The 57671-nt window shown below is 37.9% G+C and carries 52 protein-coding genes (1 of these 52 running past the window's edge); 23 read left to right on the top strand and 29 right to left on the bottom strand.

The window, feature by feature from the left end:
- On the bottom strand, positions 1 to 452 hold the 5' portion of the coding sequence (locus PGN18_RS11850; RefSeq protein ID WP_335319710.1) for an amidohydrolase. Its footprint begins 853 nt before the window's first position; only the first 452 of its 1305 coding nucleotides appear in the window; its start codon is at positions 450 to 452; its stop codon lies beyond the left edge, outside the window.
- 230 nt (positions 453 to 682) lie between these two features.
- Between PGN18_RS11850 and pgi the strand changes: the two genes are divergently transcribed.
- The 4 genes from pgi to PGN18_RS11830 all read left to right on the top strand — a co-directional run bounded on the left by pgi (position 683) and on the right by PGN18_RS11830 (position 4561).
- Positions 683 to 2329, top strand: coding sequence for a glucose-6-phosphate isomerase (pgi, locus tag PGN18_RS11845; protein WP_335319709.1), 1647 nt, complete (start codon positions 683 to 685; stop codon positions 2327 to 2329).
- A gap of 325 nt (positions 2330 to 2654) precedes the next feature.
- On the top strand, positions 2655 to 3017 hold the full coding sequence (locus tag PGN18_RS11840) for a hypothetical protein (protein WP_335319708.1): 363 nt from the start codon (positions 2655 to 2657) through the stop codon (positions 3015 to 3017).
- Positions 3018 to 3066: 49 nt separating this feature from the next.
- Positions 3067 to 3609: a YceI family protein gene (locus tag PGN18_RS11835; RefSeq protein WP_335319707.1), complete on the top strand. Its 543-nt coding sequence runs from the start codon at positions 3067 to 3069 to the stop codon at positions 3607 to 3609.
- Between the two features lie 4 nt (positions 3610 to 3613).
- On the top strand, positions 3614 to 4561 hold the full coding sequence (locus PGN18_RS11830; RefSeq protein ID WP_335319706.1) for a DUF5777 family beta-barrel protein: 948 nt from the start codon (positions 3614 to 3616) through the stop codon (positions 4559 to 4561).
- A gap of 206 nt (positions 4562 to 4767) precedes the next feature.
- On the opposite strand, the gene PGN18_RS11825 is transcribed toward PGN18_RS11830, so the two are convergent.
- From PGN18_RS11825 to PGN18_RS11815, 3 genes are read right to left on the bottom strand one after another with little or no spacing between them, the layout of a single operon-like run.
- Complete coding sequence (locus tag PGN18_RS11825; RefSeq protein ID WP_335319705.1) at positions 4768 to 5910, bottom strand: ABC transporter permease; 1143 nt, start codon at positions 5908 to 5910, stop codon at positions 4768 to 4770.
- The gene (locus PGN18_RS11820; RefSeq protein WP_335319704.1) at positions 5910 to 7046 is read right to left on the bottom strand and encodes a glycosyltransferase family 2 protein; all 1137 of its coding nucleotides are present in this window, start codon (positions 7044 to 7046) and stop codon (positions 5910 to 5912) included. Before PGN18_RS11820 ends, PGN18_RS11825 begins: the two co-directional genes overlap by 1 nt.
- A complete protein-coding gene (locus PGN18_RS11815) occupies positions 7024 to 8001 on the bottom strand; it encodes a lysylphosphatidylglycerol synthase domain-containing protein (RefSeq protein WP_335319703.1) in 978 nt (325 codons plus the stop codon). Before PGN18_RS11815 ends, PGN18_RS11820 begins: the two co-directional genes overlap by 23 nt.
- A 40-nt stretch (positions 8002 to 8041) precedes the next feature.
- Here PGN18_RS11815 and ruvC point away from each other — a divergent pair, with 40 nt between their 5' ends.
- Complete coding sequence (gene ruvC, locus PGN18_RS11810; protein WP_335319702.1) at positions 8042 to 8638, top strand: crossover junction endodeoxyribonuclease RuvC; 597 nt, start codon at positions 8042 to 8044, stop codon at positions 8636 to 8638.
- A gap of 252 nt (positions 8639 to 8890) precedes the next feature.
- On the opposite strand, the gene PGN18_RS11805 is transcribed toward ruvC, so the two are convergent.
- From PGN18_RS11805 to PGN18_RS11750, 12 genes are all read right to left on the bottom strand, one after another.
- Positions 8891 to 9778, bottom strand: coding sequence for a DUF4349 domain-containing protein (locus PGN18_RS11805; RefSeq protein WP_335319701.1), 888 nt, complete (start codon positions 9776 to 9778; stop codon positions 8891 to 8893).
- Positions 9779 to 10243: 465 nt separating this feature from the next.
- On the bottom strand, positions 10244 to 10462 hold the full coding sequence (locus PGN18_RS11800; protein ID WP_090983263.1) for a hypothetical protein: 219 nt from the start codon (positions 10460 to 10462) through the stop codon (positions 10244 to 10246).
- 57 nt (positions 10463 to 10519) lie between these two features.
- Entirely contained in the window at positions 10520 to 11284 is a 765-nt protein-coding gene (locus tag PGN18_RS11795; RefSeq protein WP_335319700.1) for a 5'-nucleotidase, lipoprotein e(P4) family, read from the bottom strand.
- Between the two features lie 28 nt (positions 11285 to 11312).
- Complete coding sequence (locus tag PGN18_RS11790) at positions 11313 to 12440, bottom strand: ATP-binding protein (RefSeq protein ID WP_335319699.1); 1128 nt, start codon at positions 12438 to 12440, stop codon at positions 11313 to 11315.
- A 205-nt stretch (positions 12441 to 12645) separates the two neighbouring features.
- Entirely contained in the window at positions 12646 to 13539 is an 894-nt protein-coding gene (gene atpG, locus PGN18_RS11785) for an ATP synthase F1 subunit gamma (RefSeq protein WP_335319698.1), read from the bottom strand.
- Positions 13540 to 13626: 87 nt separating this feature from the next.
- Complete coding sequence (gene atpA, locus PGN18_RS11780; protein WP_335319697.1) at positions 13627 to 15201, bottom strand: F0F1 ATP synthase subunit alpha; 1575 nt, start codon at positions 15199 to 15201, stop codon at positions 13627 to 13629.
- Positions 15202 to 15408: 207 nt separating this feature from the next.
- Positions 15409 to 15948 carry an ATP synthase F1 subunit delta gene (gene atpH, locus PGN18_RS11775; RefSeq protein ID WP_335319696.1) on the bottom strand — a complete coding sequence of 180 codons (540 nt, stop codon included), beginning with the start codon at positions 15946 to 15948 and terminating at the stop codon, positions 15409 to 15411.
- 63 nt (positions 15949 to 16011) lie between these two features.
- Positions 16012 to 16506: a F0F1 ATP synthase subunit B gene (locus PGN18_RS11770; protein ID WP_090983248.1), complete on the bottom strand. Its 495-nt coding sequence runs from the start codon at positions 16504 to 16506 to the stop codon at positions 16012 to 16014.
- Positions 16507 to 16596: 90 nt separating this feature from the next.
- Positions 16597 to 16812, bottom strand: a complete 216-nt coding sequence (gene atpE / locus PGN18_RS11765; protein ID WP_056087863.1) for an ATP synthase F0 subunit C — start codon at positions 16810 to 16812, stop codon at positions 16597 to 16599.
- Positions 16813 to 16854: 42 nt separating this feature from the next.
- Positions 16855 to 17988, bottom strand: a complete 1134-nt coding sequence (gene atpB, locus PGN18_RS11760) for a F0F1 ATP synthase subunit A (protein WP_335319695.1) — start codon at positions 17986 to 17988, stop codon at positions 16855 to 16857.
- A gap of 14 nt (positions 17989 to 18002) precedes the next feature.
- Positions 18003 to 18392, bottom strand: coding sequence for a hypothetical protein (locus PGN18_RS11755; RefSeq protein ID WP_335319694.1), 390 nt, complete (start codon positions 18390 to 18392; stop codon positions 18003 to 18005).
- A 197-nt stretch (positions 18393 to 18589) separates the two neighbouring features.
- Positions 18590 to 18814, bottom strand: coding sequence for an AtpZ/AtpI family protein (locus tag PGN18_RS11750; protein ID WP_335319693.1), 225 nt, complete (start codon positions 18812 to 18814; stop codon positions 18590 to 18592).
- 108 nt (positions 18815 to 18922) lie between these two features.
- Between PGN18_RS11750 and porW the strand changes: the two genes are divergently transcribed.
- The 3 genes from porW (at position 18923) to uvrC (ending at position 26035) form a co-directional block, all read left to right on the top strand.
- A complete protein-coding gene (porW, locus tag PGN18_RS11745) occupies positions 18923 to 21685 on the top strand; it encodes a type IX secretion system periplasmic lipoprotein PorW/SprE (RefSeq protein WP_335319692.1) in 2763 nt (920 codons plus the stop codon).
- A gap of 131 nt (positions 21686 to 21816) precedes the next feature.
- On the top strand, positions 21817 to 24036 hold the full coding sequence (locus PGN18_RS11740; protein ID WP_335319691.1) for a transglycosylase domain-containing protein: 2220 nt from the start codon (positions 21817 to 21819) through the stop codon (positions 24034 to 24036).
- Positions 24037 to 24232: 196 nt separating this feature from the next.
- Positions 24233 to 26035, top strand: coding sequence for an excinuclease ABC subunit UvrC (gene uvrC, locus PGN18_RS11735; protein ID WP_335319690.1), 1803 nt, complete (start codon positions 24233 to 24235; stop codon positions 26033 to 26035).
- A gap of 113 nt (positions 26036 to 26148) precedes the next feature.
- Here uvrC and porN read toward each other — a convergent pair whose 3' ends face one another.
- The 6 genes from porN to PGN18_RS11705 all read right to left on the bottom strand — a co-directional run bounded on the left by porN (position 26149) and on the right by PGN18_RS11705 (position 32799).
- Positions 26149 to 27060, bottom strand: a complete 912-nt coding sequence (porN, locus tag PGN18_RS11730; protein WP_335319689.1) for a type IX secretion system ring protein PorN/GldN — start codon at positions 27058 to 27060, stop codon at positions 26149 to 26151.
- A 6-nt stretch (positions 27061 to 27066) separates the two neighbouring features.
- Positions 27067 to 28599 (bottom strand): type IX secretion system motor protein PorM/GldM, encoded by a 1533-nt coding sequence (gene porM / locus PGN18_RS11725; protein WP_335319688.1) that lies wholly within the window; start codon positions 28597 to 28599, stop codon positions 27067 to 27069.
- A 41-nt stretch (positions 28600 to 28640) separates the two neighbouring features.
- Positions 28641 to 29447, bottom strand: a complete 807-nt coding sequence (gene porL / locus PGN18_RS11720) for a type IX secretion system motor protein PorL/GldL (protein ID WP_335319687.1) — start codon at positions 29445 to 29447, stop codon at positions 28641 to 28643.
- A 39-nt stretch (positions 29448 to 29486) separates the two neighbouring features.
- Positions 29487 to 30812, bottom strand: coding sequence for a type IX secretion system lipoprotein PorK/GldK (gene porK / locus PGN18_RS11715; RefSeq protein WP_335319686.1), 1326 nt, complete (start codon positions 30810 to 30812; stop codon positions 29487 to 29489).
- 224 nt (positions 30813 to 31036) lie between these two features.
- Positions 31037 to 31807 (bottom strand): uroporphyrinogen-III synthase, encoded by a 771-nt coding sequence (locus PGN18_RS11710; protein ID WP_335319685.1) that lies wholly within the window; start codon positions 31805 to 31807, stop codon positions 31037 to 31039.
- Positions 31808 to 31821: 14 nt separating this feature from the next.
- A complete protein-coding gene (locus PGN18_RS11705) occupies positions 31822 to 32799 on the bottom strand; it encodes a DUF4271 domain-containing protein (protein ID WP_335319684.1) in 978 nt (325 codons plus the stop codon).
- Positions 32800 to 32962: 163 nt separating this feature from the next.
- Between PGN18_RS11705 and hemW the strand changes: the two genes are divergently transcribed.
- The 7 genes from hemW to PGN18_RS11670 all read left to right on the top strand — a co-directional run bounded on the left by hemW (position 32963) and on the right by PGN18_RS11670 (position 39510).
- Positions 32963 to 34096 (top strand): radical SAM family heme chaperone HemW, encoded by a 1134-nt coding sequence (gene hemW, locus PGN18_RS11700; RefSeq protein WP_335319683.1) that lies wholly within the window; start codon positions 32963 to 32965, stop codon positions 34094 to 34096.
- Between the two features lie 96 nt (positions 34097 to 34192).
- Complete coding sequence (locus tag PGN18_RS11695; protein ID WP_335319682.1) at positions 34193 to 34975, top strand: SDR family oxidoreductase; 783 nt, start codon at positions 34193 to 34195, stop codon at positions 34973 to 34975.
- A gap of 305 nt (positions 34976 to 35280) precedes the next feature.
- A complete protein-coding gene (locus PGN18_RS11690; protein WP_335319681.1) occupies positions 35281 to 35832 on the top strand; it encodes a fasciclin domain-containing protein in 552 nt (183 codons plus the stop codon).
- Positions 35833 to 36055: 223 nt separating this feature from the next.
- Positions 36056 to 36937 carry a cupin-like domain-containing protein gene (locus tag PGN18_RS11685; protein ID WP_335319680.1) on the top strand — a complete coding sequence of 294 codons (882 nt, stop codon included), beginning with the start codon at positions 36056 to 36058 and terminating at the stop codon, positions 36935 to 36937.
- 64 nt (positions 36938 to 37001) lie between these two features.
- A complete protein-coding gene (locus tag PGN18_RS11680; RefSeq protein WP_335319679.1) occupies positions 37002 to 37787 on the top strand; it encodes a DUF3050 domain-containing protein in 786 nt (261 codons plus the stop codon).
- A 129-nt stretch (positions 37788 to 37916) separates the two neighbouring features.
- Positions 37917 to 38795, top strand: coding sequence for a cupin-like domain-containing protein (locus PGN18_RS11675; RefSeq protein ID WP_293788786.1), 879 nt, complete (start codon positions 37917 to 37919; stop codon positions 38793 to 38795).
- Between the two features lie 100 nt (positions 38796 to 38895).
- On the top strand, positions 38896 to 39510 hold the full coding sequence (locus PGN18_RS11670; protein WP_335319678.1) for a sugar O-acetyltransferase: 615 nt from the start codon (positions 38896 to 38898) through the stop codon (positions 39508 to 39510).
- 191 nt (positions 39511 to 39701) lie between these two features.
- On the opposite strand, the gene PGN18_RS11665 is transcribed toward PGN18_RS11670, so the two are convergent.
- Positions 39702 to 40127 carry a YybH family protein gene (locus PGN18_RS11665; protein WP_335319677.1) on the bottom strand — a complete coding sequence of 142 codons (426 nt, stop codon included), beginning with the start codon at positions 40125 to 40127 and terminating at the stop codon, positions 39702 to 39704.
- 94 nt (positions 40128 to 40221) lie between these two features.
- On the opposite strand from PGN18_RS11665, the gene PGN18_RS11660 reads away from it, so the two are divergent.
- The 4 genes from PGN18_RS11660 (at position 40222) to PGN18_RS11645 (ending at position 45468) form a co-directional block, all read left to right on the top strand.
- The gene (locus tag PGN18_RS11660) at positions 40222 to 41103 is read left to right on the top strand and encodes a carbohydrate kinase family protein (protein ID WP_335319676.1); all 882 of its coding nucleotides are present in this window, start codon (positions 40222 to 40224) and stop codon (positions 41101 to 41103) included.
- 281 nt (positions 41104 to 41384) lie between these two features.
- Entirely contained in the window at positions 41385 to 42482 is a 1098-nt protein-coding gene (locus PGN18_RS11655; protein ID WP_335319675.1) for a vWA domain-containing protein, read from the top strand.
- 153 nt (positions 42483 to 42635) lie between these two features.
- Positions 42636 to 44123 (top strand): magnesium chelatase, encoded by a 1488-nt coding sequence (locus tag PGN18_RS11650; RefSeq protein WP_335319674.1) that lies wholly within the window; start codon positions 42636 to 42638, stop codon positions 44121 to 44123.
- An 82-nt stretch (positions 44124 to 44205) separates the two neighbouring features.
- Positions 44206 to 45468 (top strand): metallophosphoesterase, encoded by a 1263-nt coding sequence (locus PGN18_RS11645; RefSeq protein ID WP_335319673.1) that lies wholly within the window; start codon positions 44206 to 44208, stop codon positions 45466 to 45468.
- Between the two features lie 156 nt (positions 45469 to 45624).
- On the opposite strand, the gene PGN18_RS11640 is transcribed toward PGN18_RS11645, so the two are convergent.
- The 3 genes from PGN18_RS11640 to PGN18_RS11630 all read right to left on the bottom strand — a co-directional run bounded on the left by PGN18_RS11640 (position 45625) and on the right by PGN18_RS11630 (position 49966).
- Positions 45625 to 46314 carry a response regulator transcription factor gene (locus PGN18_RS11640; RefSeq protein ID WP_335319672.1) on the bottom strand — a complete coding sequence of 230 codons (690 nt, stop codon included), beginning with the start codon at positions 46312 to 46314 and terminating at the stop codon, positions 45625 to 45627.
- A 92-nt stretch (positions 46315 to 46406) separates the two neighbouring features.
- Positions 46407 to 48080 (bottom strand): sensor histidine kinase, encoded by a 1674-nt coding sequence (locus PGN18_RS11635; RefSeq protein WP_335319671.1) that lies wholly within the window; start codon positions 48078 to 48080, stop codon positions 46407 to 46409.
- A 2-nt stretch (positions 48081 to 48082) separates the two neighbouring features.
- On the bottom strand, positions 48083 to 49966 hold the full coding sequence (locus tag PGN18_RS11630; protein WP_335319670.1) for a S9 family peptidase: 1884 nt from the start codon (positions 49964 to 49966) through the stop codon (positions 48083 to 48085).
- A 228-nt stretch (positions 49967 to 50194) separates the two neighbouring features.
- Between PGN18_RS11630 and PGN18_RS11625 the strand changes: the two genes are divergently transcribed.
- Both PGN18_RS11625 and PGN18_RS11620 read left to right on the top strand, forming a co-directional pair.
- On the top strand, positions 50195 to 52018 hold the full coding sequence (locus PGN18_RS11625) for a tetratricopeptide repeat protein (RefSeq protein ID WP_335319669.1): 1824 nt from the start codon (positions 50195 to 50197) through the stop codon (positions 52016 to 52018).
- Between the two features lie 261 nt (positions 52019 to 52279).
- The gene (locus PGN18_RS11620; RefSeq protein WP_335319668.1) at positions 52280 to 52582 is read left to right on the top strand and encodes a DUF4286 family protein; all 303 of its coding nucleotides are present in this window, start codon (positions 52280 to 52282) and stop codon (positions 52580 to 52582) included.
- A gap of 30 nt (positions 52583 to 52612) precedes the next feature.
- Here the strand turns inward: PGN18_RS11620 and PGN18_RS11615 are convergent, their stop codons facing one another.
- From PGN18_RS11615 to dtd, 3 genes are all read right to left on the bottom strand, one after another.
- A complete protein-coding gene (locus PGN18_RS11615) occupies positions 52613 to 52939 on the bottom strand; it encodes a nucleotide pyrophosphohydrolase (RefSeq protein WP_335319667.1) in 327 nt (108 codons plus the stop codon).
- Positions 52929 to 54470: a glycosyltransferase family 39 protein gene (locus PGN18_RS11610; protein ID WP_335319666.1), complete on the bottom strand. Its 1542-nt coding sequence runs from the start codon at positions 54468 to 54470 to the stop codon at positions 52929 to 52931. The genes PGN18_RS11615 and PGN18_RS11610 overlap by 11 nt, the downstream gene beginning before the upstream one ends.
- An 84-nt stretch (positions 54471 to 54554) precedes the next feature.
- A complete protein-coding gene (gene dtd / locus PGN18_RS11605; RefSeq protein ID WP_335319665.1) occupies positions 54555 to 55007 on the bottom strand; it encodes a D-aminoacyl-tRNA deacylase in 453 nt (150 codons plus the stop codon).
- 29 nt (positions 55008 to 55036) lie between these two features.
- Here dtd and PGN18_RS11600 point away from each other — a divergent pair, with 29 nt between their 5' ends.
- Positions 55037 to 56062 (top strand): hypothetical protein, encoded by a 1026-nt coding sequence (locus PGN18_RS11600; RefSeq protein WP_335319664.1) that lies wholly within the window; start codon positions 55037 to 55039, stop codon positions 56060 to 56062.
- Positions 56028 to 57671: hypothetical protein (locus PGN18_RS11595; RefSeq protein WP_335319663.1), on the top strand; the 1644-nt coding region annotated here is incomplete at its 3' end. The genes PGN18_RS11600 and PGN18_RS11595, both read left to right, overlap by 35 nt.

The raw sequence follows: 57671 nt of genomic DNA, 5'->3' as shown, positions 1-57671 counted from the left end.
GCGGCCAACACTTCTGCCACGCCCATCAAAATAGCCACGTGACTATCGTGTCCACAGGCATGCATTACGCCAACCTCCTGACCATTATATTGCGTTTTCACTTTAGAGGCAAATGGAACATCAACACGCTCGGTAACAGGCAAACCATCCATATCAGCCCGCAGTGCTACAACAGGTCCGGGCTTCCCTCCTTTTAATATACCAACTACTCCGGTTTTGGCTACGCCCGTTTTTACCTGTATACCTAAAGATTCTAAATGTTTTGCAATAATACCAGCTGTTCTTACTTCCGTATTTCCCAGTTCAGGATGTTCGTGAAAATCACGTCTCCAGGTAATTACTTTTTGTTCTATGCCATCTGCTTTCTTCGAGACTAATGGCCTTAAATTTGATTTTTGAGCAAAAGCATTTAATGCCAGGAGCGAAAAACCAATCAGGTAGATTTTTTTCATAAACAGGTGGTTTAGTTTAGGTGTTCTAAGCTAAGCATTTTTATGGAGAGATGGAATTGAAACAAAAAACAGGTGTTTTAAACATCTTAGGTGGCAAAAATCAAAATATTGAATTGCAATCATGAGTCTTTTATAATATCTACCATAAATTAAAATTTCTTATTGATTTAACACATTAAAAAGACCATTTTAAAATTTTGCTTTATTACTTTTACAAAAAAACAAAGATTATGTTACCTAAAATAAATTTCACAGAAACTGAGGCCTACAAGTACTTAGCCGATCATTTTATAGATATTAATCAAAAAAGCATTAAGGATCTTTTTACTGAAGATGCAGATCGTTTTAATAAGTTTTCTGTTTTTTTTGAGGATATCCTACTTGATTATAGCAAGAACCGCATCAGCGATGAAACATTAGCACTATTAATTCAATTGGCGCGCGAGTGTAAATTAGATGAAGCCATAAAATCAATGTACAATGGTGATAAGATTAATGAAACTGAAGGCCGTTCAGTGCTTCACATCGCCTTACGCAATTTAAGTAATACACCGATTTTAGTTGACGGCAAAGATGTGATGCCAGAAGTAAATGCAGTACTGGCTAAAATGGAGAAATTTAGCAACAGCATCATCAGCGGCGAGTGGAAAGGTTATACCGGTAAAGCGATCACTGATGTAGTGAACATTGGTATCGGTGGATCGGACTTAGGACCGGTAATGGTTACCGAAGCTTTAAAACACTACAAAAACCATTTAAATATTCACTTCGTTTCGAATATAGACGGCACGCACATTGCTGAAACTTTAGCCAACCTAAATGCTGAAACCACCTTATTCCTGGTGGCATCAAAAACGTTTACCACACAGGAAACCATGACGAACGCGCACTCTGCCCGTACCTGGTTTTTAGAAAAAGGTGGCAAAGAAAGCGATATCGCCAAACATTTTGCAGCATTATCTACCAATGCGAAGGATGTTTCTGCTTTTGGTATCGATACCGAAAACATGTTTGAGTTTTGGGATTGGGTTGGCGGTCGTTACTCTTTATGGAGCGCTATCGGCTTGTCTATCTCGTTAAGTATAGGCTTCGACAATTTTAAACAGCTATTGGCCGGTGCACATGCAACTGATAACCACTTCAAAACTGCTGAATTTGAAAGCAATTTGCCTGTAATATTAGGCTTATTGGGCGTTTGGTACATTAATTTCTATAATGCAGAAACACAGGTTATTTTACCTTACGACCAATACATGCACCGTTTTGCCGCCTATTTCCAACAGGGAGACATGGAAAGCAACGGTAAACATGTGGATAGAAACGGTAATGAGGTTGATTATGAAACCGGACCGATTATCTGGGGCGAGCCAGGTACTAACGGCCAGCATGCCTTTTATCAATTAATTCATCAAGGAACCCGGATTATTCCTGCTGATTTTATTGCACCAGCACAGAGTTTAAATCCGTTGGGGGATCATCATCCGATCTTATTATCGAATTTCTTTGCACAAACTGAAGCTTTAATGAACGGTAAAACCGAAGAAGAAGTAACAGCCGAATTAAAAAAAGAAGGTAAATCTGATTCGGAAATCGAAAAAATTGCACCATTTAAAGTTTTTGAAGGCAATCGACCAACAAACTCTATTTTATTGAAGAAAGTAACGCCCTATACATTAGGAAGCTTAGTAGCCATTTACGAACATAAAATATTTGTTCAGGGGATTATCTGGAACATCTTTAGTTTCGATCAATGGGGAGTGGAACTTGGTAAACAGCTAGCCAAAAAAATTCTGCCCGAACTCGCAGGCAACGAAAAAGTATCGAGCCACGATAGCTCTACCAACGGCTTAATTAACCAATATAAAGCCTGGAGATAAGCTTTCAATAGCAAAACTGAAGCTATGCTGCCGTTAAGTTGGAAAATCTAAATTAGATTAAACGCTTAATTTATTTCGAAAGCCGTTCCGATGTGAAAATCGGAACGGCTTTTTTTATTTTTTTTCAGGCAACCATTCCTAATTAAATTACGTAACGGTTAAGATTTCACTAGAAATTACATGACCGTAATGAATACAAAAACGGTTATGTTTTTAAATAAACAGAACATAAATTAAAAACTGGCCACGCCGCAAATTTCAATTGCACTGCAATCGAACATGAGGATATAAAAATGAATCCGTCATTAATTTTAATTAAATAGCTATGAAAAAACAAAATTTAAGCTTCTCGTTAGCCGCAATTACCATCCTACTTTTTGCCTGTTCTAAAAGGCAAGCGGAGGAATTGAAACCAACAACACCTGCGGGCCCAAGCGCAGTAACTGCTGCCAATGTAACCTATAGCAATTTTGCAGGCGCACTTTTCCAAACCAAATGTAACAGTTGCCATGGTCCGGACGGAGCACTTAAATCAGTTTGGGCATTTAATGGCATAGCATCTATTAAAAATGATAGCCGTGTAGCCAATAGCGTGTTGGTTACGAAAACGATGCCAAAAGGAGGCTCCCTAACGGCAAGTGAAAGAGAACTGTTGCAGGCATGGTTTGATAAAGGCATGCCGGAATAGCCCATTTATATTAACGCCAGTTTTATTTAGCACTTAAACACATTTACAGATGCAAAAATTATTTTTCACATTAGTAGCCTTGGTATTATATACAGGTGTAAAGGGACAGATTTTGGTAAGTAAAAGCGTTAATTCTTCCTTTTTTTCTTCAACACCAGTAGAAGATATTGATGCCCAAAGCAAAACAGGTGCCTCGGCACTCAATACCCAAACCAACGATATCATTTTCAAAATCAACAATACCTCTTTTCAGTTTAAGAAAAAACTGATGCAGGAGCATTTTAACGAAAATTATATAGAAAGTGATAAGTATCCTACTTCTGATTTTAAAGGGAAAATTGTAGAGCAGATCGATTTTTCAAAACCAGGTACTTATCCGGTAACTGTTAAGGGTAACCTGCAGATCCATGGCATAACCAGAGCATATACCACCAAAGGATCAATCATCATCACCGCCGATGAGGTGAAAGCTACTTCTACATTTAATGTAAAACTGGCTGATCACGACATCAAAGTCCCAACGATCGTTTTCAAGCAGATTGCAGAAACCATCCAGGTTAAAGTAACCGCTATTTATCAACCCAAAAAATAAATTTATGAAATTTCGTCTAAAATCTCTTTTATATCTATCAGTTACCCTTCTGCCTACTTTGGCATTTGCACAGGATTCGCTTGAAAACGCCTTACAGATGCCAACGGAAAAAAGGAATGTGAAGGCTACGTTTAAAGCCCCCAAACTGATCAACATCCAAACCAACGAAACCATTTATAAAAATGAACTGGATTTTAGGGTAGATCATCGTTTTGGTGATATTGCAGGCAGTGCAGGTGGTACCAAAAACTTTTTTGGACTAGATCAGTCGACGGATATTCGCATTGGTTTTGAATATGGAATCAGCGATAGGCTTTCCATAGGTTTAGCAAGGGCCAAAGGTGCAGGGGTAGTTACACAGCTTTATGAAGGAAACTTAAAATATCGGTTGCTGGAGCAAACCACTGATGATAAAATACCTGTGGCGATAACTTTATTTGGTAGCACTACCATTTCCGCTACGAAAGCATCAACCGATCCTGCCGCAGCAAATGCATTTGGCGGATTCAAAGATCGATTAACCTATGTGGCGCAGGCGGTGATTGCCAGAAAGTTTAACCCGAATTTTTCGATGCTCGTCATGCCATCTTATGTACACCGCAATTTTACTGTTTTTGGTGATCAGAACGATATGCTTGCCCTATCCATCGGTGGACGTATCAAAATTACCAAACGCATGGCCTTCGTGGCAGATTATACCATTCCATTCAGGGATAAAAACAAAGAAACATATCTCGAAAGTACACTGGATACAAAATATTATAAAACGCTTGGTGCCGGACTTGAGTTTGAAACGGGAGGGCATATTTTTCACCTCAATTTCACTAATGCAACCGCCATTCAGGAGTCGCAGTTTATTACCGACACCAATACTTCCTGGCTTAAAGGGCAATACCGTTGGGGTTTCAGTATAGCACGACGATTTTCATTTGATAAGAAAAAAGTGAAGTAAACTCAATTTAATAAAGTTCTTGCAATTAAATTAATAGGCTGTATCATCAATATTTATAGCCATTCCGAGGAATAATTTATTGTTAAAATTCAATATGATTAATAGATAAATTTTATTAGTCAACATTTCTCGATCGCTCGTCATTCCCAACTTGTTTGGGATGCTAATGTTTCAAATATGATACAGCCTATATTTTAAGATGATGATTAAACCGTTACATTTTGTCCTTTAACATCAAAGGCATCCCGTAAGCCTATTGCAAGAACATTAAAGGCATAAACGGTAAACATAATAGCCAAACCAGGCAAAACAGCTAGATATGCTGCATCCATAATGATATAGCCATAATGTTCTTTAATCATACTACCCCAGCTTGGCATAGGTGGCTGTGCGCCAAAGCCCAAAAAGCTTAATCCAGTTTCCAGCAATATAGCCGATGCAAAGTTAGAAGAAGCCACAACCAATATAGGTCCGGCGATATTGGGCAATATATGCCTCATAATGGTTCTGGCTGTACCAAAACCCAGTGCCCTTGCTGCTTCTACAAATTCTACTTCTTTTAAGGCCATCACCTGCCCGCGTACCAGTCTGGCCACATCTACCCAGGTTGATAAACCTACAGCGATAAATATCTGCCAGAATCCCTTCCCTAAGGCAAATGATATCGCAATGACGAGCAGTAACGAGGGTAGCGACCAAACCACATTCATAAACCAACTTATAGAAGCATCTATCCTGCCGCCAAAATAACCTGCAATGGCCCCTAAAGTCACCCCGATAAAAAGTGAAATCAGAACGGCCATTAAACCTACAGATAACGAGACACGGATGCCTAAAATCAATCGGCTTAATAAATCACGCCCATAAATATCAGTTCCCAAAATGTAGGTGCGTGTATAGATATTATCTTCTTCGAAGAGCGCTTGCGGTGTTCCTACTTTTGAAGGCAAAACGCAACTGGGGCATAAATCTTTTAATTCGTATACAGTTTCTTTGGCCTTTTCGTCATCTCCTATATATTCCTGAACAAAAACGCTATCGCCTTTGATCTGGTAAGAAGTAATTGGGATGCTTTCAAAAGTAGGTGTTTGCCCATTGAGCATTCGCTCAAAAAAGTTAACCTTTTCTACTTTGGGGTTATGGCTGGTGATTAAGAAAGTAAAAGTGCTGCCAGGTTTCTTTTTGTTCAGCTGGAGCGTTTGTACATTCGCATTTGGAGAATCATCTGGCATAATCAGATAACCCAAAATGCCCATCAGCATCAATAGCAAGATAAAGATCAGCCCGCCAAAGGCAAGCTTATTCCGCTTAAACTTTAACCATACTTTTTTTGATGGGCTATTATCCATTATCTAACCATTCTACCTTTCCAATTGTATTTCCCACTGTTTCCGGCAATGCCGATGTACACCATGTAAATTACATGAAGCACATTTAAAACAGGTATCAAAATGAGTAAACTCCGCCTCTTGGCAAAGCCCGTTACATCCCATAAAAATAGTGTTTCTAAAACCATTTTAACCAGCAATTGATAAAATGTAATGGCCAAAAATCCCGGAATAAAAAGTCCGGCAATAAAATTTGCGAGAATAGAAAGGTTAAAGATCCAAATCAGCACCCCTAACACAATTATAGCCTTATTTTTATAACGGGTACTCTTAGAAGCCCAGCGTTTACGCTGTTGAATAAATCCGCCCAAAGTTTCTTTTGCATGGGTGTACACAATAGCTTCCCTATTTTTGAGGAAACCGATCTGATCCGGATATTTAGCTGCAATTTTATGCAATAGTAGCTCATCGTCGCCAGATGCCAGATCATCTATACCTTGAAAGCCCCCAACTTCATAAAAGGTTGTTTTCTCGTAAGCCAAATTTGCACCGTTACAAGTTGATGGTTGTTTATTTCCAATGGTAGAAGCCCCTAAACCAATCAGATAAAGAAATTCTAAAGATTGTAAGCGTTCAAAGAAACTCTTCTCCTGAAAATAAGCAACGGGCGAAGAAATCATTTTATAGTTTTTTTCTTCATACAGATTTACAATTGTACCTAACCAGTTAGGCCCCATCCTGCAATCGGCATCGGTTGTAATAATTAAATCCCCGGAGCAGGTGCCGATAGCTGTTTGTATGGCTTTTTTCTTATAAGAGTTTAACGCCCGATCTTCGTTTAACTTAATCAGTTTTACATTACGATCGGCATAACTTAACACAATTTCTGCTGTTCTGTCTGTAGAATGGTCATCAATAATGATAATCTCCGTTAAAGCTTTAGGATATTGCTGGGTAATCAGATCATCAATCGTTTTATTGATATTCTCTTCTTCATCTCTTGCAGCAACAATAATAGAAACCTTGGTTCGAGGATCAGATTTTTGCGGCGTAAAATAGATGAGGTTATGCCACCCTCTGATAAAATTAAATACCAAAAAACCATAAATTAAGGTCAGCGCAGCAGAAAATAAACTAGTTAGATTTAAGACTTCCAAAAAAATTGAGTTTAAAAACGAAATAAGTACCTAAGATAGCAGGAATTATAATATTAATGAGCCAAATACTGGCAGTACATGCAATAACTGCCACATGCTGGTCTGTCACATGTTTAAATAGCTCAACCGCAGTAACACTCCTGATGCCTACATCGAAAAGATCTAATGAAGGTAATGCCGACTGTACCAAAAACAGCAAACAGGTCATCATTACAATATCTGCATAATGCAAGCCGGGAACCAGCCAAACGAAAAGGATAAAATATTGCGAACTGAATATCAGGTAACGGGCAAGGCAGTAGATAATAATTTTGAATAGCTCCCTTTTCTTGTACCGGGCCAAAATGCTATAAAATTTCTTATATTTTCTGGTGAATTTGAAAGACAATAAAATCCCGTTCAACCAACGGATATTAAAGTAAAATACCAGAAAAAACAGACAAAAAATTACCGCAAAAAAAACCAAAGCAATAAATATTACCTTATCGATCGCGATGAAGCGGTATACGAAAAAGCAGGTTGCAATGGCACCAAAAACATTGGTTAATACCAACTGACCGATACTGCCTACGCTCATGGCCACTATCCCAACAATCCTTCTGCGGGGTGAAAGAAAAAATACGCGACCACCATATTCTCCCAATCTATTGGGAGTAAAAATAGCAAGCGTTAAACCACAGAAAACAGATTCGATGGCCCTGTAAAAACTGATCGGTTCGATATGGCTCATGAGGTATTTCCATTTGCCTGCTTCTAAAAACCAGTTTACAAACATTAGCAGCACTACTATTCCGATTACCGTGATAATTTCTACAAGAGGAATTCCATTTAATAAGGTACTGAAATCGTGAAGATTTTTATTAGCAACCAGTTTATGATAAATAAACCAAAAGGCAAATATTACAATTGCAACTTTGATAAAAAGTGATAATATTTTCTTTTGCCTGCCAGTCAAGATTCTGTTTTTATTTGCAAATATGCTTAATATTGCCGTAATGTTGAACGAAAAAAAGGAACGGGTAATTATGGGCATTGATCCGGGCACTGCGGTGATGGGTTATGGCGTAATTTTGGAGAAGGGAAATAAAACGGAACTGATCAGTTTGGGGGTGGTAAAAATGACCCATTTGGACGATCCCTTCCTTAAGCTTCAACGGATATTCGAAAAAACGGTAGTACTGATGGAACAGTATAAACCTGATGTATTGGCCATAGAAGCCCCATTTTATGGTAAAAACATCCAGGTACTATTGAAACTTGGCCGTGCACAAGGCATTGCCATTGCAGCCGCACTTTCCAGAAATGTACCTGTAACTGAATATTCTCCAAGGAAGATCAAACAATCCATTACCGGCAGCGGAAACGCCACCAAAGAGCAGGTAGCCGCCATGCTGCAACGTTTACTCAATTTTAAAGAAACACCAGAGTTTTTAGATGCAACCGATGGCTTGGCTGTTGCCGTTTGCCATTCTTTTCAGAAAATTACTGCAGGTGGTAAATCTAAAACCTATTCGGGCTGGGAATCTTTTGTAAGCGATAATAAAACAAAAGTGACTGGAATTAAAAAAACAAATACTAAGCTAAAAGGTTAGCCATAGCGTCTCAATCGTCATAGCGAACCGAAGGTAAAAGAGTGAGGCAATCCAAATAAAATGGTTCGTGCAGACACGAACCATGGCATAAAAAAATACTGAATATTAAAAAAACAAATATCAAGATAAAAGGTTAGGTCGTAAGGTCTCAATCCGTCATTGCGAACCGAAGCCCGGCCTATGGTAAAGTGTGAAGCAATCTTTCTTGGCAGAGAATAAATAGTTCGTGCAGACACGAACTATAGTTCAAAATTAAGCCTGATTTTCAAATAGCTGCTTTGTTCTCAATTCACGCTGTATTTTATTCTTCCGGACAAAATACTTCACAATAAAAAACACCCCAAAACCAACCAATATTAACATCCACAAATTGGAAACAGCAATAATAATCTCTTTAAAAATGGTCCAGCCATTTACAATGCCTAACCAAAGCCTGTTTATAAATGCGGGACGGTAATCATACAAATTATCATTGGCAACAATCATGGTTTTTACGGTATTATCCTGATAAAAATTTAGGATGATGGTACTGAATTTCACCCGGCTATCGATCTGCATATTCTCGATTTTCTTATCTACATAATCGTCTTTAATATGAAGGGATGATTCCACGTTAGCACTTTTCTTTGAAGCTACTTTATTAATCTTTTTAACTGCGTCGACCCGGTTTTGTGCTTTCAATTTATTGGCCAAATAAGCAATACTCTGATCATCCAGCTTCATCGATTGGTGATCTACAAAGACCGCCATTTTTGCAATGGTATTGGTAAATTCGTCCAGCTTCTCAGACGGTACCTTTGCCACCAGATAACCTTCAGTGCGATAGGCTGTAATTTCTTTTAACGAGTCGGTAGATTGTTTTACTTTATCCGTTTCCTGAATAGTGCTTTCAATAGAAAACTCAGCAACAGTCCCACCTTCCGCTTTGATCGTTTTGCTAAGCTGCTCTTTGGTATGTTGAACATTCTTAACCCTAAAACGCATATCGGCAGTTTTGATAATTTTCTCTACTGCGGTGCTATCTGCTGGCGCTATTAATTCATTTGCTGTGATAGCTTCGGTGTTGGCATACTTTTCGTTCGATTTTTGGCAGCCAAAAATTGTTAAAACTATGGCTATAGCAATAATATTCCTTTTCATGATTGTGTGGTTCTAAATAAATAATCATTTTAAATATTTGCTTCAAATGGCCATTAGAAGTTTTGCGTTTTTGGGTTGGTTTGCAACGCTCTTTTAACTTAATACTACAAAGTGCTTTAGGTAACCCAAAAATCAAATGTTTATATAGAGATGTTATGTAACCTGTATTTCCATAAATTAAAAAACAAAAATGCCTGCTGCAATATAACCCGAAAGCTAAAAGCTATCTTATTTAGAATAGAAAGGTCTGCCTAAGTAAATTAAACCTGACAGGAGCGGGCACGAACGCAGTGAAGTAAAGCGGATGGCAGGGCTTTCGGAACCGATGCACACAGGAAACTGCTTTTAAAAAAGAACACAAAAATTTGTCTAAGCCTATCTTTTCCTAGAATCTGAGATTTCCTTTAAACAAAAAAGCCGATGATGAATAAACATAACCGGCTTTATATTTTGATAATAGATCGCTTATGCGTCTAATATTTTGAATACACCTTTAATGGCAATAATTGCACCGATGAACAAAACAATCCAGGATGCTAAAGACACTTGCCAAGAATCGTAAGCGAAACGTGCATAAGTACCCACTATGCAAACCAGTACACCAAAAATCATTAATTTATAAATTCCGGGCTGGTTAGCCGTTTTCATACTTTCTGTATTGTGCTTTAATTCGTTGTTCTCCATAATCTTTATTTTTATGATGCAGCAAAAGTAATACTTATTGCCGAATATTTATAAAACTTAGTAACTTTTTAATCGTTCTAACCTTTGTTTCGCTTTATCTTTGTCACTAAGTTTTTCTCCCTGATACAAAGGCTTTTCCCAATCCCCGTACATGGGGTTTGGCAACATAATATACTTCGATCCAAATAGCTTCTGGTTGGCATTTACCTGCTCGAATGTATTTTTATTTTCGCGATAAAAAATGTTGCTGAAATCGCTTAAATTATCACCACATAATAATAAAACATCATGCGTTTCGCTAATTTTTTGGCGACGTGGTTCTTTATTTGAACTTCCTTTTGAAACCACTAAATGTGCATCATCTGCATAAGGAAAACCAAAATGTTGCAGGTTTTTTAAAGTAGCTGCATAATCCTTTTCATCGCGGTTACTCACATAAAAAGTTTCGATATTTTTTGACGCGGCAAACTTCAAAAAAGACAATGCGCCCGGAACCGTATCAGCCTGAGCCAGATTGGTCCATTCGGTCCAGTCTGCAGGTACATAACTCTGTCCCTTTTTAATTTCATGGCCTTGAAAAGCGGAGTTGTCTAAAACGGTTTCATCAATATCAACAATCACACAATTTGGCCTTTTACTTGTATCGGCCCACAAGGCCTCTTTTAATGACAAGCGTGCAAAATTGTAGGCTTGGAAACAAAGTGCACGGTATTCTCCCGATGTTTGCTGCCAAAGCACAGCATTGGTATAATCGCGGGCAGGATTTTGGGCTGCGGCAAAAAACGGAATGAGTGATAGGCTGATGAGGATGTATTTTTTCATGTATTAATATTATACAACAAAGATATGTTTAACCGTTCAAAAAAGTTCCCCTATCAGCTTTTGATATTACTAATGTTTCTACATCAGGGTAAGCATTTGTAAAAGTAAGCGGAATTTTATTTTTCCCTCTTTCGCTCCATTTAAATTCAACAGCCAAAAATTTCTCCTTAGTTTTTTCAATATAATCAATTTCCTGTTGTTGCGTGGTACGCCAGAAAAAGCATTCCGCTTCCATCTGGTTCTGGTGCAAAAACTTCATCCGTTCAGCAATCATATAATTTTCGAAAAGTGCACCCACATCATTTCGATTGGCAAGGGGATTAAAATTCCTTGTGATGGCATTTACAATACCAGTATCATAAAAATAGATTTTCTTATTTTTTTTAATTTCATTACGCACATTGCCCGCAAAGGCTGGCAGGGTAAAAATAACAAATGATTTTTCGAGCAGACTGATGTATTTATCAACCGTTTTCTGATCAGCCTTTACCAATTGTGCCAACTCAGAAAAGTTAACTTCGCTCCCAACCTGCAACGCCAGGGCCTTTACAATTTTTTCGAAAAGCAATGGCTTTTTAACATCCTCCAAAGTAAAGAGGTCTTTATATAGATAACTATCTGCAAGTAATTTTAAATGTTCTTCTGCGTTCTGCGGATCGTTAATGATTTCTGGATAGGAGCCATAAACTAACCGCTGTTCCAACGATCGCTCTTCGGTAATAAAATCAGTTTCATTTACCAGCTCTGCGTATGAAAACGGCAAAAGCATCATTTCGTATTTTCTACCGGTTAGGGGCTCGTTTATTTTACCTGATAACTCAAACGCTGATGAACCCGTAGCAATAACCTGAACCGGTTTAAAGCGATCTACAATAATTTTAATAAGTAAACCTATATCGTTGATCCGTTGCGCTTCATCTATAAAAAGTACTTCATAGCCTAAAAGTATTTTTGCTATTTGTGCCGCATTGGGCTTAGCTAAAGTTTCACGTACATCAGCATCATCACCATTTAGGTATAAGGTCTTTTTATCAACCTTAGCCAATAACTGCTCTACAAAAGTAGTTTTGCCCGTTTGGCGTGGTCCAAAGATGATAAAGGCTTTCCCCTTAAAAAGCCTTTTAAAAGCATAATTCAATTGTTTACGAACAATCATAATAAAATAGCATATACAAAAGTATAATTATTCTGGATTATAATCCATAAAAAACATAATTATTTTGGATTACAATCCATAAAAAACATAATTATTTTGGATTACAATGTTTACATAGACAAAAAAACCTATTCCAGTTAAGAAATAGGCTGTTATATTTTGACATTAAATTTCAGGATTATAGCTCCAAATGCCGATTTAATAATTATCCTTCAAGCGCTGCTGCACCACTTACAATCTCGGTTAACTCGGTTGTAATGGCTGCCTGACGTGCCTGGTTATATGAAAGTTTTAAAGCTTTTAATAATTCACCTGCATTTTCAGTTGCTTTATCCATTGATGTCATACGTGCACCATGCTCAGAAGCATGAGAATCCAACACTGCTTTGTATAACTGGATTTTAATTGACTTAGGAATTAACTGCTCTACAATTTCTTCTTGAGAAGGCTCTAAAATATAATCAACATTAGTTGTTTTTTTCTCCGTTTTGGTCTCTGCTACTGTTTCAGCTTTTGGCAAAGGTAATAACTGTTCAGTAGTAATAAACTGTACAGCCGCATTTCTAAAACGGTTATACACCACTTCTACTTTATCAAACTCACCTTTAACGAAACCAGCCATAATCGCGTCTGTAATTTTGGTTACATTTTCGAAAGTTAGGGCTGAAAATATTTCGTTATTGTTACCTATAACGTTGTACTTGCGTTTCTCGTAAAAATCCTGTGTTTTCTTACCGATAGAAATAATGCTCACATTACCGTTTTTCAACTGTTCGCTATACTTCTCAGCAATTAAATTGTTGGCCGCTTTAATTACGTTCATGTTAAATGCTCCAGCCAAACCACGGTTTGATGAAACAGTAACAATTAAAACCTTATTGGGCTCACGCTCCTGAATAAATGGTGATGAAGACCCTTCTAAACTTGCAGACAGATTGCCTAAAATCTCTTTCAGTTTAGTTGCATAAGGACGCAAAGCGATAATTGCATTAGTGGCACGTTTCAACTTAGCTGCCGAAACCATTTTCATAGCCTTGGTGATCTGCTGTGTTGACTGTACCGATGCAATCCGGTTTCTTACTTCTTTTAAATTAGCCATTTTTTAAGTATCGAGTATTAAGTATCAGGTATCAAGATTGGATTAATTTACCTGTCTTGATACTTGATACTCGCTACTTGTATCTAATTAATATTTACTTGAAATCTCTTTTGCTACTGTATCCAAAACACCAGTAATGTTATCATCAAATTTACCAGCTTTTAAAGCCGCTAAAGTTTCAGGATGACGTAGTTCCAATTGAGTTAAGAATTCAGTTTCAAATTCTTTTACTTTGTTAATCGGAACGTTACGCATTAAGTTTTTAGTACCAGCATAAACAATTGCAACCTGTTTCTCTACAGTAAATGGAGTAAACTGTGCTTGTTTCAACATTTCTACGTTACGTGCACCTTTATCCAATACTGATTTAGTGGCAGCATCTAAGTCAGAACCGAATTTAGAGAAAGCCTCTAACTCACGGTATTGAGCCTGATCTAATTTTAAAGTACCTGCTACCTTTTTCATCGATTTGATCTGCGCGTTACCACCCACACGTGATACCGAGATACCTACGTTGATTGCCGGACGGATACCAGAGTTGAATAAGTTCGACTCTAAGAAGATCTGACCATCAGTAATCGAAATTACGTTGGTTGGGATATAGGCAGAAACGTCTCCTGCTTGTGTTTCGATAATTGGAAGCGCAGTTAATGAACCACCACCTTTAACGATATGTTTAATCGATTCTGGTAAATCGTTCATGTTTTTAGCGATATCATCATTAGCGTTGATCTTCGCAGCTCTTTCTAACAAACGACTGTGTAAGTAGAAAACGTCACCAGGATAAGCCTCACGGCCCGGTGGACGACGAAGTAATAAAGACACCTCACGGTAAGCCACAGCTTGTTTAGATAAATCATCATAAACAATTAATGCTGGTTTACCTGTGTCACGGAAAAACTCACCAATTGCAGCACCTGCAAACGGAGCATAGAACTGCATTGGAGCAGGATCTGCAGCCGAAGCAGCAACAACAACGGTATATGGTAAAGCGCCGTTTTCTTCTAATGTACGTACAATGTTGGCAACGGTTGAGTTTTTCTGACCGATAGCTACATAAATACAGAACACAGGCTGGCCTGCTTCATAAAATTCTTTTTGATTGATAATGGTATCGATACAAACGGCAGTTTTACCAATCTGACGGTCGCCGATAACCAACTCACGTTGACCACGACCGATTGGAATCATTGCATCGATTGCTTTAATACCAGTTTGTAAAGGCTCATTTACCGGTTGACGGTAAATTACACCTGGTGCTTTACGCTCTAAAGGCATTTCGTAGGTTTCACCTAAGATTGGACCTTTACCATCTAAAGGCTCACCTAAAGTATTTACCACACGGCCAAGCATACCTTCACCAACTTTAATAGAGGCAATTTTTTTGGTACGTTTAATGGTATCACCTTCTTTGATCTCGTCAGAAGCACCTAAAAGTACCACACCAACGTTATCTTCTTCAAGGTTTAATACGATACCCTGAAGTCCGTTTGCAAATTCAACCAACTCTCCTGATTGAACTTTAGTTAAACCGTAAACGCGGGCAATACCGTCGCCTACTTGCAACACGGTACCAACTTCTTCCAGTTCGGTTTCTGATTTGAAGCCCGCCAATTGCTGTCTGATAATTGCCGATACTTCGTCTGGTCTTACCTCTACCATAATTTTACTTTATATCTTTTTATAAATGTTTAGTGCTTAGCGCATGGCGCCTGGCATTTAATCGCCATCCGCTTATCGCAATATTTGTTTTGTGCTTAGCGCTGGGCACCTGGCGTTATATCGCCTACACATACGCTTCACAATATTTTTTAGGCCATTTGCGAATCAACGCATTACGCAAAACGCTATTCGCTTATCGCCTAGCGCTTACTGCGCAAATTCTTTTTTAAGTTTACTTAAACCACTGGCTATACTGGCATCAAATTGCTTATCGCCAACTTTTAATATAAAACCACCAATTAATTTCTCGTTAACTTTTTCATTAACAATTACCTGATTGGCACCTAATTCCTTTTTCACAATGGCAACAATCTGTTCCTTAGCTTCAGCACCTAGCGCTGTAGCAGAAATAACATCAGCAGTAACGATACCTTTAATCTGATTGTATTGTTGAACAAACTGTTTTGCAGTAGCAAATAAAATAGCCGAACGGCCTTTGTTAACTACGGTTTTGAAGAACGTGATGGTTAACTTACCCACCTTATCAGCAAAAATACCATTTAAAATTCCGGTTTTTTTATCTAAAGGTACAATTGGGTTATTTAATATCGCTTCCAGCTCAGGGGTTTCATCAACCACTTTTTCAAATAAAACCATATCATTATAGGCATCTTGCAGCGCATTGTTCTCAATGGCAAGATCTATCAATGACTTGGCGTATCTGCTTGCAACTTTAATTTCTGACATATTTATTTCGGTTGGCGCTAAGTGTTCGGCGTTTGGCACGCTTAACCGCTTTACGCAATACGCTTAATTTAATTCAACGTCTTTTAACAAGTTAGCCACTAATGCTTCCTGTTTGGTTTTATCATCCAATTGTGTACGCAAAACACGTTCTGCAATTTCTAATGATAAAGTAGAAACCTGATCTTTAACTTCAGCTAAAGCTGCTTTCTTTTGGTTTTCAATCTCGATTTTAGCTTTCTCGATCAATTTAGCACCTTCAACCTGAGCTTGTTTTTTAGCCTCGTTTAAAATACTATCTTTTAAGGTTTTAGCTTCCTTTAAAATCTCGTCGCGTTCGGCACGGGCCTGTTGCATTAAATCCTGGTTCTGGCTGGTTAAACGGGCCATTTCCTGTTTAGCCAATTCAGCTTTGTTTAGAGCCTCATCAATGCTTTGCTCACGTTCGTGAATTGCACCTAAAATAGGTTTCCATGCAAATTTTCTAAGTAAGATCAATAAGCAGATGAATGCTAATGATGTCCAAAAAACCAATCCTATGCTTGGGGTTACTAATTCCATTTCTTATCTAATTTTTTAAAAACAATCTTTTTAATAAGGCGGGGTAAATAACCAATCGTTAAATACCCAACCTAAATTTTTCAGTTTGAATTATTGAGGATTGTTACCTAATAATGCAACTACCACACCGAATAAAGCAGCACCCTCAATAAGGGCAGCAGCGATAATCATTGCAGTCTGAATTTTTGATGCAGCTTCTGGTTGACGAGCAATACCTTCCATTGCTTTACCACCTACTTGACCGATACCGATACCTGCACCGATTACTGCTAAACCGGCACCGATTGCCGCGATTGAACCTACCATAACTAATTTAATTTATATTAATTTGTAAAAAATAGTTTTCTATTAATGATGTTCTTCTACTGCCATCCCAATAAACAAGGCAGTTAATAAGGTAAAAATAAAGGCCTGTAAAAATGCCACCAATAATTCCAATACATCCATAAACAATACGAATGCAACAGAAACTGGGGCGATAGCCAATGTTTCGAAAATAAAGATTAAGGAAATTAAACTTAATACGATAATGTGACCAGCGGTGATGTTTGCAAACAAACGTACCATTAAAGCGAAAGGCTTAGAAATAATACCGATCAATTCCACAGGAATCATGATTGGATATAACCAAAAAGGAACATCTGGTCTGAAAATGTGTTTCCAATAATATTTGTTACCATTGATGTTAACGATAATCAAAGTACCTAAGGCCATCACAAAAGTGAGGGCAATATTACCGGTTACGTTGGCACCGCCCGGAAAAATCGGAATTAAACCAAATAAGTTATTGAATAGAATAAAGAAAAATGTAGTCAATAAATAAGGCATAAATTTCGCATATTTATGACCAATATTTGGTTTAGCAATATCATCTCTTACAAAAAGCACAACAGGCTCGATAAAGGATTGTAAACCTCTAGGTGCTTTACCAGCACGTTTTTTGTAAGCTCCCGCAACCGAAATAAATACGATAAGTATTACCAGAATTGCCACAAACATTGCCGCAACATTTTTAGTGATCGAGAAATCTAAAATAGCTTTACTCGCTTCTTCATCAACTTTACCGTCAGCGGCAACCACTTTAATATGACCTTCTTCTAAACGATAGTTATTGTATTTACCATTATAATCGTGTTCACCATGGTGAAAGTTACCTGATGAGAAAACCTCTAAACCATTAGGCGTATATAAAATTACCGGAAGAGGCAATGAAGTATGCCCCCAAAGATGCCACATGTGCGAATCGGCAATGTGTTCCATAATAACTTTGGTAGGCTCGAATTTTTCTTTACCATGATTGGCTTCAGCTCCATGTTCTCCAGAGACAGCATATGCAGACTCCGCAACAGCGCTATCAACAGGTAAAACAGCGCTATCAACTTGAGCGAAAGTATCAATTTTGATAGATAAAAACGCGATTAAAAGCGTAAAAACAACAGTTAGCCTTTTAACTTTAGACACAAAAACTCGGTTACAATCCATTTATTGGCAGTTTTTTACTTTAAATTTTGGTGGCGCAAGTTACGTAACAAACAGTAAACTTCAAAGACCGTAAACAATAAATATAAAGAAAAAAAATTAAGCAGAAATACAGCTCCAATTCCCTTTGCTTTTATACTGTAAATCAATACAAAAGCCATACAAAAAATCATCTTTACCGCAATTGATCCCATAATAGCCATTATACCCACCTCGGGATCACGTTTTATACCAATGTCAACCAATAGATAGGCGATATAACTGATACCAGCCAAAAAGCCAAACATCACCCAAAAATTGCTAACAAAAAGCTGTCTAGCAGGAAAAACTAGTGGTAAGACGGCAACAATGCCTATTAATAAGCCTACGAAAATGAAATAGATACTGGTAAATTTGGCTAGGGTCAATGTATAATTTATTAGCAGATAAAAACTTTTGCAAAGATAAGGTTTTTAGTATCAAGTAAGTATTACGAAAAAGAAATATTATGGAGGCTGGTATTGGTCAACCCGTTTGAACTGGTTAATCGGAAATAGAAAATCGTTACATATTAGTTGGGTTAACCGAAAACTGCTACTGAAAATTGATAACTGCCAACTGATAACTAACCTCTGGTAACTTGCCTAATGGCCTGATAAAGCGCTATACCCACCCCTGCCAATGCAAAAGCAGCAGTAATTAAATTGGTTTTGCTGTTCCGGTGTTCATCAATCTTATAGCCGATAAAGGTAAGCAAGCCTATTGTTGCGATCATCTGGAAACCAATAGCAGAATATTTGGCCGCTGCATTTACCTTTTTCTTTGTATCTTCTTCTTTCGGATTTTCCATTTTTTAATGCAATAATTAAATTAACTTTGAATAATTAAAATTTGTTGCCAAATAAAATATTTTTCTACATATATTGTTATCATACATTACCTAAGAGATTTATCATACTTGAAAAATTACGCTAACAAAAACTTAAATCCCTTCCTTATCCTCATCAGTATTTTTATTTATGGCTGTGTAGCAAATAAAGATACCGCAGTAGATCGTAGGTTTCAAAACCTAACCGCCAAATACAACTATATCTATAATGCCAATGTTTTACTAAGCGAATACAATGAGAATCTGCTGCAAAGTTATGCGGATAATTACGAAAAAATCTTGCCGGTTTTCCTCGATCCTGAACCACAGATAAATTTAGTACTCACACCTGGGGCTGCCAATAAACAGCTTGACGATGTAATTACCAAAGGACAAACCATTATCAACGATAAAAGTTTCAGTAATTATATTGACGATGCCTACATGCTTTTAGGCAAGGCTAATTACCTTAAAGGCAATTATTTTATCGCATCAGAATACTTTGATTATACGGCCAAAACCTACAATGCTGACTTGAAGACGTTTATCATGGCCATGAACTGGAAAGCACGCAGCCAAATGGAACTCAACAATATGGCATTGGCTGATAAAATTATCGATACCATGTTGCGCGCTTCCGATCAGTTAAAAAAAGACCTCGCCGAGCCTCTGGCCACAGCCGCTCAAATGCGCATCTATCAAAAACGCAATAAAGAGGCTATTCTATTCTTAGAATCCGCAATTGCTCTTCCTGCAGAAAAACAATTGCGTATCCGTTGGCGCTTTATACTGGCACAGTTACAGGAAAAAGAGAAAAATATCCAGGATGCTTATGCTAACTTCACTAAAGTTGAAAAAAGCAATGCCCCTTTTGAGATGTATTTCCATGCCAATTTGAACCGGATTAAGCTGAAAGCATTACTAAACGGAGAAAAACTCAATAAGGAACAACAACTTTTAGCTTTATTAAAAGATGATAAAAATACGGATTACACTGACCAGATTTATTATCAGGTTGGTGAGCTTTTCTTAGCCGAGGGAAATTTTGTAAAGGCCGAGGAAAACTACCAAAAGTCGATTTTAAAAAGTACCAGAAACCAAAGGCAAAAGGCATTATCCTATTTAAGAATTGCCGATTTAAACTTTAAAGAATTTAATAACTACATTAAAGCAAAACTGTACTATGATAGTACGGTGATGATTTTACCCAAAAACTTTCCTGATTTTGATAACATTATTAAAAAGGCAGACAACCTGCAATATCTAACCGACAGGTACACCATTATCGCCAAAGAAGATACTGCCCAGGCTTTTGCCAGACTTCCGGAAGCTGAGCGTGAAGCTAAAGTAAAAGCTTATTTAACACCAAAGGTTGAAGTGAGCAATACAGGAGGCGTAATGAACAACCAGTTTTTAAATGATCCGGATTTTCCTAACAGAAGTTTAAACACAACAAACAATATTGCTGGTAATACTTTTTATTTCAATAACAATGCAGCAATTAGCAATGGCTTTGGTGACTTTAAAAAACGTTGGGGAACCAGACAGCTGGAAGATAACTGGCGCCAAAGTATCCGCTCATCTGCACAGGAAACCAGCCAGGTTTTAGCGGGAGGAAAAGTAGCTACAGAAATTATACCTGCAAATGGCCAAAATAACCCAACAGCCACAGATCAGACATCATTGGAAAAACAGTTTTTGGATGCTTTACCAACTACTCCTGCACTATTGGCAGCATCCGATCAGAAAATTATTGATGCTTATTTTGAAATTGCCAGTTTTTACCAACAGGAATTGAATGATAAGCCCGAAGCAAATAAAATATATCTGGAACTGATTAAAAGATATCCGGATAACAACCACCTGGTTGCCATTTATTACAGTTTATACCTAAATTATAAAGGTGTTGATGATGTAAAATCTGAGCAGTATAAGCAATTGGTGCTCACTAAATTCCCTGAATCTAATTTTGCTAAAAACATTTTAGATCCATCGTACTCGGCCAAGCAAACGCAGATGGAGAATATGGCTATCAACAATTACAATGCAACTTTTGATGCCTATGTGAAAAAAGATTATGCCAACGTGGTGAAACAGGCTAACGATAATATCACCGCTTTCCCTGAAAATGATCTGGCACCGCAATATGCTTACTTAAAAGCCATTGCCGTAGGACGCACTGCAAAGGTTGATCCACTGCTTACCGAATTTAACCTGATTACCAACCGCTATCCTAACGATAAAATTATCACACCTTTGGTACGCGATCACTTAAAGTATATTGAGGCCAATCTTGAAGAATTTAAACAACGTCCGGTTGCATTGATCGATTTTGATGCAAACGCGCCACGTTTTGTAAGTCAGGCCACAACCACTACCGTACCGACAAAACCGCTGGTAGTTGAAAATCCTGTAGTAAAAAAAGCAGAACCATTGCCGGCAGAAAAACCCATTGAGGTTAAACCAGTTGACCCTACAAAACCTGTTAGTATTTTCAGTACGGCAAAATCAGAAGAATATTATTATGTAATCGACGTAGCCGATGCGACATTAACACTAAGTTCATCGCGTTTTGGGATCGGCCAATTTAACCGCGGAAATTACCCCGATAACGATTTGGAACATAAATTGGTAGAGTTGGATAATGACCAGTTGATTTACATTACCAGCTTTATCGATTTAGAGGATGCCAAACTTTACGAATCGAGCATTGTTGGTCAATTAAAGAACATTATGAAAGTTCCGGCTAACCTGTATAAAGGTTTTATCATCAGTAAAGAAAACTTTGAGAAATTAACAGACAGGACAAGGATTAACGAATATCTGGAGTTTTTAAAAGACAATTATAGATAAGTCAAGGTAAAAGCTTAAAGACCAAAGTGAAAAGGGATAAATCCCAAACCTTAAATTTGATTCTATAAAAAATTAATAAATTTGCATCCAAAATCGCCTATCCCGGTGTTTTTGGAAAATAATAACACAAAATGAACAAATCCCTTTCTCCACAGGATACAAAAAGATACAGTTTACTCATCTGGAAATTATTGATTGGTGGAATTGCCCTGTTTGCCATTTTCATTTCGATGATTGGATTTGGTCTATTTGGTGCCCTACCCTCTTTCAGGGATATTGAGCATCCAAAAAGTAATCAGGCATCTGAAATTATTGCCGAAGATGGCCGGCCTTTAGGCACCTATTTTGTTCAGAATAGATCGAACGTTACTTATAAAGATATTTCTGAAAACGTAATTAATGGGTTAATTGCCACAGAAGATACCCGTTTTAAAGAACATTCAGGTATCGATTTTAAACGTACATTTTCAATCATCGGTTATAATTTGATCGGCAAAAAACAGGGTGCCAGCACGATCACCCAACAATTGGCCAAAAATCTTTTTCCACGCGAATCTAACCTTAATTTCTTCTCATTGGTATTAACCAAGTTTAAAGAGTGGATTGTTGCCGTTAAATTGGAGCGTAACTACACCAAAGAAGAAATTATTACCATGTATTTAAATACGGTTGATTTTGGCAACCAGGCTTATGGGATAAAATCTGCAGCAAGGGTTTATTTTAATACCACTCCTGATAAGTTGAATTTAACGCAGGCAGCAACCTTGGTAGGTATGCAAAAAGGAATTACCATGTATTCGCCAACCCGTCATCCTGAACGTTCCAGAGAACGTAGAAATACCGTAATGGCGCTAATGGTTAAAGCAGACCTGTTAACCCAGTCGGAATTTGATGAACAAAAGGAGAAACCTTTAAATCTACATTTCAATGCCGCAACTGTTAATGATGGGATAGCACCATACTTCCGTTCCGTACTGAAAAATGATATCAAAAACATTTTCCAGGAGCAATCCATTACCAAACCCGATGGTACTCCATACGATTTAGACCGTGATGGTTTGAAGATTTACACCACCTTGAATTATGATATGCAGTTGTATGCTGAGGCCGCACAAAAGGAATATATGAAAACGCTACAGGCACAGTTTATTGCCAGTTGGAAAGGTAGAAATCCTTTTAAGGATAAAACCTTACAGATTGAACAAGGCATTAAACGATCTGACCGTTATAAAGCATTAAAACTGGAAGGTAAATCGGATGATGAAATTAAAAATGATTTCAACACCAAAACAGAAATGACCATTTTTACCTGGAAAGGTAATATTGATACGTTAATGAAACCGATCGATTCTGTGCGTTATTACAAAATGCTCCTTAGGAATGCCATGATGACCATGGACCCGACCAATGGACACGTTAAAGCTTGGGTTGGTGGGATTAATTATGAACACTTTAAATACGATCAGGTTAAAATGGGAACCCGCCAGGTGGGTTCAACAGCAAAACCATTTACTTACGCTGTAGCCATCGAAAATGGTTATTCTCCTTGTTATACGGTACCAAATGTTCCGGTAACGATTGAAGGTTATGGTGAGCCGTGGACCCCTAGAAATTCGGGGAAACCATTACCAGGCAGTATCACGTTACAGAAAGCGTTGGCTTACTCGCAAAACTTTGTTACGGCCTACTTAATGAAACAGGTTGGTCCTGTGGCGGTATCTACGCTGGCCACAAAAATGGGTATACCAAATGTTCCGGCATTTCCATCTATTTGCCTGGGTACATTCGATTCTTCTGTTTATAATATGGTGGGTGCTTACGGTGCTTTCGCCAATAAAGGAACTTATACCAAACCCATTTATTTATTGAGAATTGAAGATAAAAACGGTGTGGTATTATTTTCTCAAAAGGAAATACCAAAACCAATTATGAGTGAGGAAGTAGCTTATGTAATGACACGGATGCTTAAAGGTGTGGTAACGAATGGAACCGGATCTAGGTTAAACTATAAATATAAAGTGAATGCACCAATCGGGGCGAAAACGGGTACTACCCAAAATAACTCTGACGGTTGGTTTATGGCCATTACGCCACAATTAGTAACCGGTATCTGGACGGGCTGTGAAGACAGGGCTTTTCACTTCATCAGTACCAATCAGGGGGAAGGTGCAAATACTGCTTTACCAATTTTTGCAGGATTTATAAAAAGAGTTTATGCCAATCCAGCGTTAAAAATCAGTCATGCCGATTTCGAGGCACCAAAATCAGGAGTTTCCATTACTGTTGATTGTAACCAATACCAGCAACAGGAAGACGGTACAAGTGAACTGGACGAGAAATTGGGATTTTAACCATCAACTCCCACGTGAAGGTAGCAGTGGAAATCCTTTTGCTGCAAAGTTGAGCATAGCGAAACGCAGCAAAAGATTATAAAGGATAGCCTGACCCTTTTCCCGAGCCCTCGAGATTAAGGCACGCCCAAATCATACTTGTACTAAATCGGATTATTTAATCAAATTTCCGCTCCCGAATCCTATTTTTGTAACCATGAGCAGTTTCGACCATAAAACAGCATTAACCGCAATTCCACATAAACCCGGCGTATACCAATATTGGGATGCCGACGGAAAGCTCATGTACATTGGTAAAGCAAAAGACCTGCGTAACCGAGTAGGTTCTTATTTCAACAGTGACAGAAATCAGTTTAATGGCAAAACGAGGGTATTGGTATCCAAAATCCGGAAAATTACTTTCACCATTGTTGATACGGAGATTGATGCCTGGCTATTAGAAAACAGCCTGATCAAAAAACATCAGCCCAAATTCAACATCAACTTAAAGGACGATAAAACGTACCCGTGGATTATTGTAAAAAATGAAAATTTCCCGCGAATTTACTGGACACGTAAAGTGATAAAGGATGGGTCTACCTATTTCGGTCCATATGGTTCTATCGGCATGATGCATACCATTTTGGATCTGATCAAAGAAACCTATCCTTTACGCACCTGTAATTTACCCCTAACGGAAAAAAATATAGATGAAGGCAAATTTAAAGTTTGCCTCGAATATCAGATCGGTAACTGTAAAGGCCCCTGCCAAAACTACCAGACCGAAGCTGATTACGATAAAAATATTGGCGAGATTAAGGAAATCCTGAATGGTAAAATCGGCAATGTCATCCGCGACGTTAAAGGGGTCATTAAATCGGCTTCAGAAAACCTGAACTTTGAACTTGCGCATCAATACGCAAGGAGATTAGAAGTACTGGAAAAATACCAGAGTAAATCAACTGTGGTAAACAGCGCTATTACCAATGTGGATGTGGTGAGCATTGCTTCAGATGAACGTTATGCTTTTGTGAACTACTTAAAGGTGATGAATGGAACCATTATCCAAACGCAGACCATTGAGGTTAAAAAGCAACTGGATGAAAGCGACGATGAGATTTTGACCTTGGCAATGCTGGAATTTAGAACCAAATTTAACAGCACCTCAAAAGAAATCATTGTTCCATTTGAGCTTTCGCTAGAAGACGAAAGTTTAAAATTTACAGTCCCAAAACTGGGTGAAAAGAAGAAACTTTTAGAACTTTCGCAAAAGAACGTGCTCTTCTTTAAAAAAGAAAAACTGAACCAGTATGAAAAGTTAAATCCCGATTTACGCACCGATCGAATTTTAACCACCATGCAAAAAGATCTGCGCTTAACGCAGCTTCCAAAGCACATCGAATGTTTTGATAATTCTAACTTTCAGGGGAAGTATCCGGTTTCAGCAATCGTGGTATTTAAAGATGCCAAACCATCAAAAAAAGACTACCGCCACTTTAATGTGAAAACGGTTGAAGGTCCTAACGATTTTGCTACCATGGAAGAAGCCGTTTTCCGTCGGTACAGAAGAATGTTGGATGAAAACCAGTCTTTACCTCAGCTGATCATTATTGACGGTGGTAAAGGCCAGCTTTCATCAGCGATGAAAAGCTTAAAGTCATTGGGTATCGAGAACAAGGTAACCGTAATCGGTATTGCCAAACGTTTAGAAGAATTGTTCTATCCCGGCGATTCCTTTCCATTATATTTAGACAAGAAATCGGAAACTTTAAAAGTGATACAACAATTGCGTGATGAGGCACACCGTTTCGGGATTACCTTTCACCGTAAGAAACGCGACCAGGGCACACTTAAAACCGAGCTTGAACAGATTGAAGGTATCGGCAAAACTACTGCAGATAAGCTGTTAACGCATTTTAAATCTGTTAAAAAAATTAAAGAAGCTACAGAGAAGGAGCTGTCAGAAATACTCAATAAAAAACAGGTGATTACACTAAAGGCCTATTTCGCTCAGGAATAACTTCATATAAGAATTATTCCTTATTCAAAATCTCCACATCAAAAAAGATTTCTTGGTTACGATAAAACAAGCTTAACAAAAAAAGCGCTGATGCCTCAGCGCTTTTAATAAAATTAGTATTCCCAAAGACCTTGTTCGTAATCAAGAACAGACTTTTTTATCCTTTCTGATTCGTATAACCGCTGCTTAGGATCTGCAATAATATCTCTGATCTTGTTATCCCCAGGATTCGACTCCTTAACAATATAACTGGTAAACAAACGGCGAATAAAGAAATCATCAAAGCTTAATGATGAAGCATCATTATTGGTATTGATCAAACGTTTCTTGGTTAAGATCTCCCTGGCTTCCGGATAGTATACCCAGAATACGGGCTGCCATTGCTTAGAAACCTCATTGTACTTTAATGGTGCAATGCCTACAATACGTGGTTCGAAAATAGAACGTTTGGTATCGAAAATCCAATCTTCTTTGATTCTGAACTTCAAGAATATTTCCGGGTTAAAATCATTAACAACCGTAGTAACCGTTCCCGTTTTATTGTTCGAGACCTCTGCTGTCCCTAAAGCTGATTTAGCAGCAGAATCTGCAGTCATTGGATTATTAAAAGCATCATCTTCATTTAAGGCACTATCAATTGGTGAATATGCTGTTAATTCATCTTTATTAATGGCAGCGATTAAAACATCAATTAATCTTGATTTTGGCGATTTTAATACAGAATTAACCGTATCTCTTAAATCAATTTCTCTCCAGATCCGCTTTGCATAAAAAACATCTTCCTCTCTCACATCAGCCAAAGGAACCATTTCAGTACTATCGATGTCCTTACGGGCATAGAAACCATCTTTAGGTGGCACCTTCAATTTTCTCTTGGTCGTTTTAACAGGAGCTTTTACCGTATCTACTGCAGGAGTAGCAGCTACCGGAGCTGCTTTCTTTGGTGCTAACTTGGTTGGCTTCTTTTGTGCAAAAGTAAACGCCGTTAATAAAACTAAAATAGCAATACTTAAAATCCTTTTCATTTTCTTTTATTTTACACTAAATGCTAATGAAGGTAATATCCTTTGACGACCATCTGGTCCTACAGAAACAATATCTTCAAAAAACACCCTTGTTCCAGGAGTAACAGCATTAATAGCACCTTTAACTGCACCCGCGAAGTTGCCACCGCTACCGGCAATGGTAACAGCATCTGAACGTGGTTTAATAACTGTTAATTTATACCGTTGTATTTTAAACTTAACATCGAAAGGGAAATCATCCAGATCTGCTTCAATCTCGGTTTCACTTTTTAGTTGCACCGAGGCGATATCACCTCCTGCACGTCCACCAACTTTCGCTACTGGTGCAGGAATGGCTTTCACCCTAAATTTTTGTGAGCCTAAGCTAACGGTTTTGCCTGCATTATTTGCTGATACATTGATGGACACTTCCTGGCCAACCATGCTACCTGGAACATTGACATTGTAATTCCCATTACTACCCGACATTGAACCTCCTGAAATGGAAGCCCGAACGCTTTCTAATGGAAATCCTGCTGCTGAAACGGTAAACGGATTGGCAATACCCGCATAAATTACGTTCAGTTTTGTTGAAGAAACAGATGCCGATGGTTTTGCCACCTGATAGGTTTGTGGTTGCGTTTTGTATTCCTTAACCTGGCCATCAGTTTGGCGAACCCTGATCGTACCTACCCAGGTAAACTGACCAACACTACCGGTACCGCCTGTGTAGGTTCCCTTACCATCTTTAACGGATAATTTATTTCCGTTAACCGAGATATCAGGGGTGGATCTTGAATCGCTGGCCGTTAAAAATACTTCGGCAGTATAAGGCTGACCTTGAATTACATATGAAGTAGGTGCTACTGCAACTGCTGCAAACTGATCCAGGTTAACTTGCGCTTTATCCATATTTCCGAATAACTTTTTCACCACTTCTGCCTCAGCATTCTTAGTATCTGTTTGCAGTTTGGTTAAAATGGTCATGGCGGCGGTAAGTGGTGTTCCCTCACCAAAATAAGTTTCCTGCCAATTGCCTTTTCTTTTGCTTACCGGATCTTTGGCTTCCAGAGAGAAAGAAACATTTGCCCGATCTGCAGGATCTAATAAGGAGATTAATTTTTCTCTGGTTGCATTGATTCTCTTCTTTAATTCATCCGCTTTCTTTTGGTTAATCATGATATTTTGTGCAATATCCTGATTGGATCTATTTACCAGATCTTCTGTTTCAGGGTCGATCCCGTCACCTGCCTGAGTAAATTCTTTTTTTATGCTTTCAATGTAATTATTTAAATCGTCAGCTGCCTTTTGCGCTTGTTTTGCCTTATCGTAAATAGGCTGGGCACGTGCTGGCTCTTCTTTTAACTTCGAATTTTCGAAGGCAGAAAACAACTGATTAATACTTGTATTTACATTGTTTTTAGAGGTATCCAAACTATCGTTGATATTTTTGAATGCATCCAAAATGGTATCTGATACGTTTAAGGCAAGCATGGCCAACAATACCAAATACATGATATTGATCATCCGCTGCCTTGTTGTTTCTTTTCCGCCTGCCATGTTTGATGTAGCTTTTCGTTAAAAATTAAAAACTAAACAAATTATACACGTGGGCCATTCATAGCCGATAGCATATTGCCATAAATTGCATTCAGCGATGAAAGGTTTTTAGCCAGCTTATTTACCTCTTCTTTAAACTGCTTCGAATCTTCCATCGATTCGTTAAAGTTTTGCATGGTTAGTGATAAGTTTGAATAGAATTTATTCATAGATTTTAGATGTGCACTAGAATCCTGTAATTCCAATTCATAAACCGCATTTAAAGCAGATAAGTTCTTCGCTAAATTATTAACCTGTTCGTGGTAGGCCTGAGAATCTACATTACTTTCGCCCATTGCTTTTAAATTCGCTGTTGCTTTTTCAAAGGATGCGCTTAGATTATCAAAACCTGCTGACGCAGTTTTAATCTTACCGGTTAATTCATTTGTAGCGGTAGATGCGTCTGCAACATTTGAAATTGCAGCCACCTTATCGCCAAACGTACGTAAGCCATTACCTAAGCTTTCAATCAACTCTGGACCAATTTTAGCATCAGATAACATTTTATCTAAAGCTGCTGTGCCAGATGGGCCCACTGCAGCAACAGGCCTGGCTGAAGCTGTTGGTAATTCTCCTTTATAATCCGCTTTTAGCTCAGGATAAACTCTTTCCCACGCTGGTTCTGGTTCTGGCGGAAAAAAACCAGTTAAAGCAAATAAAATTGCTTCAACTCCTAATCCAATTCCAATTGCGTAGTTCCCGAAAATCCCTCCAATATGTAGAATTTTACATAACGCTCCGATAATTACAATACTAGCTCCAAATGAAATCGCTGGATTTAACCAGCCGGGTTGTTTTTTTGCTGCCATAAATTTGATGTTTTTCTTTAGTTTTAGTTATTAGTTCGGTTAACGTCTTAAGTCGGTGCCAGGGTATGATGAAACGCATCTGAAACCAATATATGACCTTTGTGTATCCTGATATTCGTATGTTGATACGGCGTTTTGTAAAAAGTAGCCGGTATCTTTCCAAGAACCACCTTTTACAACTTTACGTTTTTTGTATTTGCTGTCGCCTGCGCCAGCATCATAAGTAAAGTTAGGGTTCAGGTCATGCAGCAGGGGGCTAGCGCCTTTATTGTAGGCAGTAATGGTCCATTCCGATACGTTGCCGGCCATGTTATATAAACCATAATCATTAGGAAAATAAGATCTCACACCTACTGTGTAAATACCTCCATCGCTTGAATAATCACCACGACCAGGTTTAAAGTTAGCTTGTAAACATCCTTTTGTATTTCTGATATAAGGGCCTCCCCATGGATATTTGGTTTTGGTATTGCCACCTCTTGCTGCATATTCAAACTCTGTTTCAGCTGGCAACCTATAGTCTGATCTTGATCCCGCAGGTAGTTTTCTTGAGGTTGCAACCCCGTCGTATAACCTGGTTCTCCAATGAGCGAAAGCTTTTGCCTGCTCCCAGCTTACACCAACCACAGGATAATCATCATACGAAGGGTGGTTATAATAGCCCCGCACCATCGGATCGTTTTGCGAATAAGAATAATCTGTTTTCCAAACCATTGTATCAGGGTAAATGGCAATGGTATAACGATCGATATAATCCTGACGTTTGCTGTTTGGATCTTTATGTCCGATAGCAGCTTTTTCCATGTTTAACTCGGCATAGGAATATTCAAATTTGCGAACATCCAATTCTTTTTTTCCTGGAAGTGCATCCAGGCCCGAATAATACATGCCATCAAGTTGGCTTGCCTGTGCAGCTGCTGCTCCCCTCCCTTTATTACGCCAAATATTAACACCATTTGGACCAACCTTTTTCCAGTCGATGTATTTTTCTCCTCCAAGGCCCCCAGCGGCATTTCCTTTTGGAGTAATCATAAACTGTTGCGGGTTACCCATCATCACAATCGCAATCGAATCGCGCACCCAATTGGTAAACTGGCGATATTCAGCATTAGAAATCTCAGTTTGATCCATAAAAAATGCACTGATAGTAGTCATCCTACTGGGTCCATTTTGAGAAAATGTAATATCCTCGTCCGATCCTCCCAATGGTGTATGCCCTGGCGGAATATAAACCATCCCTAGTGGAATTCTATCATTTTTAAATTTTCGGTTATAAGCACCAACCAGCTCGCCCTGGCCGCCATGGCCACAGCTTGCTAGCATTACAGTTATACCTACAATAGCTAGAAGGTAGATTTTCTTCATATTTTTAAGGTTGTGCAATAGCACGATTAGGGCAATTTTATCAAAAATCACTGAAATTATCTACAAAAGCAAATATTTTACATGAAATCATTATCTAAACCCAATTAAAGTTAGATTAACAATTATCAACAACCCGATATATGATCTCAACAAGAGCGTAACTCTCCTATTAACATGAAAGTTACGCTTTTGTTGTATTGTATTAGAAAAATATTTTTTTTGTACTATTTATTAGATATTTTGATGTAATTTTCAATGGCCATTGTCATTGATGGGACGCCTGGGGTTGGCGCAGCAATATCTACGATCAGATTCATATCTGTACATGCTTTACTGGTATTCGTTCCAAAAGCAGCAATCCTTGTATTATTTTGTTTAAAATCCGGAAAATTCTTGAATAAAGATTGGATACTTGACGGGCTAAAAAATGCGATAACATCGTAGAATACCTCGGCTAAATCAGACAAATCGCTCACAACGGTTCTAAATAAAACTGCTGGCGTAAAATTATACCCACTTTTTTCCAAAAATTTCATGGTGTCTTCGGTTGCCACATCAGAACAAGGATATAAAAACTTCTCGTTTGCATGTTTCTTTAACACTTCAGCTAAATCGGCAGCAGTTTGTTTACCAAAAAAGATCTTACGCTTACGATATTGAATATACTTCTGCAGATATAATGCAATGGTTTCAGACAGACAGAAATATTTTAATTCTGCTGGCACTTCATAACGCATTTCCTCGCAGATTCTAAAAAAATGATCTGCTGCATTTCGGCTGGTAAAAATCACAGCCGTAAAATCGGCCAGATTAATTTTGTCCTTCCTAAAGTCTCTTGCTGGCACACCTTCAACATGAATAAAAGACCTAAAATCAACTTTCAAATTGTGTTTTTTGGCCAAATCGTAGTAAGGAGATTTTTCCGTTTCAGGTTTTGGTAAAGTAACCAAAATACTTTTTACTTTGCGGATTCTAGAGTCGTTCTTTTCTTGCATTTTTAGTTTTCCTGCTACAGTCCTATCGTTTTAATTAGTATGAGGATGGGACATATTTCGAGGGCGCAAAAGTACAAAAATAAATGCATTTTAGAAAACTTATTATTAGAAAGTATAGTTATACCTGCCCGTAAGAGCTGAAAGGTAAAAATAACGCCTAACAACAAGAATGCCAATACAATATATACCGAGCCATATTTAAGTGGTGATAGCGCGAAAGCAACTACTAAGGGGATAAATAGCAGTGATGCATTAAAATAACTAAGGTATAAAATTGAAATATATTCACCTACCGGTTTCTGCACATTAAACAGGTAACCTAAAAATCGTAATATGATTAATTTTAGTGCATAGAAAACAATAATCGTAACAGATATGCTAAAGAAAAACTTAAAGCCGTCTTTAGCTTGATACATATCATTCCATTGGGCTACCAGAAAAAAGAACATCCCAAATACAAAGCCAAACTGCACAAAAAGCAACAAAAAGGGCCATGAACTAAAAAGGTTATCTTCTTTGTTGATATTATTCAGAATCCTGTTACTAAAAAATGCCTGAACAATTGCTGATAACTGCTTGGAAAAAGCATTTTTTAAAATGGCAAATATAATAAGCATCCCAAAAATGAAGCCCAGTAAACCTACGTTCCCCTTTGGAATTTTAGTACCTAACTGGTAAGGATTTGCTTTTTTCTTTAAATGCTGGTATTTCTTGTGCCATGCCCATAAATCCAGCCTTGGAGAAAGATATTCCTTTTCAATAGTATCTAAAAGCGCGTTTTTATTAATTAAACTATCAGGAAGTACCCAGGTATGATGAATTAAGGAATCGGTAGAGTACCGCTGCCTGGCCAACGTTGCCGAATCAGGCCGGTATCGTCGATATTGATATTGCTTCACGGCCAGACTATCTGTTTGAACAGAAATTTCCTGTGCTGCCAAAAAATTAGCAGACCATGCAAATGCGAAAAAAAAGAAAATAAATTTCAGCATGCTGTAAATCAAAACTCCAGGATGCAAAAGTAGTCGAATAATCAAGTTTTACCTAAAGAAATATGGAAGGAAGAGTAACTTTATTTGAACTCGTTTTGCCTACAGCATTATTGCTTCATTTTTATGACAATAAAGAAAAATTAACTTCGCTATCTTTGCAGCAATGTCTGGTATTTATATCCATATCCCCTTCTGTAAAAAGGCCTGCCACTATTGCGATTTTCACTTCAGTACCTCTTTAAAACATGCTGATGAAATGGTAGAAGCCATTTGTAAGGAAATAAAAATGAAAAAAGATCGCATTACCGAACAGGTTGGAAGTATTTATTTTGGGGGTGGAACACCTTCTATCCTATCAACAGTTGCCTTGCAAAAGATCTTTGACACCATCAACCATACTTTTTCGGTCAGTTCCGGTGCAGAGATTACCATTGAAACTAATCCCGATGACTTAACTGCACAGAAGCTGAAAGAACTGAAACAGTTGCCCGTTAACCGCTTTAGTGTTGGAATCCAGTCTTTTTATGATGAAGATCTGATCTGGATGAACAGGGCACATCAGGCAAGGGAAGCCGAGGATTGTATTAAGAGAAGTCAGGATGCCGGTTTTGAAAACTTAACGCTTGATTTAATTTATGGTTATCCTTTGCTTACTGATCAGAAATGGCAGACCAATATCCAAAAGGCAATTGCGCTGGAAGTTCCGCATATTTCAGCATACGCTTTAACTGTTGAGCCAAGAACGGCTTTGGCCCATGCCATAAAAAATAAAAAACAAGCTCCCGTAAATGATAACCAAAGTGCATTGCAGTTTATAATTTTGATGCAAAACCTGGTAAATGCCGGATTTGAGCATTATGAAATTTCTAATTTTGCTAAACCTGGCCATTATGCTGTACATAACACCAATTATTGGAAAGGCGCAGATTATATTGGCATTGGTCCATCTGCTCATGGTTTTAACGGACAAAACCGGCACATGAACCCGGCGAACAACGCTTTGTACATGGAAACTTTAGGCCATAATAAACTTCCTGAAATGGTTGAAGAGTTGAGTTTAAATGATAAATTTAATGAATATATCATGACTTCGCTAAGAACCATGTGGGGCACGGATTTACAAAAAATAAATACTGATTTCGGAAAAGATTTTTTAGAAGAAACAAAGCATAACCTTAAAAATTTTGAGGATAAAGACTGGCTGGTGATTGATGGAGATCATATTTGTTTAAGCCAAAATGGGAAATTATTTGCCGATCATATTGCTTCTGAATTGTTTATTTTAGGAAATGAATGAGTGAATTGAGAAGGATTGGATTAGGAAATGACTGATTTAGCGATTAAAGCAACATTCACTCATTCAAAACTCAATCATTCATTAATTAATTAATATATGTCAAAAATTGTATGGATCACAGGCGCATCATCAGGTATTGGCGAAGCCTTGGTATATGAATATTTCAAAACAGGCAACAAACTGATTATTTCGGGAAGAAACCGGGATGAATTGTTCCGCGTTAAAGGAAACTGTCAAAATTCATTTAATGTCCACGTTTTACCATTCGATTTAAGTGAAACGGCTTTACTTGAGAATAAAGCTGCCGACGCCATCCGTATTTTTGGCAAGATCGATTTATTGATCAATAGCGGAGGGGTAAGCCAGCGGAGCCAGGCCTTAGAAACCAATCTGAAAACTGAACATCAAATTATGGACACCAACTTTTGGGGTACAGTCATACTTAGTAAAGCGGTTTTACCCTCAATGATCAACAATGGCAGTGGCCAGATCGTTGTAATCAGTAGTCTTGTCGGGAAGTATGGCACGAAATTCCGCTCTACCTATGCGGCATCCAAACATGCGTTGCATGGTTATTTCGATTCTCTTCGATCGGAAGTTTACGATAAAAATATCGACATTACGATAATCTGCCCGGGTTTTATCAAAACAAATGTAACTTACAATGCGCTCACGGGAGATGGCAACACGCTGAATATGATGGGCGATGCCCATGAAAATGCCATGACACCTGCCGAGTGTGCAAAACAAATTGTTCAAGCGGTTAACAACAAAAAAGAAGAGGTTTATATAGGAGGGAAAGAAACCAAAGCGGTATTATTGAAACGTTTTTTCCCAAAAATTTTTTCCAAAAAAGTAAGGACAGCAAAGGTAAATTAGCAAAGCGTTTGCCCGTGGGCATTAAGTGCAATCAGCTATTTTTTGGCAACATGCGAATTTTCAAATCTCAAGTTTATGTAAGTGCAGATCTTCTTAGACAAAACCTGATTTAAGCTATTAAAATTCTTCGCAGAATTGCGAAAAGCATGAGAAAATCGCCAAAGATGGCTTTTAGAATTAAATAAAAAACAAAATTAAATAACTAATAATCAAAAACTTAACCGATAATTTTTCATTTCTAAAAACCAAGTATCTGTAAGCCGTCGTAAATGGAATCAAATAACAGAAACTTAAAATTAGAAATAATGAAAAATTTAATCTTGACAGCATTTGCTGTAATTACCCTGGCATTCACCACACAAGTTTATGCTCAAAAAAATCCAATGGTTGGCGGTGCAGCCATGTATGCAACAAAGGATATTGTAGATAACGCGGTAAATTCAAAAGACCACACTACACTGGTAGCAGCAGTTAAAGCAGCAGGTTTGGTAGAAACTTTAAAAGGTGCTGGTCCTTTTACCGTTTTTGCACCAACAAATGCTGCATTCGACAAACTTCCTGCCGGCACTGTAGATAACCTGGTTAAACCAGAAAACAAAGCAACACTTACCAAAATTTTAACTTACCATGTTGTTGCAGGCAAAATGGATAGCAAAGCAATTGCAAAAGCAATAAAAGCTGGCGGCGGCAAAGCAGAATTAACAACTGTAGAGGGCGGCAAACTTTGGGCCTGGATGGAAGGCAAAAAATTAGTGTTAAAAGATGAAAAAGGAGGAATGAGTACAGTTACCATTGCGGATGTTAATCAAAAAAATGGTGTAATCCACGTAATAGACACTGTTTTAATGCCTGAATAATATTAAAGATATCCCTATTATTAGTAAAAACGTTCTGGCAAAACCAGAGCGTTTTTCTTTTTTTAAACAGATTATACGCCCCCGAATACAACTGATCAGTTTTAACAAAAATTTATACGATCTGACTTTTTTTGATGAATTGTCAGTTTTTTTTCAAGTTTTTGCATTTGTAATGCTTAGTATTCCTAACTATTTAATTTTGTGCTATTAATAGTTTCTTAACATGAAATTCAATTTATCTCCTATAGATGTTGTCGAAGATATTTCTAAATCAGATTTCGAGCGGAATTATCTTAAACCACGCAAACCATTGGTAATAAAAAACATGGCCAGGAAATGGCCCGCTTACCAAAAATGGACGATGGAATACATGAAAGAAGTTGTCGGAGATAAAACTGTTCCACTTTACGACAGCTCCAAAGCTGATCCTTCCAAGCCTATAAATGCAGCTGCTGCCGAAATGAAATTTGGCGATTATATTGACCTGATTAAGGAAATACCGACCGACCTACGCATCTTTTTATTCGATCCAATAAAGTTTGCGCCCAAGCTCCTGGAAGATTACATTGCACCTAAGGATTTAATGGGCGGTTTTTTAGATAATTACCCTAATATGTTTTTTGGCGGTAAAGGATCAGTAACCTTTTTGCATTACGACATTGATCTGGCACACATTTTTCACACTCACTTTAACGGAAGGAAGCATGTGATCTTATTTGATTATAAATGGAAAGAGCGTTTGTATCAAATTCCATATGCCACTTATGCCCTGGAAGATTATGATGTGGAAAACCCCGATTTTGATAGATTCCCCGCATTAAAAGGTGTTGAGGGCATCGAAGCCTTTTTAGAGCACGGCGATACCTTATTTATGCCTACCGGTTACTGGCACTGGATGAAATACCTGGATGGATCTTTCTCGATCAGCTTAAGGGCATGGGATAAAAGCTGGGGCGTTAAAGCAAAAAGCTTGTATAACTTAACATTACAGCGTAAATTTGACGACTTTATGAAAGCAAACTATCGCGATCAGTACATGCAATGGAAAGAAAACCTTGCGATTAAAAGAGCGGACAGAGCGCTAGAGAAAAATTTACCGAAATAATAACAATGACTGATCATTCTATCTCTTAAAATTTGAGTGATACAATCATTCACTTATTCTATATATGCATTCAAATATTATAAAAATCCAAAAAGAAATAGAGCCGCTCAGGCAAGAGATTATTAACCATAAGGTTTATTCGGCAATTAGCGAGGTGGAAGATCTCTGCATTTTTATGGAACACCACATTTTTGCAGTTTGGGATTTTATGTCGCTGCTTAAAGCCTTACAGATCAATTTAACCTGTACAAGCTTACCCTGGTTCCCCGTAGGCGATCCGGTTACCCGGCAACTCATTAATGAAATTGTTGCGGGAGAAGAATCGGATGTAGATGCTAGCGGAGACATCAAGAGCCACTTCGAACTCTATCTGGATGCTATGGAACAATGTAATGCAAATACAAAACCTATCCGGGTCTTCTTAGCGGAATTGAAAAACGGGAAAAGCTTTAGTGAGGCTTTTGAAATTGCCAGTGTACCAGTAAGCGCCAGAGATTTTGTGAATGCAACTTTTGAAACCATTAACAGTGGGAAAACCCATTTACAGGCAGCAAGTTTCACATTTGGCAGGGAGGATTTAATTCCAAACATGTTTTTTAGCATGGTAAATGACTTGAATAGCAGTCAGCCTGATCAGGTTTCGATCTTTAAATACTATCTGGAGCGCCATATAGAGGTAGATGGTGACCATCATAGTCATTTAGCGCTCTGTATGACGGAGAAGCTTTGTGAAAAAGATGAATCATTTTGGATCGAAGCCGAAGCAACGGCAAAAAGGGCGCTACAAAAAAGAATAGACTTATGGGATGCTGCCTATGCCGAAATTGTCAAAAATAAAGTGGTGGCTTAATTATTAAATTGTTAAGTATTTACTAATTTTAGATTACGTGATTTTAGTCACATTTACCTGTCAACAACAATTTTATAAAATAAAATTTACACATTTGTTGTTCGGCAACAATAACCGATTTTTAAGCGCATGAGTTTCATTTTAAAACCTGTTGATATCGTTGAGAGCATCACTCCCGAAGATTTTAAGAAAAATTACCTAAAAACTAAACGTCCGTTAGTCATCAGGGGCCTAACTAAAGACTGGCCAGCCAGAGAAAAATGGACGACTGAATACTTAAAAGAAATTGGTGGAGAGCTCGAAGTTCCACTTTACGATAACTCCAAGGCAGATCCGTCAAAGCCGATAAATGCGGCTACTGCGCACATGAAATTTGGTGATTATCTTGACCTGATTAAACGTGAACCAACCGAGCTGCGCATCTTCTTTTTCAACCTGTTTAAAAAAGTACCAAGCTTAATCAATGATGTAAAAATTCCTAAAGATTTAATGGGCGGTTTTATCGAAAGTATGCCCGCAATGTTCTTCGGTGGTTCTAATTCGGTAACCTTTTTACATTACGATATCGATTTACCGCATATTTTCCACACACACTTTGGCGGCAGGAAACACATCATCTTATTTGATTATAAATGGAAAGACCGATTGTATTGCCTGCCAAATGCAACTTATGCTTTGGAAGATTATGATGTAGCCAACCCGGATTTTAAAAAATTCCCGGCACTGAACGGTGTGGAAGGTTATGAAGTTTTCTTAGAACACGGCGATACTTTATTTATGCCAACCGGAATGTGGCATTGGATGAAATATGTGGATGGTTCATTCTCCTTAAGTTTAAGAGCCTGGGATCAATCGATTACACGTAAAGTAGCGAGCGTTTGGAGTTTGTTTACCCATGGCGCCATTGATAGTTTGATTAAAATGACTTTCAAAGAAAAATACGCCCACTGGAGAGAGAAAAGAGCAGTTAAAATAGCCGAACGGGCTTTAGCTAAAGGCAGACCATAAAAATTGAAAAGATTAAAATACGACGGGGCATCGGTAAACGATAGCCCCGTTTTTATTATTATTGCGAACAACATTTTTAATGCACGATTAAAATTAAAAGATGGATATCAACATACTTACTGAAAAACAAAAAATGCTGGCAGGTAAAGCTTACCAGGCGGGTGATGCAGAACTGGCAAAAGAAAGATTAAAAGCCCGGGAACTGGTTTACGAGTTTAATCACCTGGCTCCGAAATTTATTAAACAGCGCAAGGAATTACTGAAGCGACTGTTCGGCAAAACAGAAAAGATGTTTTACGTAGAACCACCCTTCAGATGCGATTATGGTTATAATATTGAAATAGGCGATAATTTTTACGCCAATTTTAACCTCGTTATTTTAGATTGTGCGAAGGTAAGTATCGGCAATAACGTTTTTATTGCCCCAAATGTAGCCATTTATACTGCTGGGCATCCAATTCACGCTCATTTGCGTGATCAGGAATATGAATGGGCACAAGAAATTACCATTGGTAACAGTGTGTGGATTGGTGGAAATGTGGTGATCAATCCAGGTGTTAAAATAGGATCAAATGTGGTTATTGGGTCTGGCAGTGTGGTTACGAGGGATATTCCAGATAACGTTTTTGCCGCAGGAACCCCATGCAGGATTATCCGTCAGTTAACAGATGAAGATAAGGATTACTATTATAAGAATTTTAAGCTGGGAGAATAAATCAATCATCGTCCACAACCTCTAGAGACCTTAATAAAAACGGGCGTCATCTCGACTGAAACGCAGTGGAATGGAGAGATCTATCTAAACAGATTTCTCGACTTCGTTGCACTCCGCTCGAAATGACGACCGGAGGAAGCTTCGCAAACAAGTCAATTTTGCCTCCTTATCCATCACCCATTACTCATCCCCTAGCTGCTATGGTCTACAACCACTTTCCATTCGCCTTTAATTTTTTTAATCAATAAGGTAAAATACCCTTTAAGCTCATCCTTTTCCCGTTTAACATTCCAGCTCCCCAATACAAAAGCCAGGTCAGGTTTTAAAAAATCGACTTTTTTTATACCAAATACCAAAAAACCCATGGCAGATTTATCAGGATAACCTTTTTTATAATTATCCAATGTTTTTTGCCAGCCATAAGTTGGTCCGCTTTTACCCACAAAAAGTAAACTATCCGATTTTTCGTATCCTTGCATAAAGGCTTCAACATCGCCTTTGTTCCAATCGGTACGCTGCCTTTCAAGTAAATTAAGTATGGCTTGCTTATCTTTTGCATTTTGAGCAAAAGCACTAAAGGAAGCTAAAAATAATGCGATTACAAGTATTTTTTTCATGGTTATCTAGGGTTAAGGTAAAAATTAAAGATATGAAACAAATTATTTTGTTCCATGCATAAAAATTCTTTATTTACATCTCTATAAATCTTCTATGCAAAATAAAGTTATTACAATTGGCGAAATACTCTGGGATGTTTTTCCCGAAGGCAAAAAAGCTGGCGGTTCAAGCATGAACGTTGCCCTCAATTTACACAAACAAGGTATAGAAAGCCGATTTATCAGCGCTGTGGGCAATGACGAAAATGGCATAGAACTACTCAATTTTCTTAGGGGCAACCACTTTGAAACCGATTTGATCCAAATGAATGGCGAGTTACCCACCAGTACGGTTGTGGTGCAGCTAGATGAGAATCACCAGGCTACTTACACCATCAAACAGCCCGTAGCGTGGGATGATATCAAACTTACTGAAGAAAACGCTAAAGCTGTAAAAGAAGCTGATGCATTAGTATATTGCAGTTTGACCTGTAGGGAAGAAAAATCCAAAGCAACTATTCTCGCGCTTTTAGAAAATGCCAAGACCAAAATATGTGACATCAATCTCCGCGCACCATTTTATTCAAAAGAATTAATTGATGAGCTTTTGGCAAAAGCAGATATCCTGAAAATTAACGAAGATGAGCTGATTTGGGTAAAGGAATCCTTTGGCTTAACAGGCAATACCGATGAACAATTGTTAAAACAGCTTTCAGATCAGTTCGATATCAGAATCATCTGCCTTACACTCGGCGATAAGGGTGCTTGCGTATTAAAGGAAGGCAAATTATTCAAACATGCAGGCTATAAAGTCCAGGTAGCTGATACAGTTGGTGCCGGCGATGCCTTTTTAGCCACCTTTATTGCCTGTTACCTTCAAGGTTACCCAATGGAGACCACTTTAGACAACGCCTGTAAGGTAGGTGCTTTTGTAGCCTCGCAACCAGGAGCAAACCCCGAGTATAATAAGAAAATTTATCACATGTCACTTGATTAAACATTCTGCTTCCATTTGGTAATTGGCAATCTTCAGTTTGCATATTCCATTTTACCTTTCTATTTAAACAGATGGGTTTTGCGTTAGGGATTGAAGGGTTGAGTACTGGTTTACAATTTTCAGTTTCCAGTTGGCAGTTTACATTAACCGTTGAAAATTTTTAGTTTAACTGTGCTTTGATCCTTCAGCTTTTACCTTTTGCCTTCACTCCAAATATGACACCACGCTTAAATTAAAACAAAGCGAAACTTTTATCTTCGATAAATCGTTAATACAAACACATGAGAGGTTTTCGTTTTTCAGATTACAAGCCAGGTGATGCGCCAAAGGGAGGGTTTGATGAGTTGCTGAAATTATTTAGCGAACTGCTGAATTATACAGCCGGTGATGCGGCAGAGGCATTAAGCTGGCTGAACGAGCTCGACAAACAATATCAATTAACCAATAATGATTACGGCATCGGTAATTTTATCGACGACCTGAAAGATAAAGGCTACCTGACAGAAGACAATCAATCGGGAGAATTTAAAATTACCGCCAAAACAGAACAGACCATCCGCAAATCGGCCTTAGACGAAATTTTTGGCAAACTCAAAAAATCTGGTCGCGGTAACCATAACAGTAATCAATCTGGAATTGGCGAAGAAAAAAATGCCGACAGACGGGAATATAATTTCGGCGATAGTTTGGATCAGATCGATATGACTGCTTCGATTCAAAATGCACAGATCAATCATGGCATTGGCGATTTCACTTTAACCGATCGCGATCTTGAAGTAGAGGAAAAGGATTTTAAAACCTTAACTTCTACCGTATTGATGATCGATATTTCGCACTCCATGATTTTATATGGTGAAGACCGCATTACACCTGCTAAAAAAGTGGCCATGGCCCTGGCCGAGCTGATTAAAACGAAATATCCAAAAGATACTTTAGATATTGTGGTTTTCGGAAATGATGCCTGGCCGATTAGCGTAAAAGACCTGCCTTATTTACAGGTTGGGCCTTATCATACCAATACTTATGCAGGATTAGAATTGGCAGCAGATTTACTTCGCCGAAGAAAAACCCATAATAAACAGATTTTTATGATTACCGACGGAAAACCAACCTGCTTAAAAGAAAATGGCAAATATTATAAAAATAGTATGGGTTTGGACAGGAAGGTCATCAATAAAACCTTAAATATGGCAGCCCAATGTAAGCGGTTAAAAATCCCAATTACCACATTTATGATTGCCAAAGATCCCTATCTGCAGCAGTTTGTGCGGCAGTTTACTGAAATTAATGGCGGCAGGGCTTTTTACAGCTCGCTAAATGGCCTGGGTGAATACATTTTCGAAGATTACATTAAAAATAGAAGAAAAACAGTAAAATAAGGTGGAAGGTAAAAGACATAAGGCTTAAGGTAAGACCCATGGCCGGTTCCTATCCAAATCAACCATAAAACATTAAAAAGGAGGATAGAGTTATAGAGGTACACTTTGCAAACCTTATACCTTAAACCCTATGCCTTAAACCCAATTTAAAAGATGCAAAACACAACATTAAGCCAATTAAAAACCACAGGATATACATCAAGATCAGTAAAGGAAGAACTAAGGGAGAACCTGATCAAAGTTTTACGCGATAAAAAAACAGAATTTGAAGGCATCATTGGCTATGATGAAACAGTAATCCCCGAGTTGCAAACAGCCATTTTATCACGTCATAATATTTTACTTTTAGGTTTACGCGGACAGGCAAAAACACGTATTGCACGTTTAATGGTAAACTTGCTGGATGAGTACGTACCCTATGTAGCAGGAAGTGAGATTTTCGATGATCCATTGAATCCAATTTCATGGTATGCAAAAAATGAAATTGCGACCAAGGGTGATGATACCGAAATTGCCTGGTTGCACCGAAGCGAAAGATATACCGAAAAACTGGCTACGCCCGATGTTACCGTTGCAGATTTAATCGGCGATGTTGACCCTATTAAAGCCGCTACGCTAAAACTAACCTATAATGATGAACGTGTAATCCATTTTGGATTAATTCCACGTGCACACCGCAGTATATTTGTGATTAATGAACTGCCCGATCTGCAGGCACGTATTCAGGTGGCGCTGTTCAACATGCTGCAGGAAAAAGATATCCAGATCCGTGGTTTCAAATTGCGTTTACCTTTGGATATCCAGTTTGTGTTTACAGCAAATCCGGAAGATTATACCAATCGTGGAAGCATTGTTACACCACTAAAAGATAGGATCGAAAGCCAGATTCTAACCCATTATCCAAAAACGGTTGAAATTTCGCGTAAGATTACTTTCCAGGAAGCGAAATTAACGGCTGATCAGCGGGCGAACATAGAGGCCGATGGATTGGTTAAAGATTTAATAGAGCAAATTGCTTTTGAAGCACGTAAAAGTGAATACATTGACCAAAAATCAGGTGTATCAGCCAGGTTAACCATTTCTGCCTATGAAAATCTGATCAGCACAGCCGAAAGAAGAATGCTGATTGCAGGCGAAAAAAATACCTTTGTACGTTTATCTGATCTTGCCGGAATTATTCCAGCTATAACCGGTAAAATAGAATTGGTTTATGAAGGCGAATTAGAAGGTCCAGCACATGTAGCCACTACATTAATAGGCAAAGCTGTTAAAACCTTATTTGCCCGTTACTTCCCCGATCCTGAAAAAGCAAAGAAAACAAAAACGGCTAATCCTTATACCGAAATAACCGAATGGTTTACCGAAGGTAATAATGTGGATGTTACCGATGCTTTGACGAATGTACAATACAAAAAAGCATTAATGCTGGTACCTGGTTTATATGATCTGGTCAAAAAGTTTCATCCTAAGTTAAGTGAGAACCAGACCTTGCTTTTAATGGAATTCGTGTTACACGGTTTAGCAGAATATTCACAACTGAGCAAAAACTTTTTAAATGGTGGCTTCGGCTTCTCCGATATGTTTGGCAGTTTATTTAACGCCGAATTCGACGAGGAAGAGGATGAAGACGACTTCAGATAATATTGTATTTCTTTAATTTCATTAGCTTTGACAAATTCTTCCTTAAAGGAGAATCTGTTAAAGCTTTTTATTTATAAACATAATGGGAAGATTACCCTTCATAATTGCTGCCTGCATTTTCATTATTGCATTTGATATTTACTGTTTTAAAGCCATCATCGCGGTTTTTAAAAAATGGAAACCAAATACTAAAAAGATATTTACCATTGCCTATTGGACTTATAGCTCCTTACTGATTATCGGTGTTTTTTGTGGCATTTACCTCAATCTTTTCCTAACTTTACGGGCCATCATTTTAGTAGCCTTCTTTTTAACGGTAGCCTGTAAACTGGCTATGTTACCTTTTTTGGTATTGGATGACTTACGCCGATTATTCATTAAAATTTTCAGGAAAAATAAAACGGCTGAAGTTTCAACCATACCACAAAACGAACAAACCATCAGTACCGACCATATTTCACGATCAGAATTTTTGGTAAAAGCCGGATTGGTAGCCGCAGCGGTTCCTCTAACCTCATTGAGTTGGGGTATTATTTCTGGCGCATACGATTACCAGGTGAGGCGCGTAAATTTAATCCTCCCTAACCTACCCAAAGCTTTTGATGGTATTACGATGGGGCAAATTTCTGACATCCATTCCGGCAGTTTTTATAACAAGACGGCTGTAAAAGGTGGTGTAGAAATGTTAATGGGCGAGAAACCCGACTTTATCTTTTTCACAGGCGATTTAGTGAATAACCTCACCAATGAAGTAAGGGATTATCAGGATATATTTTCGAAGGTAAAAGCGCCCCTAGGAGTTTATTCTTCATTAGGCAATCATGATTACGGTGATTATTATTTCGGCAAAGAATCATCCCCTGCTAAGGTAAAAAACCTGAAAGATATGGTTGATGTGCACAAAATAATGGGCTACGACCTTTTAATGAACGAAAACCGGAGATTGAAAGTTGATGGAGAAGAAATAGGGATTTTAGGCATTGAAAACTGGGGAATGGGCCGTTTTCCCAAATATGGAAAAATGGAACTCGCTGTTCAAAATACGGATGACTTACCAGTTAAACTTTTGCTCAGTCACGATCCTTCGCACTGGCGTGGAGAAGTTCTAAAGAAATACCCCCAAATAGATGCGATGTTTAGTGGCCATACCCATGGCATGCAGTTTGGCGTGCGTTTAAAAGAGATGCAATGGAGCCCTGTGCAATATATTTATAAAGAATGGGCAGGGTTGTATCAGGAGCAAAAACAACAGCTTTATGTTAATGTAGGCTATGGCTTTTTAGGTTATCCAGGCAGGGTTGGTATTTTACCTGAAATTACCATATTTACCCTTAAAAGGGCATAATAAATCATTCGTCATTTCGACTGGAGTGCAACGGAATGGAGAAATCTATAGAAAATATTGTAATGGTATCAGATGGTAACATCTGTCGCTTATTAAATCCGTCAGATGTTACCATCTGACGGCACTTATAAACCCGTAACATCTGACGCCACAAAATTATCCTGCATTAAAGCGATAACCTACTCCCCTAACGGTCTGTAGTAACTGTGGGTTGTCAGGATTCAATTCTATCTTCTTACGTAAGCGCACAATATGCATATCAAGCGTTCTGGTATTTACATCAGAATTGTAACCCCAAACCACCAGCATCAGTTCGTCACGATTAATGACTTTGCCAGGGTTGCGCAAGAAATAAAGGAGAATACGGTTTTCCAATATCGTTAATTCGATTTTCTTTCCGTCTCTGAATAATGTATGAATATTTGGATGGTGTTCCATATTGCCAAAACGGTGTATTTCGGCTGAATCTTTATTGACGATAAATTTCACTTTGCTCTCCAACATGGCCACCAACACATCCATATTAAATGGTTTGGTGATATAATCAGATGCACCAAAATTATAAGCATCAATTTTATCTACGTCCTGTGCTTTTGCAGTCATCATAATTATCAGGTTTTCAAAACCCTGTTTACGTACATGCTCGCAAACTTCAGCACCTTGCTTACCTGGCATCATCCAATCTAATAACACAATATCAGGCTGATCAGCCAAAATTATTCTTTCACCCGCTTCACCATCATTTGCTTCCAATATCGTGTAACCTTCAGCCTTTAACCGGTGTGCTACCAGAAAACGAAGATTCTCATCATCTTCTACAATTAATATTTTTACTTCTTTAGACATTTATGTGTATTTTAATACGGTTGTAATGATCAAACGTTGCAATGTTTGAAGGTAAGTTTAACCTTTCAACATTTAACAATTCAACTATTAATTTAACTATTATAAGGCAGCACGATTTTAAACTCTGTACCGCTTCCTACTTTACTTTTTACGGAAATTTCTCCTTCCATAAAGTTAACCAGTTCTTTGCAGAATGCCAAACCCAGACCTACACTGCCCATTTGGTTATATTCATTCTGAATCCTGAAAAACTTTTTAAATATATTGTTTAATTCAGACGATGCGATGCCTATTCCTTTATCGGCAAAACGGAAAACCAGTACGCCTTTTATCATTTTTGCGCTAATGTGCAGTTTTTTATGTTCTGGTTTCGAATATTTGTACGCATTCTCTGCCAGGTTATCGAACAAACTTCCCAATAGTACCGGATCGGTAATAAAGGTTTTAAATCCCGCCACTTCATAGGTAATTTTAAAATCAGGATGTTTTAAGGTGTGCGATTCAATTGTACTTTCTATAAAATCAACAATATTAACTTCTTCCTGGTTTAGTTTTATGGCTTTATTTTCAATTTGAGTAAAAGCCAGTAATTTGTTCATTAAACCATTCAGTTTATCGGCTTCTTCATCTAGTATCTTGCCGTAAAGCTGCTGTTCCCTTTGACTTAAGGCAGAAGCACTTTTAATATTGTTCCCGGCAATTTTAATTACACTAACAGGGGTTTTAAACTCATGTGTAAGGTTGTTCACAAAATCGTATTGCAACTTAAACATTTTACTGTTGATGTTCAGGTTGCGGTAAATCAGAAAAGCAACCAATAGCAGCACACCATATACCAGCAATAGTACCAGCGCAATTGGCATGAAATAAATAAAAATTTCTTTCTTGATATAAGATTTTGATGAAATGAGGTATAATTTAAAATCAGAAAATGCACCTGGCAATGCAATCTCCGTATTGATATTTTCATCTGAAGTATCAATCGGATCGTAAGTCAGCGGCTCAATTCTGATCGTTTGGTACAACAATGGCCTGGTATTGATGATCTTGATCTGATGTGCATCAAGCTTAAAAACCATTACATCCTGTTGATAAACGGGTGAAGGGTTTAACTTCCGCCTGATCATATCTTTATATACCCGCAAATCTTCACGCCGGGGAATATTTAAGTAAGTAATTTTATTTTCGTTGGAATTAACGATGGAAAAGTTGGTAAATAATTCTTCTTGTGTGGGCACTGATGCCGTATCAAGATCCTCAACAAAAGTGGCGAGTTTAATGGCAATAGCATTAAAATCGCTGCCCACGGTAAAAGATTTCGTATCATCCTCAGAATATAACTTTACCGAATCAGGCCGTATCCCTTTTCCGAACTGGAAAATAGCTTTTGGCCCAATCCCCAGGTGGTTTGCATTGATCCCATCTCTGACAGGGATATTCTTCACTTCTGTATCGTAAAAAGTAACTTTAGAAATGAAAGGGTATTTTAACATCACTGTATCTACAAACTTCGCTGCAGTAGAAGAGTCCAGATAGCCATTATAGTAGGAGATCTCAGGCATTTTGTTCTGAAAAAAGTCATTGTATGGCTTAATACTCTGTTCCAACACGTTTACTTTCTCTGAAACAAAATCGTTTTCTATCGTTTTTTTGCTATAGTTAAAGGCAAGGAAAAGTGATAGGATAAAAAGAATGGAGATGAGCGTAATAAAGGTTACACCTAAGGTAAAGTTTTTACGGTAGTTGCTTTGCTTATCTAAGGCCATACCTATTTTTTACCAAGATTTTCTTTTAAAAACTGTTCCAAGGCCTTGTATAGTGCTGTTCTGCTTTGTTGGCGTACCAAAGGATCAGGGCCTTCCTCTTTTTCGATATAGGTTACCTGAACATTCCTTTTTTTAAGTTCTTTAATAAATTGGACACCTTCTGCTACGTTAACACTAGGATCTTTAGGATTTTGGGCAATAAAAACAGGTGATTTAAACCGGTCTGCATGAAAAACAGGCGAAGCAAAGCGCATATAATCTGTATCAGTTATCGGATTGCCAATAATTTCATAGAACATCTGCAATTTGGCTTTTAAAAATGGAGGAAAAGTTTTCAGGTAACTAAACAGGTTAATTACACCAGAATTTGACCCGCCACATTTATAAAGATCGGGATTTTTATATAGACAATTTAAAGCAATATAGCCCCCGAAACCATTGCCATAAATAGCTATTTTTTTTGGATTGGCAATTTTCTCCTTAATCAGCCATTTCACTCCATCATTAACATCGTCCTGTATTTTATCGCTCCATTGTTTAAAACCTGCAGCATAAAATGATTTTCCATAACCGGTAGAACCACGGTAATTTACCTGCAAAACCGCATAACCACGGTTGGCCAAAAACTGTACCTCCGCATTGTAGCCCCAGCTATTCCTTGCTTTAGGGCCATTGTGCGGCAATACAACCACAGGAAGATTAGCAGCTTTTTTATTCTTTGGCAAGGTTAAATAACCATTAATGGTTAAACCGTCCCGGCTTTTGAAACTAATAGGTTTCATAGCATTCATATCTTCCGGTTTAATGGAAGGACTTAAATCAGTAAGCTTTTTTAGCTTTTGATCAACGGCGGTATACAGATAATAAGAACCTGGATTTTTATCGGTAAAAGTACGGATCACAAACACCTGATCTGTTTTATCCCTATCCATTATCATCCATTCAGTACCGGGTAAGAGTTTATCAATCCTGGAGTATGCCACTCTTGTACTATCATCAAGATAAAATTTTTCCCTCTTCCAGGTTTCGCAGGTGGCAAAAAGCATTTTTTTTCTAAACCGGGAATAGGTTGCATCCACCACATTTAAGGTATCATTTGCAAAAAGAACCTGTTTTTCTTTGCCGCTTTTTAAATCAAGCGCTACCAATGCATTTTTATCACGATTAACACTCGAGATCGCATAAAGCACATTGGGTTGATCTTCAGAAAATGCAATGGGCTGCAAAGTAGTTTCAAAATTATTGGTGATTACGGGTGCAAAAGATTCATTTTCATTTTCGCGGTACATCAGGGTTTCGTTTACTCCGTCACTGGCAACAGCAATTTTAAGTATACCTTTACAATCAGTCATCCACCTGGTAATATTACCAGGATTTTTTGCAGCAATCTCCATTCTTCCATCCCGAACGTTTAACCGGTACACATCGAAAACCGTCGAATCACGCTTATTTGAAGCCACAATAATATATTTATCATCAATCAACTGATCTTCGATTACCCTCAGTCTGTTTTTCTCATTGGCACTCAACTGTACCTGCTTGCTTCCATCTTTGTTGATCACAAAAATATCAGACCTCCGTTCTTTAGATCCATCTTCAGTATAATAAATCAGTTCGTTATTGCTGGTCCAGAAATGAAAACTGATGTTCTTTCCATTTAAATGGGTTAATTGAATACTGTTTCCTGTCGCAATATCTTCGGCAAAGAGATCAAGTTTCTGGTTATGAAGTTTTAAATAAGAAAGACTTTTTCCGTCTGGAGAAATGCGATAAAAGGCTTTATCCTGCGTTTTAAAAAATTCATCTACAGGAATAGTATCATGGTTTGCGCCTTTACAAGCCCAAAACAATGCAACCATTAACAGTAAGAAAATCCTTTTAAGCATAAAAAAATCCTTTACGGGATGACAAAAATAAGTATCACAATAATTTAACAGCGGTTTACACCAACAATGTTACCAATGTGATCAATAATAAGTAGCGGTTCAATTTAGTATTTAAAAAATATCTACAAAATAAAATACAGGTAACATTTAAAATACGTTTAATGGCAATTATTGGTTTGGTTAAAGATGTATTAAAAAGTTACATTTAAAACTTCTAATTTAGGATTTATGAACCGCTTGTTTTCCATGATATTCTTATTGCTTTCGTTTGGGGCCAGTGCGCAGATCTTTCGCCCCAATCAGCAGATTGCACCTGATGAAAATAGCCTGGCTATTCAGTACTATCAGGATGGTGCATATGATAAGGCGGTTGTTTTATTGGAAAAGCTTTATTCCACCCCTAATAGCGAGCTTTATTTTGATATTTACTTTAATACACTGTTAAAATTGAAAAGGTATGACGTAGCGGAGAAAATAGTTAAAAAGGAAATCAAAAAAGATCCAAAGAACGACATTTATCCAATCGCTCTAGGCAAGCTTTATCAGGAGAAGGGCGATGTGCAGGCGGCCAATAAAATATTTAATGAGGTAATTGCGAAACTACCGAAAGAAGAATTCAGGATCAGAAATCTGGCCAATAACTTTTATCGGTTCGAAAATTACGACTATGCGGTACAAACCTTTAAACAGGGCAGAAAACTATTTGGAGACGATCAGATGTTTGTTTTCGAATTATTAAACATCTACCGTTTTAAAAAAGATAAACTCATGCTCATGCAGGAGTATCTGGATGCACTTGCAGCAATGCCTCAACTATTACCGCAGGCAGAAACAGTACTTGCTTCTGTTTTTGAAGATAAAAACGATTATCAAACCTTTCAGGCAGCCATCTTAAAAAAAGTACAAAAAGCACCTGATGCCGAGGTTTACATTCAGTTATTAACCTGGAATTATATCCAGCAACAGGAATTTGATATGGCTTTGCGCCAGCTTATTGCATACGATAAGCGGACCAGAGCAGATGGAGGTACTTTGTTTAATGCCATTTATACCTTTGTTGACAACGGCGCTTACGAAACCGCGATTAAAGCTTACGATTATCTGCTCACCAAAGGAAAGGATAACCAATATTATCTTCCTTCAAAAATTGAAATGCTGAATACCAGGTACAACCTGCGTACCAGTGGAAAATATTCAGTCGCCGACCTCGATCTGCTTGCTAAAGACTATCGAACCTTATTGGAAGAAAACGGTAAAAACAGGAATACTCTTTTCGCGATAAAAAAAATGGCCAACCTGCAGGCCTATTATTTGAATAAGCCCGCCAGTGCAGAAAAAGAATTGGAAGAAGCGATAAAAATGCCAGGCATTAACGACCAGGACTTAGGCCAGTTAAAACTCGATTTAGGTGACATTTATATTTTAACCAATCAGCCCTGGGAAGCTTTTTTAGTGTACGAGCAGGTGAGCAAAAGGTTTGAAGGACAACCGATAGGAAATGAGGCCCGCTTCAGGAGTGCCAAACTTTCTTTTTATCAGGGCAATTTCGAATACAGCAATAGTCAATGTTTAGTTCTAAAGGCCGCTACCTCACAACTAATTGCCAATGATGCATTGAACTTAAGTTTATTGATCAGTGATAACATCCAGACACCAGCCGATAGCAATGCCTTAAAAATGTACGCAGATGCAGACATGCTTTTGTTTAGAAACCTACCTGAAAAAGCCATAAAGAAAATGGATAGCATTGCCATTGCCTATCCACAAAATAGCTTATCAGATGCCATTATGATGAGCAAAGCAAGGATTTTTATTAAAGCAAACGATTTTCAAAAAGCGGCCGATATCCTTAAAAAAGTAACAGAAGAATTCAGAGATGGGATTTGGACGGACGATGCGCTATTTACATTGGGCGACCTGTATGAAAAAAAACTAAATGATATTGCACAAGCGAAAATATATTTCCAAAAACTGATTACAGATTATCCAGGGAGTATGTTCAGCGCTGAGGCAAGAAAAAGATTTAGGAATTTGCGGGGAGACGGGGTTTAAAAAGTTCAATGGTTCATTAGACATTAGTTCATTGGTAACTGTAACTTGCGAATTGTAAACTACACCATGGTCGATTGTTTAAATCGGTTAATTGAGCAGCAATAGTCTATTTCCAAATATTAATTACATATTATCATGATTTCGATTAAAGGTCATTAGTTCATTGGTAATTATTATTGCGAATTGTATAAGCGCCAATTATTTTAAGATAAATCTACATTCATCATTTTTTAACATTTACATATTTATCTACCTTTGTGTATGTTTTTATATAATGTTACGCTCATCCTCGAAGATGCAGCAGCCGAAGAATGGTTACAGTGGATGCAGGATGTTCATATTCCACAGGTTATGGCTACAGGTATGTTTGTTTCTAACCGTTTACTAAAAGTTGTTGATTCACCTAATGAAGGGGTAACTTATTGTTCACAATACGTTGTAGAAACATTAGATCACTACAATAAATACCAGGAAACATTCGCGCCCGATTTACAGGCGGAGTTAAACGAGCGATACAAAAACCGTTTTGTTGCCTATAGAAGTTTGATGGAGTTCGTCGCTTAGACTTCGGACTCCCGACCAAGGACTCCGGACTTATCTAAGCTTCTCATTATTCTTGTGCCTATCGGCATCCCGGATACTTTTTTTCCTGAGGTTCTTTTCCAAAGCTTCGGTTAGATTTATACCCGTTTGATTGGCTAAACAGATCAGCACAAACATCACATCGGCCATTTCATCTGCCAGGTTTACTGCTTCATCACTCTTTTTAAACGATTGCTCACCATACTTACGGGCCATAATCCGGGCCACCTCCCCAACTTCTTCCATTAAAATGGCCGTATTGGTCAATTCATTAAAATAACGGATTCCTGTGGTATTAATCCAGCGGTCTACCGTTTCTTGTGCTTCATTAATGGTCATTTTTTTCTTCTTCTATTTCTGATTTTATGATACCGGTAACTTCTTTTTTTGCGCCCTCCAGTAAAAAAACTGCTGTACCTTTTTCTCTGGCGTAAGGGTTTTTCAATTCCCCAATTTTAATAATTTTATCAAATAACGGTTGTTCTCTCTTCCTTTGAGGATCTTCATCACCAGACCATTCAATTAAAATCAGATCTTTTATCGGCTTATCCATTTTAAACCAATAAACGTAATCAGCATTGTAAGATACCGCATTGATGTTTTTATGTTTTGAGTAATAGTTAATCGCACCAGCCTGTCCATAATTATCGGCACGTATCAATAGGGTAGATTTATCTTCAACTTTTCCATAAGCAGTATCAACAAGTGCGGCGAGTTCTTTCCAGCCCTGCATATCTGCATAATCTTGCGGCAATTGGTGGTTTTTCCCATCTTCCCAACGCAGCGCCCCTACCCGCTCAAACCTTTTTTGATGTGCAATAATTTCATCAGGACTATAAACCGGCATTAAAAGTGGCAAAAAGTAAATAAATGTGCCGATATTAAAAGCAAACAGCAAACCGATCAACACATATTTCTTAGCTAAAACCCGACTTAAATAAACAGCTCCAAAAACCAGTAAAACCGGGTATAAACCTAAGGCATAATAATCTTTTGCTTTAAAATAGGCAAATGCGATTAGCGTGAAAACATAAGTAAGAATAATCCAGCTGTATTTCCTAAAATCTTTATAAAAAATTAAACTACCCATCCCGGCCAGGAGTACAAATATTGAACTGATAAAAAACAGAAACTGCGTAATGAAAAAATCAATCCGGTTTACATGCACCAACTGTGTAGCCTGCAAAAGTTTCATGTGGGTTAACACCGGGAAGTGACGATAAATCTGCCAGATTACATTAGGAGAAATAATTAAAAGCGCCAGTAAAATTGATAGATAAAGATGTTTATCCGTAAATATTTTTCGATTTGGCGTAATAACTAGGGCTGGCAACAGACCAATAATGAGGAAAAGGATATTATACTTGTTTAAAAACCCCAAAGCTACAGCAATAGCTAAAGCGTATAAGTACCTGGCTTCTTTCTGATCGAAATATTTCAGCAAATAATAAAACACGCCAGTCCAGGCTAAAACATCAAAAGAATTGGGCTGATAAAGTGTGTTTAACCTAAGCAGAGAAGAACAGATACAAGCTACGGCGACCAGACATTTGGCCAGCAGGTTTCCTTTTAAAAAACCGACAATTTTCCAACAATATAATATTGTTATTGCACCGATTAAGGCTGGGACAAGTTTCACCATAAAAACACCGTTACCGAGAACCTTAATCAGCCAGGAAAATAACGAAGTTAAGGGTGGAACAGAGGTAAAGCCCGCAGCGAGATGGTTTGCCTGATCTAAATGAAGAAATTCATCACGGTGTAATTCGTAAACTGAATTAACCAATACAAAAGATAAAATTAGTTTTAGCCCTAAAAAAAATACCAGACAACCATATTCAATTAAACGGTTCGGATTTTTATCATCCATGATAGCTTAGATTAAAAATTGGAATAAATTAATATTGTTTATGACCATTCAGGACATAATAAGTTACGCCGTTATTGTTCAAAATTATTCCTTATCTTTTGTATCAATTAAAATCGTAACCGGTCCATCGTTTAATAAAGCAATTTTCATATCGGCACCAAAAATTCCCGTCTTTACCCTTTTCCCTAATAAAACCGAGAGTTTATCGATCATTTTCTCATATAGCGGAATCGCTACATATGGTCGCGCTGCTCTTGTAAAACCCGGACGGTTTCCTTTTTTGGTAGAAGCAAACAAGGTAAACTGGCTAATCAGTAAAATATCTCCTTCGACATCGGCGAGTGCCTTATTCATCATCCCGTTTTCATCACTAAAAACACGCATGCCCATAATTTTCTGCGCTAACCATTCTAAATCTTCTACAGTATCCGCATCTTCAATACCTAACAATACCAGAAATCCGTTTTCAATGGCTCCTGTTACATCACCATCAACCGTGCAACTTGCCTCCGTAACTCTTTGTAAAACTGCCCGCATTTTATACTATTTTTGCTTAAATCAATTGTATGCGCAAGATAAGTATTTTAGTCATTTCTGTATTTCTCTTCTTCGGTTGCAAGAAAAAACCGGCAGCTCATCCTACTTTTTATTATTGGAGAACAGATTACCAGAACAAAAAATCAGAAACTGATTATCTTGATCGATTTAAATCAAAATCTTTGTATGTGCGGATGATGGATGTAGATTTTAACCCGGATCTGCAAATGCCCGTACCCATATCGCCGATTAAATTTTCTGATCCCATACCTAAGCAGGTCAATATTGTACCTGTTGTGTTTATCGTTAACCAGGTTTTTAATAAGATTGATACCATACAGACCGCAGTGATGGCCAGTCGTATTGCGAAATTTGTGTCCGAAAAGGTGAAACAGGCTGGAAAGACAGAGTATACCGAATTACAGATTGATTGTGATTGGACCAAAACCACCAGAAACAGGTATTTTAAATTTTTAGAGCAATTACGTAATAATAGATTGTTAAAAGGCAAAACCATTTCGGTAACCTTGCGCTTGCACCAGGTTAAAAACATCGTATCAAATGGAATTCCTCCAGTAAATAAAGGAATCCTGATGTGTTACAATATGGGGAACCTACGTAAATATGGCGATCAAAACTCGATATTGGATCAGCATGAAATGGATCAATACCTCAAAGATTACCTGCAGGAATACCCATTGCCACTTGATGTTGCGCTACCGCTATTTGAATGGGCAGTAGTTTTTAGAAACGGGCAATATGCAGGTATTTCCAAACGGATCGGCAAAACCCAGATTGACAATAAAAAGCTGTTTAAAAAACGCGATAATTCCATTCTATACGACTTGCAGAATGATTACCCTACCGCCGGGCTGAAAAAAGGAGATGTGATCAGATGGGAACAGGTTTCTGCTAAAGATTTACTTTTAACCTCCAAATTTTTATCCCGATATTTGGCTCCCAGAGAACGTAACCTCGTTTTTTACCATTTAGACATCGACCTTTTAAAACATTTTACCAATGAAGACCTTCAAAAAGTCATTGCTGATTTTTAGTGTATTCCTGATTACTTTTTTTGGCGAAATTGCTGTGAATCTTGCCTGTGGCGGTGAGATAGACCCTTACGATTATTACATTTCTTATTTCCACAACAATATTGAAGGAGATGAATATTCGCCTTTTGCCTATAACCAAATGGTTTATCTTAATAGCGAAACGGATGTAGAAAGCGAGCCGGAAATCAATAGCCGTGAATGGGCTAAATTCCTAAACGTTAAAAAAGAGGATGTATTAAAGGTCATGTATAAAACAGACAGTGCAACTGATGTGAAGTTAAGCAATTTTGATGGCAATGTTGTACCATTACCTGATAGCCTGCAACAAAATAGTTTTATCCAGGCATTGGGCAAACGCAAAGCGCCCTTAAAATATTATCGGTTTGCTAAAAGCTGTGAACCATTGGCTAACGTGACATTTAACCTTTGGGATGCAACACCGCGTGATACCACAGCAATGGCTGCCAAAGCCCAGGAAGGATTAAAGTTAATAACTGCTGAAAAAGATGATTTTCTGAAATTACGTTACGCTTACCAAACGGAAAGGATGTTTCATTTCGCAGGGATGCATACGGAAAGTAAATCAACTTACGAAACCTATATTAAAACCAGTAAAGTTAACAGTGCCGTTAAAGGTTGGGCATTGGCCTTATATGCTGGCTCCATCAGAAGGTTGGGCAATCCGGATGAAGCTGCTTTTTTATTCTCAAAAGTTTTTGCCAGCAATCCGGAGCGGAGGATCCAGGCCTACAAAAACTATTATTACACCAATTCTCCGGTTCAGGGAGCTTTAAAATATGCTAAAACCAATAATGAAAAAGCCAATATATGGGCAATTAATGGATTTGGCAATGCTGATTCAGGGATGGAGAGTATGAACAAAGTTTACAGTTATGAACCGAAAAGCCTGCTGAACGGCACACTACTGGTGCGCGAGGTAAATAAGCTCGAGCAGGATCTGATTGAAGCAAATGACATTGCCAAAATTGGTTATAATTATTACTTTTCTGATAATGGCAATCCTAAATATAAAGACAGTTTAAAAAATGTTAATTTAAGACACTTAAACGAAATCAGAGATTTCGCATTAAAGTTGGCTACAGAAAAGAAATACCCACAACCTGAATTAGGCACTTTAACTGCGGCTTATTTATCCTGGATGGAGAATAAAGATGTTGTGGCATCAGATTACTTAGCCAGTTTGAAACCAGATAAACTGCCTGAAAGATTGCGCGACCAATACCGCATTATCGATTTGCTGATCAAAGCAAAAAACATCAAGAAAGGTAATGCATTTAACGAAAACGACTTATTACCAACATTAAAATGGTTGGATGAAAAACGTTTTGCAGAAAATAAAAACCAACCAAACGGGCAATATGATTATGATAATCAGGCCAGTAAACGTTTCAGTAGAACAACGAGGAATTTTTATCAGCAAATTTTAGGCCCTGCTTATTTGAACTTGGGCGATACGGCTAAAGCAGCACTTGCAATGGTTAAAGGCGATCTGGATCACAAAACACTGAAAGAAAACTCTCTTTTCCAGAATATGAGCTACCAGAGCATTACCTTTTGGCAGAATAACCTTAGTCCGAAAAGTATGCAG

It is taken from the genome of Pedobacter terrae (genome assembly GCF_036946585.1).
GTDB classification, from domain to species: domain Bacteria; phylum Bacteroidota; class Bacteroidia; order Sphingobacteriales; family Sphingobacteriaceae; genus Pedobacter; species Pedobacter terrae_C.
The sequence above is the reverse complement of the archived record's forward strand: the minus strand, read 5'-3'. Positions and strand labels throughout refer to the sequence as shown.

What these genes read in the sequence shown, in the direction of transcription:
- pgi (WP_335319709.1), top strand. Translation starts at nt 683, where the DNA reads ATGTTACCTAAAATAAATTTCACAGAAACTGAGGCCTACAAGTACTTA.
- PGN18_RS11840 (WP_335319708.1), top strand. Translation starts at nt 2,655, where the DNA reads ATGAAAAAACAAAATTTAAGCTTCTCGTTAGCCGCAATTACCATCCTA.
- PGN18_RS11835 (WP_335319707.1), top strand. Translation starts at nt 3,067, where the DNA reads ATGCAAAAATTATTTTTCACATTAGTAGCCTTGGTATTATATACAGGT.
- PGN18_RS11830 (WP_335319706.1), top strand. Translation starts at nt 3,614, where the DNA reads ATGAAATTTCGTCTAAAATCTCTTTTATATCTATCAGTTACCCTTCTG.
- PGN18_RS11825 (WP_335319705.1), bottom strand. Translation starts at nt 5,910, where the DNA reads ATGGATAATAGCCCATCAAAAAAAGTATGGTTAAAGTTTAAGCGGAAT.
- ruvC (WP_335319702.1), top strand. Translation starts at nt 8,042, where the DNA reads ATGTTGAACGAAAAAAAGGAACGGGTAATTATGGGCATTGATCCGGGC.
- PGN18_RS11805 (WP_335319701.1), bottom strand. Translation starts at nt 9,778, where the DNA reads ATGAAAAGGAATATTATTGCTATAGCCATAGTTTTAACAATTTTTGGC.
- PGN18_RS11800 (WP_090983263.1), bottom strand. Translation starts at nt 10,462, where the DNA reads ATGGAGAACAACGAATTAAAGCACAATACAGAAAGTATGAAAACGGCT.
- PGN18_RS11795 (WP_335319700.1), bottom strand. Translation starts at nt 11,284, where the DNA reads ATGAAAAAATACATCCTCATCAGCCTATCACTCATTCCGTTTTTTGCC.
- PGN18_RS11790 (WP_335319699.1), bottom strand. Translation starts at nt 12,440, where the DNA reads ATGATTGTTCGTAAACAATTGAATTATGCTTTTAAAAGGCTTTTTAAG.
- atpG (WP_335319698.1), bottom strand. Translation starts at nt 13,539, where the DNA reads ATGGCTAATTTAAAAGAAGTAAGAAACCGGATTGCATCGGTACAGTCA.
- atpA (WP_335319697.1), bottom strand. Translation starts at nt 15,201, where the DNA reads ATGGTAGAGGTAAGACCAGACGAAGTATCGGCAATTATCAGACAGCAA.
- atpH (WP_335319696.1), bottom strand. Translation starts at nt 15,948, where the DNA reads ATGTCAGAAATTAAAGTTGCAAGCAGATACGCCAAGTCATTGATAGAT.
- PGN18_RS11770 (WP_090983248.1), bottom strand. Translation starts at nt 16,506, where the DNA reads ATGGAATTAGTAACCCCAAGCATAGGATTGGTTTTTTGGACATCATTA.
- atpE (WP_056087863.1), bottom strand. Translation starts at nt 16,812, where the DNA reads ATGGTAGGTTCAATCGCGGCAATCGGTGCCGGTTTAGCAGTAATCGGT.
- atpB (WP_335319695.1), bottom strand. Translation starts at nt 17,988, where the DNA reads ATGGATTGTAACCGAGTTTTTGTGTCTAAAGTTAAAAGGCTAACTGTT.
- PGN18_RS11750 (WP_335319693.1), bottom strand. Translation starts at nt 18,814, where the DNA reads ATGGAAAATCCGAAAGAAGAAGATACAAAGAAAAAGGTAAATGCAGCG.
- PGN18_RS11740 (WP_335319691.1), top strand. Translation starts at nt 21,817, where the DNA reads ATGAACAAATCCCTTTCTCCACAGGATACAAAAAGATACAGTTTACTC.
- uvrC (WP_335319690.1), top strand. Translation starts at nt 24,233, where the DNA reads ATGAGCAGTTTCGACCATAAAACAGCATTAACCGCAATTCCACATAAA.
- porN (WP_335319689.1), bottom strand. Translation starts at nt 27,060, where the DNA reads ATGAAAAGGATTTTAAGTATTGCTATTTTAGTTTTATTAACGGCGTTT.
- porM (WP_335319688.1), bottom strand. Translation starts at nt 28,599, where the DNA reads ATGGCAGGCGGAAAAGAAACAACAAGGCAGCGGATGATCAATATCATG.
- porL (WP_335319687.1), bottom strand. Translation starts at nt 29,447, where the DNA reads ATGGCAGCAAAAAAACAACCCGGCTGGTTAAATCCAGCGATTTCATTT.
- porK (WP_335319686.1), bottom strand. Translation starts at nt 30,812, where the DNA reads ATGAAGAAAATCTACCTTCTAGCTATTGTAGGTATAACTGTAATGCTA.
- PGN18_RS11710 (WP_335319685.1), bottom strand. Translation starts at nt 31,807, where the DNA reads ATGCAAGAAAAGAACGACTCTAGAATCCGCAAAGTAAAAAGTATTTTG.
- PGN18_RS11705 (WP_335319684.1), bottom strand. Translation starts at nt 32,799, where the DNA reads ATGCTGAAATTTATTTTCTTTTTTTTCGCATTTGCATGGTCTGCTAAT.
- hemW (WP_335319683.1), top strand. Translation starts at nt 32,963, where the DNA reads ATGTCTGGTATTTATATCCATATCCCCTTCTGTAAAAAGGCCTGCCAC.
- PGN18_RS11695 (WP_335319682.1), top strand. Translation starts at nt 34,193, where the DNA reads ATGTCAAAAATTGTATGGATCACAGGCGCATCATCAGGTATTGGCGAA.
- PGN18_RS11690 (WP_335319681.1), top strand. Translation starts at nt 35,281, where the DNA reads ATGAAAAATTTAATCTTGACAGCATTTGCTGTAATTACCCTGGCATTC.
- PGN18_RS11685 (WP_335319680.1), top strand. Translation starts at nt 36,056, where the DNA reads ATGAAATTCAATTTATCTCCTATAGATGTTGTCGAAGATATTTCTAAA.
- PGN18_RS11680 (WP_335319679.1), top strand. Translation starts at nt 37,002, where the DNA reads ATGCATTCAAATATTATAAAAATCCAAAAAGAAATAGAGCCGCTCAGG.
- PGN18_RS11675 (WP_293788786.1), top strand. Translation starts at nt 37,917, where the DNA reads ATGAGTTTCATTTTAAAACCTGTTGATATCGTTGAGAGCATCACTCCC.
- PGN18_RS11670 (WP_335319678.1), top strand. Translation starts at nt 38,896, where the DNA reads ATGGATATCAACATACTTACTGAAAAACAAAAAATGCTGGCAGGTAAA.
- PGN18_RS11665 (WP_335319677.1), bottom strand. Translation starts at nt 40,127, where the DNA reads ATGAAAAAAATACTTGTAATCGCATTATTTTTAGCTTCCTTTAGTGCT.
- PGN18_RS11660 (WP_335319676.1), top strand. Translation starts at nt 40,222, where the DNA reads ATGCAAAATAAAGTTATTACAATTGGCGAAATACTCTGGGATGTTTTT.
- PGN18_RS11655 (WP_335319675.1), top strand. Translation starts at nt 41,385, where the DNA reads ATGAGAGGTTTTCGTTTTTCAGATTACAAGCCAGGTGATGCGCCAAAG.
- PGN18_RS11650 (WP_335319674.1), top strand. Translation starts at nt 42,636, where the DNA reads ATGCAAAACACAACATTAAGCCAATTAAAAACCACAGGATATACATCA.
- PGN18_RS11645 (WP_335319673.1), top strand. Translation starts at nt 44,206, where the DNA reads ATGGGAAGATTACCCTTCATAATTGCTGCCTGCATTTTCATTATTGCA.
- PGN18_RS11640 (WP_335319672.1), bottom strand. Translation starts at nt 46,314, where the DNA reads ATGTCTAAAGAAGTAAAAATATTAATTGTAGAAGATGATGAGAATCTT.
- PGN18_RS11635 (WP_335319671.1), bottom strand. Translation starts at nt 48,080, where the DNA reads ATGGCCTTAGATAAGCAAAGCAACTACCGTAAAAACTTTACCTTAGGT.
- PGN18_RS11630 (WP_335319670.1), bottom strand. Translation starts at nt 49,966, where the DNA reads ATGCTTAAAAGGATTTTCTTACTGTTAATGGTTGCATTGTTTTGGGCT.
- PGN18_RS11625 (WP_335319669.1), top strand. Translation starts at nt 50,195, where the DNA reads ATGAACCGCTTGTTTTCCATGATATTCTTATTGCTTTCGTTTGGGGCC.
- PGN18_RS11620 (WP_335319668.1), top strand. Translation starts at nt 52,280, where the DNA reads ATGTTTTTATATAATGTTACGCTCATCCTCGAAGATGCAGCAGCCGAA.
- PGN18_RS11615 (WP_335319667.1), bottom strand. Translation starts at nt 52,939, where the DNA reads ATGACCATTAATGAAGCACAAGAAACGGTAGACCGCTGGATTAATACC.
- PGN18_RS11610 (WP_335319666.1), bottom strand. Translation starts at nt 54,470, where the DNA reads ATGGATGATAAAAATCCGAACCGTTTAATTGAATATGGTTGTCTGGTA.
- dtd (WP_335319665.1), bottom strand. Translation starts at nt 55,007, where the DNA reads ATGCGGGCAGTTTTACAAAGAGTTACGGAGGCAAGTTGCACGGTTGAT.
- PGN18_RS11600 (WP_335319664.1), top strand. Translation starts at nt 55,037, where the DNA reads ATGCGCAAGATAAGTATTTTAGTCATTTCTGTATTTCTCTTCTTCGGT.